The sequence below is a fragment of the Levilactobacillus angrenensis genome (assembly GCF_003946085.1).
Taxonomy (GTDB): domain Bacteria; phylum Bacillota; class Bacilli; order Lactobacillales; family Lactobacillaceae; genus Levilactobacillus; species Levilactobacillus angrenensis.
Window position 1 is genome coordinate 115,343 of record NZ_RHOB01000004.1, and the last position, 56,753, is coordinate 172,095.

At 50.9% G+C, this 56,753-nt stretch carries 55 protein-coding genes, 18 tRNA genes and 2 rRNA genes (1 of these 75 cut by a window edge); 12 read left to right on the forward strand and 63 right to left on the reverse strand.

Annotated elements, in window-relative coordinates:
* Window positions 1–325: the 5' portion of a response regulator transcription factor gene (locus EKM83_RS03330; protein ID WP_020090053.1), read on the reverse strand. The gene continues 362 nt to the left of window position 1, outside the view; only the first 325 of its 687 coding nucleotides appear in the window; its start codon is at window positions 323–325; the stop codon falls past the left edge of the window.
* 414 nt (window positions 326–739) lie between these two features.
* On the opposite strand from EKM83_RS03330, the gene adhP reads away from it, so the two are divergent.
* On the forward strand, window positions 740–1,756 hold the full coding sequence (adhP, locus tag EKM83_RS03335; RefSeq protein WP_125575228.1) for an alcohol dehydrogenase AdhP: 1,017 nt from the start codon (window positions 740–742) through the stop codon (window positions 1,754–1,756).
* 810 nt (window positions 1,757–2,566) lie between these two features.
* Here adhP and EKM83_RS03340 read toward each other — a convergent pair.
* The 30 genes from EKM83_RS03340 to EKM83_RS03480 form a co-directional block, all read right to left on the reverse strand.
* Window positions 2,567–3,199, reverse strand: coding sequence for a matrixin family metalloprotease (locus tag EKM83_RS03340; RefSeq protein WP_164505574.1), 633 nt, complete (start codon window positions 3,197–3,199; stop codon window positions 2,567–2,569).
* A 128-nt stretch (window positions 3,200–3,327) separates the two neighbouring features.
* Entirely contained in the window at window positions 3,328–3,984 is a 657-nt protein-coding gene (locus EKM83_RS03345) for a matrixin family metalloprotease (protein ID WP_125575230.1), read from the reverse strand.
* Between the two features lie 297 nt (window positions 3,985–4,281).
* Window positions 4,282–4,440, reverse strand: coding sequence for a hypothetical protein (locus tag EKM83_RS13255; protein WP_164505575.1), 159 nt, complete (start codon window positions 4,438–4,440; stop codon window positions 4,282–4,284).
* An 83-nt stretch (window positions 4,441–4,523) separates the two neighbouring features.
* Complete coding sequence (locus EKM83_RS03350) at window positions 4,524–5,336, reverse strand: HAD-IIB family hydrolase (protein ID WP_125575231.1); 813 nt, start codon at window positions 5,334–5,336, stop codon at window positions 4,524–4,526.
* A gap of 114 nt (window positions 5,337–5,450) precedes the next feature.
* Window positions 5,451–5,639 (reverse strand): 50S ribosomal protein L32, encoded by a 189-nt coding sequence (rpmF, locus tag EKM83_RS03355; protein ID WP_125575232.1) that lies wholly within the window; start codon window positions 5,637–5,639, stop codon window positions 5,451–5,453.
* A gap of 66 nt (window positions 5,640–5,705) precedes the next feature.
* On the reverse strand, window positions 5,706–6,257 hold the full coding sequence (locus EKM83_RS03360) for a DUF177 domain-containing protein (RefSeq protein ID WP_125575233.1): 552 nt from the start codon (window positions 6,255–6,257) through the stop codon (window positions 5,706–5,708).
* A 73-nt stretch (window positions 6,258–6,330) separates the two neighbouring features.
* The gene (locus EKM83_RS03365; protein ID WP_125575234.1) at window positions 6,331–7,479 is read right to left on the reverse strand and encodes a nucleotidyltransferase; all 1,149 of its coding nucleotides are present in this window, start codon (window positions 7,477–7,479) and stop codon (window positions 6,331–6,333) included.
* Between the two features lie 2 nt (window positions 7,480–7,481).
* Window positions 7,482–8,225: a class I SAM-dependent DNA methyltransferase gene (locus EKM83_RS03370; RefSeq protein ID WP_125575235.1), complete on the reverse strand. Its 744-nt coding sequence runs from the start codon at window positions 8,223–8,225 to the stop codon at window positions 7,482–7,484.
* Window positions 8,222–8,578, reverse strand: coding sequence for a ribosome silencing factor (rsfS, locus tag EKM83_RS03375; protein WP_125575236.1), 357 nt, complete (start codon window positions 8,576–8,578; stop codon window positions 8,222–8,224). Before rsfS ends, EKM83_RS03370 begins: the two co-directional genes overlap by 4 nt.
* A gap of 11 nt (window positions 8,579–8,589) precedes the next feature.
* Window positions 8,590–9,198 (reverse strand): bis(5'-nucleosyl)-tetraphosphatase (symmetrical) YqeK, encoded by a 609-nt coding sequence (gene yqeK, locus EKM83_RS03380; RefSeq protein WP_164505582.1) that lies wholly within the window; start codon window positions 9,196–9,198, stop codon window positions 8,590–8,592.
* Complete coding sequence (locus EKM83_RS03385; protein WP_125575238.1) at window positions 9,188–9,820, reverse strand: nicotinate-nucleotide adenylyltransferase; 633 nt, start codon at window positions 9,818–9,820, stop codon at window positions 9,188–9,190. The genes yqeK and EKM83_RS03385 overlap by 11 nt, the downstream gene beginning before the upstream one ends.
* 15 nt (window positions 9,821–9,835) lie before the next feature.
* Window positions 9,836–10,144, reverse strand: a complete 309-nt coding sequence (locus tag EKM83_RS03390) for a YhbY family RNA-binding protein (protein WP_125575239.1) — start codon at window positions 10,142–10,144, stop codon at window positions 9,836–9,838.
* An 18-nt stretch (window positions 10,145–10,162) separates the two neighbouring features.
* Window positions 10,163–11,305, reverse strand: coding sequence for a ribosome biogenesis GTPase YqeH (yqeH, locus tag EKM83_RS03395; protein WP_125575240.1), 1,143 nt, complete (start codon window positions 11,303–11,305; stop codon window positions 10,163–10,165).
* Entirely contained in the window at window positions 11,286–11,828 is a 543-nt protein-coding gene (locus EKM83_RS03400) for a YqeG family HAD IIIA-type phosphatase (protein WP_125575241.1), read from the reverse strand. Before EKM83_RS03400 ends, yqeH begins: the two co-directional genes overlap by 20 nt.
* A gap of 225 nt (window positions 11,829–12,053) precedes the next feature.
* Complete coding sequence (gene rplT, locus EKM83_RS03405; RefSeq protein ID WP_125575242.1) at window positions 12,054–12,413, reverse strand: 50S ribosomal protein L20; 360 nt, start codon at window positions 12,411–12,413, stop codon at window positions 12,054–12,056.
* A 70-nt stretch (window positions 12,414–12,483) separates the two neighbouring features.
* Window positions 12,484–12,678, reverse strand: coding sequence for a 50S ribosomal protein L35 (rpmI, locus tag EKM83_RS03410; protein ID WP_045806761.1), 195 nt, complete (start codon window positions 12,676–12,678; stop codon window positions 12,484–12,486).
* 50 nt (window positions 12,679–12,728) lie between these two features.
* On the reverse strand, window positions 12,729–13,253 hold the full coding sequence (infC, locus tag EKM83_RS03415) for a translation initiation factor IF-3 (RefSeq protein ID WP_125575282.1): 525 nt from the start codon (window positions 13,251–13,253) through the stop codon (window positions 12,729–12,731).
* A gap of 748 nt (window positions 13,254–14,001) precedes the next feature.
* Window positions 14,002–15,942 carry a threonine--tRNA ligase gene (gene thrS, locus EKM83_RS03420; RefSeq protein WP_125575243.1) on the reverse strand — a complete coding sequence of 647 codons (1,941 nt, stop codon included), beginning with the start codon at window positions 15,940–15,942 and terminating at the stop codon, window positions 14,002–14,004.
* 355 nt (window positions 15,943–16,297) lie between these two features.
* A complete protein-coding gene (dnaI, locus tag EKM83_RS03425; RefSeq protein WP_125575244.1) occupies window positions 16,298–17,224 on the reverse strand; it encodes a primosomal protein DnaI in 927 nt (308 codons plus the stop codon).
* A 3-nt stretch (window positions 17,225–17,227) separates the two neighbouring features.
* On the reverse strand, window positions 17,228–18,592 hold the full coding sequence (locus EKM83_RS03430; protein ID WP_125575245.1) for a replication initiation and membrane attachment family protein: 1,365 nt from the start codon (window positions 18,590–18,592) through the stop codon (window positions 17,228–17,230).
* A 3-nt stretch (window positions 18,593–18,595) separates the two neighbouring features.
* Window positions 18,596–19,102, reverse strand: coding sequence for a transcriptional regulator NrdR (gene nrdR, locus EKM83_RS03435; RefSeq protein ID WP_125575246.1), 507 nt, complete (start codon window positions 19,100–19,102; stop codon window positions 18,596–18,598).
* Complete coding sequence (gene coaE / locus EKM83_RS03440) at window positions 19,102–19,731, reverse strand: dephospho-CoA kinase (protein WP_125575247.1); 630 nt, start codon at window positions 19,729–19,731, stop codon at window positions 19,102–19,104. The genes nrdR and coaE overlap by 1 nt, the downstream gene beginning before the upstream one ends.
* Window positions 19,724–20,584 (reverse strand): bifunctional DNA-formamidopyrimidine glycosylase/DNA-(apurinic or apyrimidinic site) lyase, encoded by an 861-nt coding sequence (mutM, locus tag EKM83_RS03445; protein WP_125575248.1) that lies wholly within the window; start codon window positions 20,582–20,584, stop codon window positions 19,724–19,726. The genes coaE and mutM overlap by 8 nt, the downstream gene beginning before the upstream one ends.
* 21 nt (window positions 20,585–20,605) lie before the next feature.
* Complete coding sequence (gene polA, locus EKM83_RS03450; RefSeq protein WP_125575249.1) at window positions 20,606–23,266, reverse strand: DNA polymerase I; 2,661 nt, start codon at window positions 23,264–23,266, stop codon at window positions 20,606–20,608.
* Window positions 23,267–23,932: 666 nt separating this feature from the next.
* On the reverse strand, window positions 23,933–24,637 hold the full coding sequence (locus tag EKM83_RS03455; protein ID WP_125575250.1) for a Bax inhibitor-1/YccA family protein: 705 nt from the start codon (window positions 24,635–24,637) through the stop codon (window positions 23,933–23,935).
* Window positions 24,638–24,778: 141 nt separating this feature from the next.
* A complete protein-coding gene (pnuC, locus tag EKM83_RS03460) occupies window positions 24,779–25,516 on the reverse strand; it encodes a nicotinamide riboside transporter PnuC (protein WP_125575251.1) in 738 nt (245 codons plus the stop codon).
* Window positions 25,517–25,763: 247 nt separating this feature from the next.
* Entirely contained in the window at window positions 25,764–27,095 is a 1,332-nt protein-coding gene (gene murC, locus EKM83_RS03465; RefSeq protein WP_125575252.1) for a UDP-N-acetylmuramate--L-alanine ligase, read from the reverse strand.
* Window positions 27,096–27,232: 137 nt separating this feature from the next.
* Window positions 27,233–30,202 carry a DNA translocase FtsK gene (locus EKM83_RS03470; RefSeq protein WP_125575253.1) on the reverse strand — a complete coding sequence of 990 codons (2,970 nt, stop codon included), beginning with the start codon at window positions 30,200–30,202 and terminating at the stop codon, window positions 27,233–27,235.
* A 251-nt stretch (window positions 30,203–30,453) separates the two neighbouring features.
* Complete coding sequence (ytpR, locus tag EKM83_RS03475; protein ID WP_125575254.1) at window positions 30,454–31,092, reverse strand: YtpR family tRNA-binding protein; 639 nt, start codon at window positions 31,090–31,092, stop codon at window positions 30,454–30,456.
* A gap of 22 nt (window positions 31,093–31,114) precedes the next feature.
* On the reverse strand, window positions 31,115–31,447 hold the full coding sequence (locus tag EKM83_RS03480; protein WP_125575255.1) for a thioredoxin family protein: 333 nt from the start codon (window positions 31,445–31,447) through the stop codon (window positions 31,115–31,117).
* Between the two features lie 264 nt (window positions 31,448–31,711).
* On the opposite strand from EKM83_RS03480, the gene EKM83_RS03485 reads away from it, so the two are divergent.
* Together EKM83_RS03485 and EKM83_RS03490 are read left to right on the forward strand one after the other, a co-directional pair.
* Window positions 31,712–32,035, forward strand: coding sequence for a PepSY domain-containing protein (locus EKM83_RS03485; RefSeq protein WP_125575256.1), 324 nt, complete (start codon window positions 31,712–31,714; stop codon window positions 32,033–32,035).
* 201 nt (window positions 32,036–32,236) lie between these two features.
* Window positions 32,237–33,178, forward strand: a complete 942-nt coding sequence (locus tag EKM83_RS03490; RefSeq protein WP_125575257.1) for a nucleoside hydrolase — start codon at window positions 32,237–32,239, stop codon at window positions 33,176–33,178.
* Window positions 33,179–33,560: 382 nt separating this feature from the next.
* Here EKM83_RS03490 and EKM83_RS03495 read toward each other — a convergent pair whose 3' ends face one another.
* Window positions 33,561–34,064: a universal stress protein gene (locus tag EKM83_RS03495; RefSeq protein WP_125575258.1), complete on the reverse strand. Its 504-nt coding sequence runs from the start codon at window positions 34,062–34,064 to the stop codon at window positions 33,561–33,563.
* A 25-nt stretch (window positions 34,065–34,089) separates the two neighbouring features.
* Window positions 34,090–35,490: a dipeptidase PepV gene (pepV, locus tag EKM83_RS03500; RefSeq protein WP_125575259.1), complete on the reverse strand. Its 1,401-nt coding sequence runs from the start codon at window positions 35,488–35,490 to the stop codon at window positions 34,090–34,092.
* Between the two features lie 233 nt (window positions 35,491–35,723).
* Between pepV and EKM83_RS03505 the strand changes: the two genes are divergently transcribed.
* Window positions 35,724–36,557, forward strand: a complete 834-nt coding sequence (locus EKM83_RS03505; RefSeq protein WP_125575260.1) for an NAD(P)H-hydrate dehydratase — start codon at window positions 35,724–35,726, stop codon at window positions 36,555–36,557.
* A gap of 66 nt (window positions 36,558–36,623) precedes the next feature.
* On the opposite strand, the gene EKM83_RS03510 is transcribed toward EKM83_RS03505, so the two are convergent.
* Both EKM83_RS03510 and EKM83_RS03515 read right to left on the reverse strand, forming a co-directional pair.
* Window positions 36,624–37,307, reverse strand: a complete 684-nt coding sequence (locus tag EKM83_RS03510) for a pseudouridine synthase domain-containing protein (protein ID WP_125575261.1) — start codon at window positions 37,305–37,307, stop codon at window positions 36,624–36,626.
* Between the two features lie 12 nt (window positions 37,308–37,319).
* Window positions 37,320–38,960 carry a putative polysaccharide biosynthesis protein gene (locus tag EKM83_RS03515; RefSeq protein ID WP_125575262.1) on the reverse strand — a complete coding sequence of 547 codons (1,641 nt, stop codon included), beginning with the start codon at window positions 38,958–38,960 and terminating at the stop codon, window positions 37,320–37,322.
* 219 nt (window positions 38,961–39,179) lie between these two features.
* On the opposite strand from EKM83_RS03515, the gene EKM83_RS03520 reads away from it, so the two are divergent.
* Together EKM83_RS03520 and EKM83_RS03525 are read left to right on the forward strand one after the other, a co-directional pair.
* A complete protein-coding gene (locus tag EKM83_RS03520; protein WP_125575263.1) occupies window positions 39,180–39,500 on the forward strand; it encodes a hypothetical protein in 321 nt (106 codons plus the stop codon).
* Between the two features lie 291 nt (window positions 39,501–39,791).
* The gene (locus tag EKM83_RS03525; protein ID WP_125575264.1) at window positions 39,792–40,559 is read left to right on the forward strand and encodes a flavodoxin family protein; all 768 of its coding nucleotides are present in this window, start codon (window positions 39,792–39,794) and stop codon (window positions 40,557–40,559) included.
* 216 nt (window positions 40,560–40,775) lie between these two features.
* On the opposite strand, the gene leuS is transcribed toward EKM83_RS03525, so the two are convergent.
* Window positions 40,776–43,205 (reverse strand): leucine--tRNA ligase, encoded by a 2,430-nt coding sequence (leuS, locus tag EKM83_RS03530; protein WP_125575283.1) that lies wholly within the window; start codon window positions 43,203–43,205, stop codon window positions 40,776–40,778.
* Window positions 43,206–43,853: 648 nt separating this feature from the next.
* On the opposite strand from leuS, the gene EKM83_RS03535 reads away from it, so the two are divergent.
* Both EKM83_RS03535 and EKM83_RS03540 read left to right on the forward strand, forming a co-directional pair.
* Entirely contained in the window at window positions 43,854–44,489 is a 636-nt protein-coding gene (locus EKM83_RS03535) for a phosphatase PAP2 family protein (protein ID WP_225418611.1), read from the forward strand.
* On the forward strand, window positions 44,490–45,056 hold the full coding sequence (locus tag EKM83_RS03540; RefSeq protein ID WP_125575266.1) for a class I SAM-dependent methyltransferase: 567 nt from the start codon (window positions 44,490–44,492) through the stop codon (window positions 45,054–45,056).
* Window positions 45,057–45,640: 584 nt separating this feature from the next.
* On the opposite strand, the gene EKM83_RS03545 is transcribed toward EKM83_RS03540, so the two are convergent.
* From EKM83_RS03545 to EKM83_RS03555, 3 genes are read right to left on the reverse strand one after another with little or no spacing between them, the layout of a single operon-like run.
* On the reverse strand, window positions 45,641–46,966 hold the full coding sequence (locus EKM83_RS03545) for a glycosyltransferase family 2 protein (RefSeq protein WP_125575267.1): 1,326 nt from the start codon (window positions 46,964–46,966) through the stop codon (window positions 45,641–45,643).
* A 9-nt stretch (window positions 46,967–46,975) separates the two neighbouring features.
* Window positions 46,976–47,485 (reverse strand): hypothetical protein, encoded by a 510-nt coding sequence (locus tag EKM83_RS03550; protein WP_125575268.1) that lies wholly within the window; start codon window positions 47,483–47,485, stop codon window positions 46,976–46,978.
* The gene (locus tag EKM83_RS03555; RefSeq protein WP_125575269.1) at window positions 47,485–48,288 is read right to left on the reverse strand and encodes an EAL domain-containing protein; all 804 of its coding nucleotides are present in this window, start codon (window positions 48,286–48,288) and stop codon (window positions 47,485–47,487) included. Before EKM83_RS03555 ends, EKM83_RS03550 begins: the two co-directional genes overlap by 1 nt.
* Window positions 48,289–48,662: 374 nt before the next feature.
* On the opposite strand from EKM83_RS03555, the gene EKM83_RS03560 reads away from it, so the two are divergent.
* Both EKM83_RS03560 and EKM83_RS03565 read left to right on the forward strand, forming a co-directional pair.
* On the forward strand, window positions 48,663–48,950 hold the full coding sequence (locus tag EKM83_RS03560) for a hypothetical protein (protein WP_125575270.1): 288 nt from the start codon (window positions 48,663–48,665) through the stop codon (window positions 48,948–48,950).
* Between the two features lie 148 nt (window positions 48,951–49,098).
* Entirely contained in the window at window positions 49,099–49,527 is a 429-nt protein-coding gene (locus tag EKM83_RS03565; RefSeq protein ID WP_125575271.1) for a hypothetical protein, read from the forward strand.
* 169 nt (window positions 49,528–49,696) lie between these two features.
* On the opposite strand, the gene EKM83_RS03570 is transcribed toward EKM83_RS03565, so the two are convergent.
* The 4 genes from EKM83_RS03570 to EKM83_RS03585 all read right to left on the reverse strand — a co-directional run bounded on the left by EKM83_RS03570 (window position 49,697) and on the right by EKM83_RS03585 (window position 52,581).
* Window positions 49,697–49,930, reverse strand: coding sequence for a hypothetical protein (locus EKM83_RS03570; protein WP_125575272.1), 234 nt, complete (start codon window positions 49,928–49,930; stop codon window positions 49,697–49,699).
* Window positions 49,931–50,354: 424 nt separating this feature from the next.
* Window positions 50,355–51,083, reverse strand: coding sequence for an adaptor protein MecA (locus EKM83_RS03575; protein ID WP_125575273.1), 729 nt, complete (start codon window positions 51,081–51,083; stop codon window positions 50,355–50,357).
* A 146-nt stretch (window positions 51,084–51,229) separates the two neighbouring features.
* Complete coding sequence (gene spxA, locus EKM83_RS03580; RefSeq protein ID WP_125575274.1) at window positions 51,230–51,637, reverse strand: transcriptional regulator SpxA; 408 nt, start codon at window positions 51,635–51,637, stop codon at window positions 51,230–51,232.
* 203 nt (window positions 51,638–51,840) lie between these two features.
* The gene (locus tag EKM83_RS03585; protein ID WP_125575275.1) at window positions 51,841–52,581 is read right to left on the reverse strand and encodes an MBL fold metallo-hydrolase; all 741 of its coding nucleotides are present in this window, start codon (window positions 52,579–52,581) and stop codon (window positions 51,841–51,843) included.
* 124 nt (window positions 52,582–52,705) lie between these two features.
* Between EKM83_RS03585 and EKM83_RS03590 the strand changes: the two genes are divergently transcribed.
* Window positions 52,706–53,203, forward strand: coding sequence for an antibiotic biosynthesis monooxygenase (locus tag EKM83_RS03590; RefSeq protein ID WP_125575276.1), 498 nt, complete (start codon window positions 52,706–52,708; stop codon window positions 53,201–53,203).
* A gap of 114 nt (window positions 53,204–53,317) precedes the next feature.
* On the forward strand, window positions 53,318–54,532 hold the full coding sequence (locus EKM83_RS03595) for a DUF2075 domain-containing protein (protein ID WP_125575277.1): 1,215 nt from the start codon (window positions 53,318–53,320) through the stop codon (window positions 54,530–54,532).
* A 241-nt stretch (window positions 54,533–54,773) separates the two neighbouring features.
* On the opposite strand, the gene EKM83_RS03600 is transcribed toward EKM83_RS03595, so the two are convergent.
* The 20 genes from EKM83_RS03600 to EKM83_RS03695 form a co-directional block, all read right to left on the reverse strand.
* A tRNA-Asp gene (locus tag EKM83_RS03600) sits at window positions 54,774–54,848 on the reverse strand.
* Between the two features lie 5 nt (window positions 54,849–54,853).
* A tRNA-Met gene (locus EKM83_RS03605) sits at window positions 54,854–54,927 on the reverse strand.
* 22 nt (window positions 54,928–54,949) lie between these two features.
* A tRNA-Glu gene (locus tag EKM83_RS03610) sits at window positions 54,950–55,022 on the reverse strand.
* Window positions 55,023–55,031: 9 nt separating this feature from the next.
* Window positions 55,032–55,119, reverse strand: a tRNA-Ser gene (locus EKM83_RS03615).
* A gap of 4 nt (window positions 55,120–55,123) precedes the next feature.
* Window positions 55,124–55,198: transfer RNA gene (locus EKM83_RS03620), tRNA-Ile, on the reverse strand.
* Between the two features lie 6 nt (window positions 55,199–55,204).
* Window positions 55,205–55,275: transfer RNA gene (locus EKM83_RS03625), tRNA-Gly, on the reverse strand.
* A gap of 21 nt (window positions 55,276–55,296) precedes the next feature.
* Window positions 55,297–55,369 (reverse strand) — tRNA-Phe (locus tag EKM83_RS03630).
* Window positions 55,370–55,422: 53 nt separating this feature from the next.
* Window positions 55,423–55,497, reverse strand: a tRNA-Asp gene (locus EKM83_RS03635).
* A gap of 3 nt (window positions 55,498–55,500) precedes the next feature.
* Window positions 55,501–55,574 (reverse strand) — tRNA-Met (locus EKM83_RS03640).
* A gap of 10 nt (window positions 55,575–55,584) precedes the next feature.
* Window positions 55,585–55,674: transfer RNA gene (locus EKM83_RS03645), tRNA-Ser, on the reverse strand.
* 31 nt (window positions 55,675–55,705) lie between these two features.
* A tRNA-Ile gene (locus EKM83_RS03650) sits at window positions 55,706–55,779 on the reverse strand.
* 14 nt (window positions 55,780–55,793) lie between these two features.
* Window positions 55,794–55,867: transfer RNA gene (locus tag EKM83_RS03655), tRNA-Met, on the reverse strand.
* A 28-nt stretch (window positions 55,868–55,895) separates the two neighbouring features.
* Window positions 55,896–55,969: transfer RNA gene (locus tag EKM83_RS03660), tRNA-Pro, on the reverse strand.
* A 6-nt stretch (window positions 55,970–55,975) separates the two neighbouring features.
* A tRNA-Arg gene (locus EKM83_RS03665) sits at window positions 55,976–56,049 on the reverse strand.
* A 36-nt stretch (window positions 56,050–56,085) separates the two neighbouring features.
* A tRNA-Gly gene (locus tag EKM83_RS03670) sits at window positions 56,086–56,157 on the reverse strand.
* Window positions 56,158–56,161: 4 nt separating this feature from the next.
* A tRNA-Thr gene (locus EKM83_RS03675) sits at window positions 56,162–56,234 on the reverse strand.
* Between the two features lie 48 nt (window positions 56,235–56,282).
* Window positions 56,283–56,355 (reverse strand) — tRNA-Lys (locus tag EKM83_RS03680).
* A gap of 3 nt (window positions 56,356–56,358) precedes the next feature.
* Window positions 56,359–56,431 (reverse strand) — tRNA-Val (locus EKM83_RS03685).
* A gap of 6 nt (window positions 56,432–56,437) precedes the next feature.
* Window positions 56,438–56,554, reverse strand: a 5S ribosomal RNA gene (rrf, locus tag EKM83_RS03690).
* A 70-nt stretch (window positions 56,555–56,624) separates the two neighbouring features.
* Window positions 56,625–56,753 (reverse strand): 23S ribosomal RNA (locus EKM83_RS03695); the annotation flags it as partial.

Consider the following 56,753-nt stretch of genomic DNA (forward strand, 5'->3'; position numbering starts at 1 on the left):
ACAATTCTTCGATGGCAAATGGCTTGACGATGTAGTCATCGGCCCCGTGGTCTAACCCGGAGACGCGGTCGATGACGGAATCACGCGCCGTCATCATGATAATAGGCGTGCTCTTGACTTCGCGAACCCGTCGTGCCACTTCGATACCATTTAATTCTGGTAACATCAAGTCAAGCAAAATCACATCAAAATCTTGCGACAAAGCTGCTTCTAGCCCGGTCCGCCCATTAAATTGGACGTTGGTCTCATAGCCCTCATGCTTCAGTTCTAGTTCCACGAAGCGGGCAAGATTTTTTTCATCTTCAATAATTAAAATTCGACTCATTACACTTTAACTCCTCTGGCTAATTCACGGCAGCCCCTCAAGTTAAATCCATACCAGGAGTGGCCGTCCGATATTCATTTCAACATTTAATTTTATCATATTTCCTCATAATTGTATGCAAAACGACGTGGCTTCTCACATTTAGTTTTATCTTAACCTTCTAAACCGGGAAAAAATCCTTCACTTGTAAAGGTCAACCGGTTGCATTCGATAGTTAATTTTGCTTATGAAAGCGGTTATGTCGTTTGCTTCACATTATTAAACGGCTTACACTAATAGCAGATAGGCGCCGTATTGCTATTAGTTGTGTGCCTTGATTAAATCTTAAGAATTTTTGTGCAAACTTTCACTTGAAACTGACAACTTTTGCAGTATACTGGGTCTTGTAGATAAAAAGAAAGAGGGATTGTTTTCATGAAAGCAGCAGTTATTCGCGATTCAGTTGATGGTTACGTAGATATCAAGGATGTCACCCTTCGTCCAATTACACACGGTGAAGCCTTAGTTAAAATGGAATATTGTGGTCTGTGCCACACCGATTTGCACGTGGCTGCCGGTGACTTCGGTAAGCAACCAGGCCGGATCATTGGTCATGAAGGTGTCGGTAAGGTTATCCAAGTTGCTGACGACGTTAAAAACTTAAAGATTGGCGATCGCGTTTCTATCGCTTGGTTCTTCAAGGGCTGTGGCCACTGTGAATACTGCTTGACTGGACGCGAAACTCTTTGCCGTAACGTCAAGAACTCCGGGTTCACGGTTGATGGCGCGATGGCTGAAGAATGCATCGTGGACGCCAACTACGCCGTTAAAGTGCCCGATGGTTTGGATCCTGTAGAAGCAACCTCTTTGACTTGTGCCGGTGTTACCATGTACAAGGCACTGAAGGTCGGCGAAACGAAGCCTGGCCAATGGGTCGAAGTTGTTGGTGCCGGTGGTTTAGGTAACTTAGCCATTCAATACGCCCACAACGTCTTCGGTGCCCACGTCGTTGCCGTTGATGGTAACCCTGACAAGTTAGCTGCTGCTAAGGCTAACGGTGCTGAAGTGCTGATCAACCGGCATGACGGCGACGTCGCTGAACAAATCCAAGAAAAAGTCGGCGGCGTGGACAATGCCCAAGTCACTGCCGTTAACAAGGATGCCTTCACCCAATCCGTTAACGCCTTGAAGCCAGATGGCAAGTTGGTTGCTGTTGCCTTACCACAAGGTGACATGGAATTGAACATTGCCAAGACTGTCTTGGATGGTATCTCTGTCCGTGGTTCCTTAGTTGGAACGCGGCAAGACTTAGCCGAAACCTTCCAATTCGGTGCTGAAGGTAAGGTTCACCCAATCGTTCAAACCCGTCGTCTGGACGAAGTTAACGATATTATCGATGAAATGAAGAACAACCAAATCGTCGGCCGGATGGTCGTTGATTTCACGAAATAAGCCAAGCTTAGCTTAATGTTTGGTCAAAAGAGGTTCCTGGTTCGCCATTGTGCGGCCGGGAGCCTCTTTTTTCTTGTCGCCATAGTAGACGAAACCCTCTGGTCGACACTGGTTGCTGATTTTGCTAATTTCAATGGATAAAACATTGTCATACCAACTGAAGGTTGAAAGATAAAAATCAGCTAGAAACATTATCACCACGCGACTCGTGATGTAAAAATTAGTCGTTTACAACAACCCTAGTGAGAACTGGCCGCCTACCGTCCGCCAACTATGGGTTGGAACGCGGTGGACGGACCGGACCGAGCCTGAGAAGCGGTCTCGGCCTCGCTTTGAGCCGAATAACACGTCTCAAAGACGCCAGTTGTCTAAGCGGCATGAACCCGCGCCGCTAAGACAACTCCCACGGCTGAACCCATATTTGGCGGACTCTCGGCTACAAGTGTGCTTACCAGTAAAAGTCGGCCTAACCCCAGGCAGCAGCTGATTTAGCAACCAGTCTTTGACTAACACAATGGTGTTAATAATCGCTAACCCGCTGGAGGCAGCCAGAGATGGAGCCAGCTGTGTCGACGGTGTTGGCTGAGGTTCTTTCTCAGCCTACAGCGTGGGACGACTTGGAAGACTGGCGGGTTGTGCCAGGCTTCAAAGCGAACCGGAAGACCGCTCCTCAGGCTGGAGGTGTTCCCCATAGCAGGCGGAATCTCTGGCTGACGTAGGCTCCTGTTTTCGCTAACTTTAGTGGACAGAACACAATATTGTTCCGAGAATTGCCACGTTAGCACTACTTTCAACCTTTAGATACCGAGACTAAACGTGACCAGGTCCATACAACAGGCGTAACGCCGCCAAATCAGCCGACGATAGCCACTCTTGTTCGTGATCACGAGCGGTCATCACCGACGTCTTGGCGGTACTGTGGGCCAACCCCACCGCGTGACCAATTTCATGGATGGCTACCGACAGTCGTGGCCGCAACTCTGGATGCGCTAAGTTCACGCCCGCCCGTGCCTGATTAACTGTTCCTTGCCTCGTCTGGATGACGTGTGGCCCCCCCTTCCCTAGCTCAGTGAAATCAGACCGCTGCGTACCAGCATCACGGTAGGTAAAAAAGGTGAGACTATTTTGTCCAGCTCGCGCCATCCCCGGCTGCAGCTGGACGATTCCCGTTCGATTAAACACCGTCACGGCTTCCTCAAATAATGCGCGAAACTCGGTGGCCTCCGCATTAGCGAAATGATAATAGTAAACAGGCTGTAACGGGTGCGCCAACGCGATTGGTTCCAGCGGTGTTTGCCCGTGGGGGCTGGCAACTCGGGTAGCCAACTGATTGACCAGCCCGTCCTGCCGTAAAGTCGTCGCAATCAGAGTTCCCCCGCCTAACCACAAACCGGTGAGCAAAACCACCAAGCCGCTTAACCACCACCAATGTGTTCTTTTCAACGCCACCATTCCTCCTTAATCTTCTGAAGAACAGTGTAACGGATTTGAATTGCGTTGACGACTAATCTGCAAAAGATTGGTCACATTTCACCGGATTTTCGACGAAATGTGCGTTAGCCGGTGAAGCTTCAATCGTAAAGTGTATGGAGAGCCTTGAGATCACCATGGGATAGCGTTGTCTTGCCCTGATCGATAGGATACATCACGGAACGGTGACTCGAACTGTGGTCTAACCCCAAGGCGTGCCCAACTTCGTGAATAGCCACCGATAATTTTACACCTTGCGGATACTGGAGATTGACCCCCGCACGGGCATGATTGGCCGTGTAGCCTTGAAACCCACTGACTTCTTCAATCTCTGGGCCACCTTTCCCCAGTTCCAGGTATTCGGACTTATCTGCGGGCATCACCTTGTGATAACCGAAAATCGCAATGGCGTTTTGCCGTTCGGTAGCATCACCAGCCACCAGATTGACGATTCCCGTATCATTGTAAACGGCGATAGCGGCTTCAAAAGTCTGCACCACCTTATCCGGCAAATTACCAGAGAAGCGATAATAGTATGTTTTCTTGAGCGTTTGCGGTTTGACGATGGATTCAACTGGGGTCGTAACGGATTTTTCCTGACGCCCCACCAATGGCAATTGGACCGTTAGCTGGTTCGTGGCTTGAACGGCCATTGTCTGTGACATTGCAACTATTTTGGGCAGGGTCCCTTGGAGGCTCGGTAGTAAGAACCAGCCGCCGATGATGACTACCAGCAAGAGGCCCAATCGTTTGCGCATGCTCTCGGCTCCTATTCAAAATGATTACTGCTAGTCTACCGGTTATTCACAAACTATGCCACAAAATCCGGTAATTTTGGGATAATCCCAAAGCTTTCTTAAACTATCGGTGTAGATTAACTAATTATTTAATCAATCTTTCATCTTAAAACCCTGTTATAAGAGAATTTATATTTGAATCGGTGGATTTTCTCTCATAATTTCATCAATTGTTAGTCAACATCATTTGCTTGTGCATTTTCGTAAAGAAACCCAGCAAAAAAGCCCATGACGATTGCCACAGGCCGTGTTTACTATTCATCTAAACCCATTTTGCTCAACCACCAGTGCTGGCACCCGGGTATCCAAACTCGAACGCGTGGCCCGTGCCGTCGCCGTGTCGTACAGCGCTACGCCATCGACCAACAGTGCCAGGCAAACGATGACCAGCAAAAAATCTCGACTTAACTGTTTCATGATCATCCCTTCGATCACCACGCAGTATACCGCAGTCACGCGGGCAGTGCGGTGCCAACCATCAGGTAGGTTAAGTCAGCGAATCACGCCAAAACTTGCTCAGTGATGGTCCGCAAGACCCCATCTGCTTGGTTATCGTAGGCGGTGACTCCCGCCGCAACGGCTTGGATGGCCGGCGCCGCATTGCGCATGGCCCAGCCCTGTCCCGCGTATTTTAACAGTGCCGCATCATTGTCGCCATCGCCAAAGGCCATGATTTCGGCCGCAGACAGCGAGAAGCGTTGCGCCAACCATTTGACCGCGGGCAGCTTACCCACGCTCGCAGCGACCACGTCAATGACGCCATAGCCACTGTCATGGGCGTGCAACCGGCCACCGAAATACGTATTCAACTGAGCCGTCAATTCGGCTGCCTGGTCTGGCAGCGTGGAAATGCTGATCTTTTTGATTTTATCCGTTACCGTTCGTAAATCGGCGACCTGCTGGAGATTGTCATAGTAAGCGCTAGCCGCATCCAGCAATGGCTGTGGGGCACCCAGTTCCGTGTACGACCCTGTCGCCCCGGTCATGATAATGTAGGCCTGACGCAAGAAGGCCTGCTGGCGGTCAACCGTGACGAACTGCGTCACGTCGGCTGCACTCAGACTGCCGTCAAAGATCAACTGGTCTTGCTGGTAAATGGATGCACCATTTTCTGCCACCAAGATAAGATTATCGGTCAGGTCCGCAGCAAATAGATCACGCAAATGGCCGTATTCATTGCCAGAGGCCAGTACCAACGTGATCTGACGTGCTTGCAGGTCGCGTAACACCTGCCGAAAGAGCGGCCGGTTATAGCTTTGGTCATCATGGAGCAACGTCCCATTTAGATCCGTCGCAATTAATTTAATCGTCACAATGTCACCCCTTAAATTGTGTGTGCGTTCATTATACGTGAAAAGTCGCGTTAATCGTCAAAAAAACTCCCAGAAGCCGCGGACTTCATGGGAGTTTCATTTGACTAATTAAAATTAGTTGTTTGCGTTCTTAACCGCAACGACCTGACGGCCATCGTAGAAACCACAACTTGGGCAAACCATGTGGGCCTTACGCAACTCGCCACAGTTAGGGCAAGGAGTTAAGTTCAGGGAAGCCAACTTGATGTGACCCCGACGCATACGCTTTTTCGTCTTAGACGTTTTCCGTGCTGGTACAGCCAAAGAAAACACCTCCTTTAAATAAATTATATCCACTAGTGAAAAAATTTTTAAGGCTTACAAAGGCGATTATTGATCATCCTGATCAGGGAAGAAATCTTTTAACTTTGCAAGACGTGGATCAACTGATTGATTTTCCTTCTCCACCTTTTCCAGGTCAGCCTCGGCAACGACTTCCCAGTCATCACCAGTCGGCATCTTTTCGCCCTGTTCTTCGGCTTGCGAAAGAATGTGCATCGGAATTTGTAAAATAATGTTATCGCCAACGGCCTTATCGAAATCGATTTGGTCATCTTTGACTACCATCACAACGTCGGTCTTCTCAAACCGTTGTGTTGCGGCGGCGTCAGCAACATAAAATTCCGTCATTTTGAAATCTACGGGTAAGTCTACCGGCGCTAATGACCGACTAGACGGGACCGTTAAGTCCGCGGTTACCTGTGCATCAACGACAACGTCACCGTCCACCACGGAAACCATTCCCTGGGCATGAACGGGGCTTAAATCCAAGACGTCATCGCCATAGCGTTCCATCAAGTCCGCCTTCAAATCCAACGTTTCGTCAAACGAAAGCGGCTCATTCCGGTAATTCTTGCGGAGCTCGGTCAACGACCATTTCATCGCAATCCCTCCAATGCAACGTGATAAATTATACCTGTCAAAAAATGTGATGTCAAGGTAATTTCCTTGATAGTCATTCAGAATCGTCTTTTTTTACTGGAATTCGGCCATAATCCTGGTCGATTCCGGTCAAAAGTGTGCGTAACGCGCCGGCTCGGTCGTCCAATTCGCCGGGACCTTTTTGCCAATCCCGGTCAGCACGGCTGACTAACGGCAACGTCACTTGCTTTTTGATTTGGTGCAAATAGGCCTGACCGGCAGCCGAGTACCCCAACACGCGCAAATATTGCGGTGCCACCAGCATTTCAGCTGGCTTCGCCTGAAGCAAGATATCCGCGGCCTGCCGTTGTAATCGGGTGTAGGTGTAACGCTTGGTCTTAACGTCGTGCATGAACCCAGCAAAGGTCGTGTTGGCCAATGCCGCCCGCTTCAACCGATACTCGACGCCTTCCGTGATCTGGTACAGCTGGCGCAAGTCGGCAACATCGCTGCTGACCAACTGATAGCGCAGCCAGGGCCAAAAATCCGGCCAGCTCGTTAATTGTGCTTGCTGTAATCGGCGTAAGGTGCTCGCAGGCACCACCGTCGCCACGGCGGCCCAGTCACCAGCTAAGGCGGCTGAACGAATCGCCGTGGCACTAGCAAAGGCCGTTTGCGTGGCTATCGTGGGATCATTGTGCTGACTCCCCCGTCGTGCCAAGGGCAACAACGTCAACGGATTACCCGCGCGCTGATTAGCGAGGGCGTAGAAGAAACCCAAGATATCATTGGCCGCATTTAGCGTAATACCCGTTTGCTCCCGGAGATACCCCTGAAAGAGCGACGCGTATGTCTGGTCAAACCGTTTGAAGGTCGCCGGATCCGTGGGTAAATGCGCCATTAAGCGCTGGTAGTCCATGTCTGGGTGTTCGGTCCCGAACGCCAGCCAACGGCACTGTAAGGCCGCTAAGAGCCCCACACCACCGGCTGCAAACAAATGCGCTGGCTGCAAGGCACTGGCCGTCGATAATTCCACGACCAGATCAACGCCGCCGGCCAAAGCGGCTGCCGTACGTTGCCATTTGTCCATCAAAGCCGGTTCACCGCGTTGGACCCAGTTGCCGCTCATAGCAGCCACGACCACATCGGCCCCCGTTTGCTGGCGCGCTTGGTCGACCTGATAGGCGTGGCCATTATGAAATGGGTTATATTCCGCAATAATCCCGACTGCCTGTAATGCCATGTCTACGCCTCCCGTGTCACCTCAAAGAACCACCGGGTCGTATCCGGTGCCACTTCTTGTTCACCGAAATCCGCGCTGACCCGTTGGACCGTCAGACCAGCCGCTGCTAACGCCCGTTGGTAATCAGCCAGCGGGTACGTCCGCTCATGGTGCAGCTCGGTCACCTTGCGATACTCACCGGTCTCCGCGTTTTCCGTGAAGAAGGTCAAGTCGTGTTCGGCTGCGTGTTCTTCGTCTTCGATGCCATAGCTGGTCCACACGAACGCTCGGGTCTCGTCAACGTAATTGTACATGTACCCGGGGTAAACGTCATCCGTTTGGTGCGGCGTAATCACGTCGAAGAGAAATTTTCCGCCGACAGCCAAGTGGTCATGCACTTGGGTAAAGGCTTGTGTCACCGCATCTAGGTCCGTCAGATAGCAAAATGAGTCGGCAAAACACGTCACCGTTTGGTATTCGCCAATCGCGCTGAGGTCCAACATGTTGCCCGCCATCAACGGCATCGTCACATCGGCTTCTTCCGCGTGTTTGGCAGCTAACGCCAACATCTCTTCACTCAGGTCCAAGCCACTGACCTGATAGCCGTGTTGGGCCAACAAGACGCCTAAGCGGCCACTACCACAAGCGAGATCGAGTAATTCGCCGCTGGTTGGCGCCACACGTTTAGCGACAAAATCCAGCCACTGGTCGTACATGGCTGGATCAAAAAGTTCGTCGTAAAGCTCTGCAAAGGATTGATAGATCATGCTTCAACCCATTGGCCCAGATCAACTTCTGGGGCGTCTGACCAGAGCTTTTCTAAGTTGTAATGGCTGCGTTGGTCCTTTTGGAAGACGTGGACGACCACGTCACCCAAGTCGATCAAGATCCATTCAGCGCTGTTCTTACCTTCAACGTCGCGAATCGCCACGTCATGAACGTTCATTTGGTCAACAATTTCGTCGGCGATAGCTTGCACTTGACGGTTAGAGTTGGCTTCCATAATCAAGAAGTAGTCGGCCATTAAGCTGACCTTGGTCATATCTAAGGCGACCATACCTTCTGCACGCTTGTTTTCCGCAGCCTTAACTGCGACTTCTAAAATTGCTTTGCTTTCCATAGTTTCTCCTCTCAAACGTTTGGATATTGTGGCACCCAGGCATTGTAGGTGTCAATGGACTTGGGGTAGACCGGCTTGCCGTTTTCTACCAAATACTGCAGCGTATGCTTGGCTTGAAACGCCACGCTTTTGGCCAAGTCCGTTTTCGCCAATTGCCGGGCTTCATCGACGCCGGGAAAGTCCCGTTGCGGTTCGATATAGTCGGCCATGTAGACGATTTGTTCCAGGGGTGACATGTAAATAGCCCCCGTGGTGTGGTGCCGCACCGCATTCAAAATATCTTCATCGTAAATGCCTAGCTCATGCTTGATCAGCTCGGCACCCACGACCCCATGCCAAATGGCATTGCCGTAATCCAGCAAAATCGGGTCTAAGTGATACTGCTTAATTGCCGCGATGAAGTCCGCGTCCGGGCGTTGCTTGGCGTAGTCATGAACTAGACCGGCAATGCTGGCCTTTTCCAAGTCCACATCATTGCGCTTCGCGAGATCAATCGCCGTTTGTTCCACCCGTTGGACGTGTTTAAACCGTTTGGGCTTCAACTGCTGGCTGATTCGGGCTAACAAATCGGCCCGCGTCCCAGCAAAAATATTTTCAGTATAGGTTAGCTCAGTCACGATATAATAGATGCTCCTTAATATAAAGATCGACCATGGTCGGCACCAAATAGCGCACGGACTGGCCGCGACGCACTTGGTCCCTGATCATCGTGGAACTAATACCAATCTGCGGCACGTCGACCCACAAAACGGGGTACGGCGATTCGCGATTAAATCCTTGACGACAGACACCCACGAACTGAACCAATTTGACCAGCTCGTCGATGCGGTACCATTTCGGTAAATAAGCGACCATGTCGCCACCGATAATGAAGTAGTACTGATTCTCCGGGTGCGCTTGGGTCAGCTGCAACATGGTGTCGTAGCTGTAACTCCGACCCCCACGGTTGACTTCCGTTAATTCCAAGTCAAACCGCGGATTGTCCTTGATGGCCGCTTTGACCATCGCCACGCGGTCCTTGGCAGGAATCGTCAACTTCCGGTCCACATGTGGCGGCTCAGCATCAGGCATGAACAAGACCTTGTCCAGACCCAATTGTGTCGCCACCTGATCAGCGATGACCAAATGTCCCAAATGAGGCGGATTGAACGTCCCACCTAAAATACCGATACGCCGTTTCTTAGCGGTCGCCGCTAATTGGGTCGCCACCTGTGTACTCGTTCGCTCTAGGATCTTCACCACGACTGCCAGACCTCCCTACATGTTTTCCACGATTGGTGAAATCTTTTGGTTTTCTGCTTCAGTTGCCACCCGGTATAAGACCAACACGCGGCCAATGGTTTGCACTACTTGAATGTCCGTATGGTCTTCAATGAAGGCTTTGGTCTCATCAACGGAAACGTCGGCACTCTGTTGCAGATTGATTTTGATTAATTCTCGATACTCCAAGGCACCGGTCAGTTGCTCTAACCAGGCCTGGGTCAACCCATTTTTACCCACGGAAAAGAGTGGGCGCATGGCATGGGCGTGGGCCCGTAAATAACGTTTTTGTTTTCCTCGTAGCAAGTTGTTGTCCTCCAGTTTTTAAATCATTGCACGGCGAATCAAGACGCCGACACCCGCGGGTGCCCAGCCAGTCACGTTGACGCCAGCCGGAACGGTAATCCAGCCTAAGCCTTCAAAGACCAGGTCGCTCTTGACCGTGGTCTTGAATTCATGCGCCACCAGTGGTGGGAAGTCATCCTTCGTGTCTGCGTGCGGCGGGGTCAACAGTTGGCCCAATTGCCGCGCGTAAAAGTCATCGGCATTCTCCAGCTTGGTGCGGTGAATGTATAAGTTGTTTTCAAAATAAGCCGTGAACCCATTCTTCGGGCCCTTGGTGTAGTCAAACCGGGCAATTCCGCCCAAGAACAACGTCTGTTGATCATTGAGTTGGTAGTTCTTCGGTTTGATTGGCTTTTGCGGCGTCACAATCTTCAGGTCTTTGCCATCCAAGTAGTGCGCCATCTGTTGGTTTTGAATAATCCCAGGAGTGTCGACCAATACGTGGTCATCATCCAACGGTAATTCAATCTTATCCAACGTGGTCCCGGGGAACCGGGATGTGGTGATCAGGTCTTGGACTCCGGTATTTTGGCGGATCACTTGGTTGATCAACGTGGACTTGCCGACGTTCGTCACCCCGACCACGTACACGTCGCGGTCGCCACGGTACTTGTCGATCAATTGCAACAGACCATCCACGGACTGGTTGGTCTTGGCACTCAGCAACGTCACGTCGATTGGCCGCAGCCCCTCTTCGTTGGCACGTTGCCGCAACCAATCCCGTAATTTACTCCGCTTCAGCGAACGTGGCAACAGGTCTTCCTTGTTGCCGACCAGCAAGACAGGGTTCTCACCGACAAAGCGGTGCAGCCCTGGAATCACACTCCCGTTAAAGTCAAAGATGTCCACAACGTAGACGATCAAGGCGTTGGCGTCTTGGATCTGCGTCAACAGTTGTAAGAAGTCATCATCGGTCAAGCCGACTGGCACGATTTCATTGTAGTGCCGTAGCCGGAAACACCGTTGGCAATAGACTTCTTCTTTTTCAATGCCCTTGTCGAGCGCTGATTGGGGCGTGTACCCCGGCGCCGTCTTATCCGTTGTTTGAACCACCGCACCACAGCCAATGCAGTGAAGTGGTTCACCATCGATTACTACCGGTTCAATGTGTTTTTCGTTCATTAAGATCCTCCTGCCAAGTTAATTCGGGATAGTTGTGCCGCAAGCGCCACATGACTACCTTTTCCAATAACCGATTGCCCTTCGTGATCCAGGCATCTGAGCTTAAAATGGGTTTGACTAAGACGCTGCGAACACCGCTATGATGCGCGGCCCAAACGTCCGTTAACAGTTGATCACCCACCATGACGACCTCGTCGCGGCGTAAATGCCAGCGACGCAAGGCCCGATTCAATCCCCAAGCGAGTGGCTTGAGTGCCCGGTGAATGTAGGGAAGGTTAAATGGTGCCACCGCACGGTCAACTCGAGCGCGGCTATTGTTGGACACCACAATGACCTGAATCCCGGCCAGCTCCAACAAATTGAGCCAATGGTGCAGTTCCGGTGTCCCATCCGGATTATTCCACGCAATGAGCGTGTTATCCAGATCGGTCATGACCGCCTTGATCCCGTTAGCCCGCAAATCTGTTGGCGTCAAATCGTATATGTTCGTAACCATCCACGTGGGTTTGAATCCAGAAACCATGCGGGTGACTGCCCCCCTTCGTTCGTTTGCCAGTATTGGCATGTCTAGCTTTTTATTATACGCAATTTTTGCGGATTTTACCACCATCAGCCGTCGAGAATCCCCAACTGTTTTCTGGTGGCGTTACCATAGCGGATACTGTCCGCCTTACCGTTCGCCAACTATGCGGCTACGGTCGTAATAAAAAAGACCCCGCCGCAGCGAAGTCTTTTCGAATTGACTGAATTAAGCAGCCAAAGCTTCCTTAGCTTGGTCAGCTAAGGCCTTGAATGCAGCAGCGTCGTTCACTGCTAAATCAGCTAACATCTTCCGGTTAACGTCGATGTTGGCTAACTTCAAACCGTGCATCAACTTGCTGTAGCTCAGACCGTTCATCCGGGCTGCGGCGTTGATCCGGGCAATCCAAAGCTTCCGGAAGTTACGCTTAGTGGCTTTCCGGTCACGGAAGGCGTATTGACGGCCCTTCATGACTTGGTCCTTGGCAACCTTAAATAAACGGTGCTTTGAACCACGGTAACCCTTAGCTAACTTTAAAACCTTCTTGCGACGTGCGCGTGTAACAGTACCGCCTTTAACTCGTGGCATAATCTTTTCCTCCTAAATCAATTCAAACATTATGTCGACATTTCGTCGACCCGAAAAATTTCCGACTAGCTTACTTTTGTAATAAAGAACGGTAAGTCTTAATAGTCGTTTCGTTCATCATCCGGGTACCACGAAGGTTCCGGCGTTGCTTCTTGGTCTTACCGTGGAAACGGTGAGACGTGTATGCGTTGGCACTCTTGATACCGCCCTTGGCAGTTACTTTGAAACGCTTAGCTGCGGCGCGGTTAGTCTTCATCTTTGGCATAATACGAAATTTCCTCCTTAAATCGGCAGCTAAAGCTACCCAATCAATTCTTACTTAGTCTCAGCGATAGGCGCCAGCATTAAGAACATGCTCCGTCCATCCATCTTAGGCCGTTGTTCAACCGTGGCAACCTCAGAAGTTTCCTGAGCCATCCGGTTGAGCACCTCGCGACCAATGTCTTTATGCGTAATTGCCCGACCCTTAAACCGGATTGAGACCCGAACTTTTTCACCCTTGGCCAAGAACTTCTTAGCGTTCTTCAGCTTGGTGTTAAAGTCGTTGGTATCAATGGTAGGACTGAGCCGTACTTCTTTGACACTGACCACTTTTTGCTTCTTCCGTGCTTCACGTTGCTTCTTTTGCAACTCAAAACGGTATTTCCCGTAGTCCATGATGCGGGCTACTGGTGGTTTAGCTTTCGGTGCAACCAGAACTAAATCGAGGTTTGCGTCTTCAGCGATCTGTAAAGCTTCGCGTTTGGACTTAATACCCAATTGTTCACCGTCGCCGGCAATCAATCGAACTTCGCGTGCGCGAATCCCCTCGTTGACAATCGTGTCGTTTGCTATGGTAATCCACCTCCAAAATAATCTCGAGAACTGCAGAAATCTCACTCACAAAAAAATGCGGGAACCTTTGATCAAAAATCAAACAGCTCCCGCATGAAATCCAATCCAAAGATCGAACTAACGTGCCTATCTAGCCCGGCAGCGTAAGCCACGGGGCGAGAAGCGGAAGCCTCTGCTTAATTTCTCAACTTAACCATCATACCAGCTAGTCCAGAACATGTCAACAGTGTTTCGTGACTAAAGTGTTTTTGGCCGCAAAATGCGTTGGGCAGGCCGCCTACCGTTCGCTAGATATGAGGTTGGAACGCGGTGGGCGCCGGTCCAAGCCAAAGAGCGGTCTTGGACCTCAACTTGAAGCCGCCAACCCACGTCTTTAAGTTGTCCGTTTTCTAAGCGGTAAGAAACGTACCGATAAGTAAACTCCCACGGCTGAACTCATATTTGGCGAACTATCGGCTACGGTCACACGTGTCAGTAACGTTTGATACGCTCATTGACGCAATCACACTGGTGAAGACCCGCTTTGTACCAGTCTCCAACTGCCCAGTACCAACCAGCGCATGCTACTAAATCACGCTAGCCGGCTGGCCTTAGTGCCCACGAGTCACGGAAGCAAGTCTGAAGACCATTTTCAGGCCATCACTCTAATGTAGATACCCCTCGCCGAGACAACAAAAGGGCCGAGGCATGACCCCGACCACCTTTGCATCAACTCTCTTCTATTCTCTGGTTACTCACCAGAATCACATCAAGCTTAGTCTTCGCGACTGTATGAAGCGATATCAGCTAAGATTTCCTTAACGAAGGCGTCACTGCTCATGGATTGGCTATCGTCTTCTCCGTACTTCCGGACAGAGACAGTCCCATTAGCCATTTCGTCTTCACCCACGACCAACGTGTATGGAATCTTGTGGGTTTGGGCATCCCGAATCAGGTAACCCATCTTTTCGCCCCGCTTGTCCACGTTGACCCGAACATCAGCGGCCTTTAATTCAGCGGCTAACTTGTCAGCGTAAGCACCGTGCTTTTCTTCGGAAACAGGAATGATCGTCACTTGCTTAGGTGCCAACCAAGTTGGGAAAGCACCTTTGTAGATTTCAGTCAGGTAAGCGGTGAAGCGTTCCATCGTTGAAACCAAGCCACGGTGAATCATCACTGGACGGTGTTCTTCACCATCGGCACCGATGTAGTGCAGGTCGAAACGTTCTGGCAACATGAAGTCCAATTGGATAGTAGATAACGTTTCTTCGTTCCCTAAGGCCGTCTTGGTTTGGACGTCCAACTTAGGACCGTAGAAAGCAGCTTCCCCTTCAGCTTCAACGTAAGGTAAGCCCAGGTCGTCCATGGCACCCTTCAACATCGTTTGAGCGTTGTTCCACATTTCATCATCGTCAAAGTACTTTTCCGTGTTCTTAGGATCACGGTAGCTCAGACGGAAAGTGTAGTCCTTGATATCAAAGTCACGGTACACCTTGACCATCAAGTCCAAAATGCTCTTGAATTCATCTTGAATTTGTTCTGGGGCGACGAAGGTGTGACCATCGTTCAAGGTCATTTCCCGAACCCGTTGCAAACCACTCAAGGCACCAGACTTTTCGTAACGGTGCATCATCCCCAGTTCAGCGATCCGTAATGGTAATTCACGGTAAGAGCGGATGTGGTGGTTGTAAATTTGGATGTGGCTTGGGCAGTTCATTGGCCGCAATTCAAGTTGTTCGCCATCACCCATGTCCATTGGTGGGAACATGTCTTCACGGTAGTGGGCCCAGTGACCGGATTGCTTGTACAAATCCAGGTTAGCCAGGACTGGCGTGTAAACGTGTTGGTAACCGTTGGCCACTTCCTTGTCGATGATGTAACGTTCGATGGTCCGACGAATCGTGGCCCCGTTTGGCATCCAGTAAGGCAGGCCAGCGCCGACCTTAGGATCAACGAAGAACAGGTCTAATTGGTTCCCGATAACCCGGTGGTCACGTTCACGCGCTTCTTGGCGCTTAGCTAAGTCAGCGTCCAAGTCAGCTTGCTTGTAGAAGGCCGTCCCGTAAATCCGTTGGAGCATTGGGTTAGAGGACTTGCCTTGCCAGTAAGCACCGGCAACGGACAACAGCTTGAACTTCTTCACGTCACCTGTGTTAGCCAATTGGGCACCGTCACTGAGTACTTGGTAATCCCCAATCTTCAGGAAGGAAACAGCATCCCCGTCAACCGCGTTGATCAGGTCGGTACTGTAAGGATCATCCTTGACCAAGGCCAAAGCATCAGCCTTTGGTAAGCTGGTCCGTTCGATTGCTAATTTATCGCTCACTAATTTTTCAACAATCACGCTCAGGGCGTCCAGTTCGTCAACACTGACTTGTTGGTCGTCCTTGTCGGTGTCCACGAAGAACCCGTCTTCATCGGCACTAACTTCACCCAAACGGATAGCTGGGAATTGCTTCTTCAAGGCGATCCGCAGTAAAGCAGCGGTCGTGTTCCGCAGAACGCTTAAGCCTTCAGCGCTATCCTTGGTAACGATTTCGATGGCCCCGTCGCCAGCTAATGGGGTTAAGTAGTCGACCAATTTGCCGTCTAACTTAGCAGCCACAGCCTTCTTGGCCAAACTGATTGAAATCGATTTGGCAACGTCAGCGGGCGTCGTACCTGCTGGGAAGTCCTTAGACTTGCCATCAGGGAATTGAATTGAAATATCTGCCATAATGATGATCTCCCTTATTGAAATTTGGGCCAACTACGCAAAAAGTCCCCAGCACCTAATAAGGCACTGGGGACGTCAATAACGTGGTTCCACCCGATATTTTTCACGAGACTGGTCCCGTGAACTCTAGTCGTTGATAACGGGACGGACCGGCCGAAAATTTCCTCTCGACAGCTGATAGAAAGTGGTAATGTTTGCGGTCGCTAAGTCGGCTTCCAAGCTAGGCCAACTCTTCCTGTGAACGATTCCGTAAACACCATGTCTTTCGTCATAGCTCTTTTGGTTTCACAGACTATTAAACACTCACAGCAACCAGATGTCAAGGCATGAGCAAATTTTTCTGGTCATCTCCAGGTTATTGTGGTCGCCGGTTCACCCCCACCATCGTAATCTCCCGGGCCAAGAAGCGAATACGTTGCATCAGCCGCTGGGCCTTCAACGGTTCGTCATCCCCCCGCGTGGAGATTCGCAGGTGTTCCTTTTCTAACTGTTCCATGGAGAAATTGGAGCTAAAGAACGTCGGTAGCTCTTCTTGCATCCGGTATTCCAGAATTACGCCCAACACGTCGTCACGCACCCACGCGGACATGGCATCGGCTCCGATATCATCGATCATGAGGACCGGTGCTTTCTTCAAGGCGTCGAGTTTTTCCGCCACCCCATTTTGGGCAATCGCGTTTTTCATTTCCACGGCAAAGCTGGGAAAGTGAACTAACGTGGTGGAGAACCCGTCAGCGGCGAGTTGGTTGGCAACGGCGGCCAGCAAGTAGGTCTTGCCGACACCGAAACTACCTGCCAAATACAGCGCTTGGTGACGCCGCTTGGGACTGGCTTCATAGGCGTCGACAAAGTCCAGGGCAGCCATCAGGGCCTCGGCACGGTCTGGGTCCTGGTCAAAATTCTTCAAGTTGGCTTCGCGAATGCTCTTAGGCATGGCGATAGACTTCACCCGTTGCCGTAACTGTTGTTGGGCCTGCTTCTCTTGGGTTTCCTTGGTCGGTACGTAGGCCACGTCGATCAAATGATTGGAGACGATCAATTGCGGTTCATAGCCCGTCGCAAAGGACGTGCCCCCATTGGCCAATTTTTCCCGTTCACTAACGAACTCGTACAGTTTAGCGGCTGAGCGCGTCAACACGTCTTCGGCCAAATCAGCCCGATGCTCCTGATAAAAGGCCGTTACGGTCGGGTCATCATAAACTTTGGCCATCAACTGCCGGTAATTGTCATTCAAATGCCGTTGACTCATCAGTTGCTGCATGGTTTTACTTAAATCTTCCATCGGCTAATCCTCCTTTCCCTCGTTGCTGTGTGCTTGTAATTTGGCAATCCGCGCCTGTAACTGTTGTTGTTGTTTTTCAGACAATTTAGCTTGCGTTGCGGCGGGCTTGGCAGTCGGCTTCTTCGCCCAATCCGGTAAGGTCTCCTTGACGGTCGTTTGCCGGCGACGTGATTGGCGCGGCTGCTGAGCCGTTTGTTGCCGTTCCCGAATCTTTTGAATGGCTTGCTGAGGGGTGGCCACCTTGCTCTTGCTCCAGTCATTGGCAATCGTATCCATCAGATTTTTATTTAACGTCGGCCGTTCCTCATCAACTAGCAGATGGTAGATCATCAGATTCAAGACTGAATCCGGAAACAGCTGCCGGCTGACCAGGTCGCGCACGATGCGTTGCTCGCCGTCCGTGACGAAGCCACCACTTTTTTGCTTGATACCTTGCAAGAAGAGCGCCGGCACCGTCTTGCTGGCAACGGCAATCAAAGCTTGTTCGGCTGAGTTCAAGCCATCAGCCTTCGTGTTCGCCGTCGTAGTTGGCGTCGGCGTTGTGGGCTGACCGCGATGCTGTTGCGAAAATTGCTGAGCAATCACCCGTTTGAACTGTTCGGGGTCGAATTGATTGGTTGCTAAATCCGTGGCATCCCCCACGTACCGGGCCATGGTCACCTCGTCAATGTCATAGGTCGCGTGCTCCGTCAGCAGCAACTGCCGGTAGCCCCGCAGTGCTTTGGTATCGATAAAGGAATGCTCCAAAATTTCGCCGAGCAGTTTGAAATCAAAATCTTCATGACCCGTGGGCGTTAACGCTGGCGCTGTCTCGTCACTGGGGAGGTCCTCCCGAGTTGCCGTGATGGCAGCCGGTAAGTGGCTCAACTCCTGTCCGTCCACGTGAAAAACGTCCAGAAAGTTTTTCGTGATATCTTGTTCTCCCGGCGTTTCATGCGGTGTCACGGTATTGACGGCCACTAAGGTGCGGTAAGCCGCCTCGCCGACCACGCCCAGTAATTGCACGCTGAGCAAATCGTCGCGGAAAAAGGCCGCTGGTGCCAATGGGGCCTGCAGCTCGTAAATAAAGCTGGTCAGCTCCGACTCCGTTTTGACCTTGGTCGTCAATAGACCCGCGGCTTCCAACCGCAAGCGGGCCTCGTAAAAATGGGCCAAGTCCATCCCCAACAGTCCCAGCAAGGTGGCGTGCCGCTGGTATTCGCCGCGATTGGGGAGCCAAAAAAGGGCCGAGTATAGCCCCGCGGCACTCGGTCCCACAATCGGCTGGTAAAGCTGCGTCAACGTCTGCCAACTCTGATCGGTCAAGCGGTCCGCCAACCGCACCAAAAAGCCCGTTCGCGGTTTTAATTGGTGCCAGGAATTCTCCATGCTTTACTTCGCCTCGCTTTGTCCCTGATCTGGTGAATCCTTTTTAGCCTTTTGTTTATCTTTGGCCATCATGTCCTTCAGTTCATTAAAGAAGACGCCGGTATCCTTGAATTGCCGGTAAACACTGGCAAAACGAATGTAGGCGATCTCATCGACGTCAACCAGGCGGTTCATCACGTATTCCCCAATCAATTGACTGGAGATTTCGTTGACGCCCAGCGCGCGAATCTTATTTTCAACCTCATCAACGATATTGGTCATGACATCCATGCCCACTGGGCGCTTTTCAGCAGAACGAATGATGCCGCGCAGAATCTTCTCGCGGTTGAACTCTTCTCTCGTCCCATTTTTCTTAATAACTAGCAGCGGCGTAACTTCAACCCGCTCAAACGTCGTGAACCGAAAACCACAGTTCTCGCACTCACGACGGCGGCGAATCACGCGCCCGTCGGCAGTGGGTCGACTATCAACGACCCGCGACCCATTATGATGACAGTGTGGACACTGCATTATTGTTCACCTCGTTTTAAATGGTTACTGTTGCCAAAGTTATTGGCGTCAAGCCATTTTACCACTTGTTGGCGCGTTTGGGCAATCGTTCCCCCGTTATCAATCACTACCGTCGCTTGAGCGAGCTTCTTCGCTAGCGGCCATTGCCGATCCATTCTGGCCTGGGCATCTGCTGCGGAAAGCCCGTCGCGCGCCATTAAGCGCTGCTTTTGCGTTGCCACATCGGTTGCCACGACCATGACGTGATCGACCAAATGAATCAAGTAGCCCACTTCAAAAAAAGTTGGCGCGTCGATCATGACGACTGGTACCTGTTGGGCTTTAGCCGCCGCTAGTTCTCGGCGAATCTCGGCTTGAATCAGCGGTGTCGTGATAGCTTCTAACTTTTTTAACTCGGCCGGCTGGGTGAAGACCCACTGGCCCAATTTTTTCCGGTCCAATCCTTTGGCCGTCACAAAATCTGGCCCAAATGTTTGGCGAATCTGCTGTAGCCCCGGTGTGCCCACGGCGACTACCTTGCGGGCAATCACGTCGGCGTCGATCACGGGAATATCCGCCGCGCGTAACCAGGCGCTCACGGTTGATTTTCCCGTCGCAATGCCGCCAGTCAATCCCCAAATCTCAGTCATCAGTCAAGGCCTCCAATGCTTCTAACGGTACCGGTTGGCAGTGCGGGCAATAGTGCGTGCCCCGTTGCGCGACCTTGATTTTGACAATCTCCGTGCCGCAACGTTCACAGGGTTCTCCCTCACGCCCGTAAACGTGCAGGTGATTTTGGAACTGTCCCGCTTCACCAAAGGCCGTTGAAAAGGAATGCACGGTGGTCCCGTGACCCTTGATGGCCAGACCGATTTCTGTGATGATACTTTGCCGCAACGTTTTTAATTGGGCGTCAGACAGCTCATCGGCCGGCGTTAACGGATTGATTTTGGACAGCCACAGGACCTCATCGGCATAAATATTGCCCAGCCCGGCAATTTTCGATTGGTCCAACAAGAAGGGCTTGACCACCTTATGGGACTTGTGAAAAATCTGTTGCATGTAGGCTAGCGTCAGGGTATCTGCGGTGGGTTCCGGCCCTAGTTTGCCTAATGATGGCAAAGCCGTCCCTTCCGTCCCAGTCGGCACCAGGCGCATGCGCCCAAACTTTCGGGTGTCCGTGTAGCGCAAGTCGCGCCCGTCCGTCAGGTGAAAGACCACGTGGGTGTGCTTGGTAATGGGACTGCCGGTCGGTTGAACGTCGTATTTGCCTTCCATTCGCAAATGCGAGACCATCGTCAGCTCGCCACTGAACCGAAACAACAGGTACTTGCCACGCCGGTCGATCCGGTCGATCTGCCGCCCAATCAAGTCCGCCGTAAAGACTTCGGCCTCCGGAGTGACCATTTTACGGTAATAGACGTCGACATGGTCAATCGTGGCGCCCTGTACCAAACGGGTCAAGCCCCGGCGAACCGTTTCAACTTCAGGTAATTCTGGCATCGCTTATCGTCTCCCTTACCGCTATTTCGCGTCGTACCAGGTTGGGCCGTAATGGCTTTCCACCTTCAACGGAATCTCCAGCTTGACGGCTGAATCCATCACGCTTGGCACCAATTTGGCCAACGTTTCGATCTCTTCGGCTGGCGCCTCAAAGATCAATTCATCATGGACCTGGAGTAGCATGGTGGCCTGCAAGTCCTTGATAGCATCTTCCATCTGAATCATAGCAATCTTAATTATGTCTGCGGCACTCCCTTGAATCGGCGTGTTCATGGCCGTGCGTTCGGCAAATGACCGCTGATTGAAATTACGCGAGTTGATGTCCGGTAAATACCGCCGCCGGTGCGCAATCGTCTCCACAAAGCCTTGTTCCTTGGCCTGTTGGACCATCCGATCCATGTAGGCCTTAACTCCGGGATATTCTTCAAAGTAAGTGTCGATGAAAGCCTTGGCTTGCTTACGGGTGATCCCGATGTTTTGTGACAAGCCAAAGTCACTGATACCGTAAACGATACCGAAGTTGACCGCCTTGGCCTGGCGCCGAATGTTTGGCGTGACCTCTTCATCTGGCCCCATCTTGAAGATTCGCCGGGCCGTGGCCGCGTGGATATCTTCGCCCTCGCGGAAGGCCGCTTGCATGTTGGCGTCGTGACTCATGTGGGCCAACACCCGCAGTTCAATTTGTGAGTAGTCAGACGAGAAGATCTGCCACCCCGGATGCCGGGGTACAAAGGCCTTACGAATGGCCCGGCCTTCTTCGTTACGCACTGGGATGTTTTGCAAGTTCGGGTCGACCGATGACAGCCGCCCCGTCTGCGTTAACGTCTGTAGGTAGCGGGTGTGTACCTTGTGGTCGTCGGGATGGATGACCTTCAATAACCCTTCGACATAGGTCGACTGAATCTTAGCAATCTTGCGGTATTTCAAAATATTTTCGGCAATCGGGGCTTCTGCCGCTAACTTTTCGAGGACCCCGACAGCCGTGGAGTAACCGGTCTTGGTCTTCTTGATGACTGGCAAGCCCATCTTTTCAAACAAAATGTGCCCCAACTGCTTCGGCGAGCCGATGTTAAATTCCTCGCCCGCTTCGTTGTAGATGGTCTGTTCAATTTCCGCCAGTTGTTCGGTAAATTTACTCCCCATGGCTTCGAGTTCGCTGGCTTCCACGGTGATTCCCGCGATTTCCATCCGTGCCAGCACGAAGGCCATTGGCAGTTCAATCTCGCGGTAGAGTTGTGTCTGTTCGTTGTCGGCCAGTTCTTTGAACAACTGTGACCGTAATTGTTCGATAGCCCGTGCTTTACGCGCCAAATGTGAGAAGAAGTCTACGTCGTCAGCCGGAATGGCTTCCTTGGCGCCCTTGCCATAAACATCTTCGTCGGTAGCCACTTGATGATAGCCGTGTTCCATGGCGACCCGTCCCAAGTCATTGCTATTGTCATAGGTGTTCAACAGATATGAGACGATCAACAGGTCACAGTCTACCCCCGCTAGCGTGATGCCTAAGCGATTCAAAGCCACATAGGTCCGTTTAGCGTCAAAGACCTGTTTGGCCACGTCAGCGGACTCTAGCAGCCCTTTTAAAGGTGCCTGTTGTAAGAGGCTAGCATCGCGGCTGACCCACCAGTGATCCTCGTGACCAATCACAAAGCCGTCAAAGTCGGCCAGATGATAGTTGTCTCCCAACATTTCCAGGTAAAATTCACAGCCATCGGTGAAGGTTGGCAATGTTTTGAGGTTGTCGGCCTTCAGAACTGTAAAGTCGATATCCTTTAAGCCAGGCGTAGCCGTTGGTGCTTCACCGTCAATACTCATTTTGCTCAGAAATTGGTTAAAGTTCATCCGTTGGTAGAATTCCACCAATTTTTCTGGGTCATCGCCTTGATACGTCAGGTCATTGACCTGCTTAGTCACCGGCGCGTCCCGCAAAATCGTGGCCAATTTCTTCGACAATAAGGCCTCGTCATGGTCGGCCACCAAGTGTTCCTTGAGCTTCTTAGCGGTAATCTCATCAATATGATCATAGAGATTTTCAATACTGCCGTACTTGCCGATCAGGTCGACGGCCCGCTTAGGCCCCACCCCGGTGACACCCGGATAGTTATCCGAGTTATCGCCTTGGAGGCCCTTGATATCAATGATCTGGTTCGGAGTAACACCCATCTTCTCTTTCACGTAGGCCGGCGTATAGTGCTCAATGTCCGTGACCCCGCGCTTGGAAATGGAAACTGTAGTGTGGTCGTCGGCCAGCTGCGTCAGATCCCGGTCCCCCGTAACGATAGTCGTCGTAAAGCCGTTTTCCTCGGCCTGCTTCGCCAAGGTCCCGATAATGTCATCGGCCTCATAGTTGGGAAGTTCATAGGTCTGAATGCCGCGAGCCGCTAAGAGTTCCTTCACATAGGGAAATTGTTCCGACAATTCTGGCGCCGTCTTGGCCCGGCCGCCCTTGTAATCGTCATACATTTTCGTCCGAAACGTGGTTTTACCCGCATCAAAGGCCACCAAGGCATGCGTTGGCTTTACCTTGTCCAACATGATTTCTAGCATCGTGTTGAAGCCGTAAATGGCGTTCGTATGCAGCCCTTCGCTGTTGGTAAACTTACCCAACGCCGTGTACAGTGCGAAGAAGGCCTTAAACGTGACACTGTTTCCGTCAATCAATAATAATCGTTTTTCCGCCATGTTACGCTCCTTTCGAGCCACGGTCTGCCGCGCTCGAGTATTCTAAGTCTATTTTACCAAAAAACCAGGTAAACCCGAAAAGAAATCTCTGAAAACCACTAGACAGTCTATGCCAACGCCGCATTTGGCAAAAAATAGTCAACAACTGAAGGTTGAAAGATGAAAATCAGCTAGAACCATTGTCACCACGCGACTCATGGCGTAAGAATTAGTCGTTTACAGCTTCGTAGTTTGAGCTGGCCGCCTACCGTCCGCCAACTATGGGTTGGAACGCGGTGGGCGGACCGGTCGAGCCAAAGAGCGGTCGCGGTTAATTTAGCAACTAGTCTTTGACTAACACAGTGTCGTTGGTAAGCACCAACCCGCCGGAGGCAGCCAGAGATGTAGCCAGCTGTGTCGACGGTGTTGGCTGAGGTTTTTTCTCAGCCTACACCGTGGGGCGACTTTGGAGACTCGCGGACTTTGCGAGGCTTCAAAGCGAACTGGAAACCTGCTCTTTGGCTGGAAGTGTCCCCCATAGCAGGCGGGATCTCTGGCTGACGCAGGCTCCGGGTTTCACTAAGTTTAGTGGACAGAACACTGTCGTTCTGACTAACTGTTTTACTCCTGCTTTCGTTGACACAAAAAGCCCGGGCACGTTCGTCCCAGGCTTTCCTTGGAGAATCATTAGTCGTTGTTGCTACCAAAGATTCCGAAAATTTGTAAGAGTTGTAAGAATAAGTTGACGAAGTCCAGGTACAGTTGCAATGCCCCGTTAACGGCTAACCCAGTCGTGGAGACCTGATCCCCGTATTGCAGGTACATCTTCTGCATCCGTTGCGTATCCCAAGCTGTCAAGGCCGAGAAGATAATCACGGCGGCAAAGGATAAGACCAACGAAGCCAGTGGCATCCGTAAGAACATGTTAACGACCATGGCGACTAATAACCCAATCAAGGCCCCAGTCGCTTGAGTCCCCAGCTTGGTCAAGTCCTTCTTGGTGAAGGCCCCGATACCAGCCATCGTTACGAAGACCGCCGCACTAGAAACAAAGGCTGCCGCCATCGTATTGAGCGAGAAGACCATCGCATAAGTCGACACGACTCCCCCGGTGATCACCGCGTAAACAAACAACCCGACTAACGCGACGGCTGGTCGTTTCATCGATTGTCCACTAATGACGAACGGTAAAATAAACCAGACGATAAGTGGCACCCAAAGACCGGCACCGTGCAGGCCCTGTGCTTGACTCGCCATTGGAATCATCAAGTACGCCGTCACTGCAGAGACCAACACGGCCGCAGCCATCCAGCCAAACATTTTAGTCATGAAGCTGTTGAGGCCGACCTCAGTGTTTACTGTCGTCCGGGGTTGCTGATCATAGTTGTTCATTGAAACGCTCCTTCTTTTTCAAATCATTTCCTGCCTTAGCCACCACACTTGATAAGCCAGCCACAGGGTTATTAGAGTATATTTTACCAAATCTAATAGTAAACACAAGTATTGTGTTCAGAAATGAAAAGAAAACGCCCCTTACTTAGTCGCTGACTGACCGGCACCACCCTCGTTATCGGCCTCGCCACTGGCCCAAACTTTATTGGCATAAACCGCATTAAACAACAGGGCAATCTGCAAGGCCACTTGCGATAGGTTGGCTCCTAGCGTCCCGACATTCGTGGCGCCAGTGAGAATCTGGAAGGTCAAAATACTCCAGTACAACACATTGACCACGTTGACCACGATCCACAGCGACCAATTTTCCTTGAACTTCAAGATGTAGAGCAGTTGTGCAATCAAACTCACCACGAAATTGACGGAATCAAAATAAGGCAGTTGTCCGTGCAACAGTGACAGGACTAACCAGCCAGCCGCCCAAGCGATAAAGGCCGCCGCGAAAATCCAATTACGTGTGGTCTTCTTAAAGGACCGAGTCGCCTCGTCATGGCCCCACATGTACCAGCCGATGGGTTGTGAAATAACATAAATAATATCCATTGCAAAAGACCCATAAGCGTGGCTGATCCAAGCGACGTAGGTCATGGCGACACATTGAATGAACCCAAAAATAAAGGAAATCTTCCGCCCCTTCATCCCATAGACCAGACATAAGACACCGCCAACCCCTGAAACCATCCCGATGACACTGTCAGGCACAATCACGTAGACCACGACCTGCAGCAAAATTAAAATCGAAACGTAAATCACTTCAAACTTCTTCCAATTGGTAAACAACTGGTTGTACCACCAATTGTGTTGTGTTCCAACTTCCACTAGCACTCGCTCCCCTGAAAAAATTAAAGGACCAGTCGCGTCCTTAATTTACTAGAATACAGGTTCTCAATAAAAGTGCAACTCATTTCTAACGAATGCATTAAGCAGGTTAAAAGCCTATTGTAACAGTGATTCTAGCAGGTATCATTTTTAACAAATAGCCGTTTACCCTATCAGAGGTACGGACCAATTTTGACGACAAAAAAGACGCTGATCAGCGCAATTTCACCAACCAGCGTCCATAAATTTAGTTATTTTTCAGTGATAAATGACTTAATAATTCTTCGTAAGACCGTTCGTACTTTTGCACGTCACCGGCACCCATGAAGACGACAACCGCGTCATGAAAATCTAATAATGGGGACATGTTGTCAACAGTCAAAATGTCGCCACCCTTAGCAATTTTAGCTGCTAAGTCCTTACTGGAGACCGCACCGGCAGTTTCCCGCGCAGAGCTGAAGATGTTGGTCAAGAAGACTTGATCAGCCAGGTTCAAGCTCTTGGCGAAGTCGTCCATCAGCGCAATCGTCCGGCTAAAGGTATGGGGCTGGAAGACCGCAATGATCTCTTTGTCCGGGTACTTTTGCCGAGCAGCATCCAACGTTGCTTTGATTTCAGATGGATGGTGTGCGTAGTCGTCAATGATAGTCATGTCAGCGACTTTACGTTCCGTGAACCGCCGCTTGACCCCTTTGAAGTCCGCCAATTCACGCTTGATTTCATCCATGTTGACCTTTTCAAAGTAAGAAACAGCAATGACTGCCAGGCTGTTCAAGACGTTGTGTTCACCGTACAGGTGGATTTCAAAATTGCCTAAGAATTCGTCGCCATGGTAGACGTCAAAGTTAGAGCCCGTCGTTGAGCGCTTGATGTTCTTCGCCTGGAAGTCGTCGCGGTCCTTGGTACCGTAGTAGTAGACTGGCACGTCCGTCTTGAGCTTCCGCAGCTCAGGGTCATCCCCCCAAGCAAAGATACCCTTCTTGACCTGGTTAGCCCACGTTTCAAAGGCGCTGTAAACGTCATCGATGCCCGTGTAATAGTCCGGGTGGTCAAAGTCGATGTTGGTCATGATGGCATAGTCCGGTTTAGTGGCCAGGAAGTGACGGCGGTATTCGTCGGCTTCGTAGACGAAGAAGCGCGCGTTAGGCGTACCTTTCCCAGTCCCATCACCAATCAAGTAAGACGTTGGCGCTACCCCACTTAACACGTGAGACAACAATCCGGTCGTACTGGTCTTACCGTGAGCACCAGCCACCCCAATACTCGTGTACCCTTCGATCAGGTGACCTAAGAATTCATGGTAACGGTAAACGGGCAGACCCATTTCCCGGGCCTTCTTGATTTCTGGATGATCATCCGTAAAGGAGTTCCCCGCGATGACCGTCAAGCCTTCGTGAATGTTTGCTTCATCAAAGGCCATGACGTCGATTCCGGCTTTTTCCAGTCCCCGTTGTGTGAACGTGTACTGGGTGATATCTGAACCTTGAACCTTAAAACCCTTATCGTGCAAAATCAGGGCCAGGGCACTCATCCCTGATCCTTTAATTCCAACAAAGTGGTAAACCGTTGCGTTATCCATTAAATGATCCTCTTTTCTACTCTTTCGGTCAGGCCACTACTCCCCCAAACCGTCTGAGTGACTCTTTCCTTATTCTAGCATATCCCCCACCCGCTTAAAAGAAATCACGGGGAGAAAGGCAGTGAGGCCTCCTCAACCTAAGATGAAAATGGTGCACCCTGATCGTGAGGCTCTGGTAAGTCTTTGCCTAGGTCATCGGGCGTTAAGTAAACCTCCCGTGGCTTAGAACCGTGTTGTGGTGAGACATAGTGGTGCTGTTCCAGGTCGTCGATCAGATTAGCGGCTCGGTTGTAGCCAATGGAGAAGACCCGTTGTAGCTTAGACGTTGACACCGTTTTTTCTTGCGCAATATATTCAAGCACTTTCGGTAACAGCTCATCTTGGTTCTCCTCGGCTGTCTCTCGCTGCAAAAGGCCCTTAGGTGAGAAGGCGTATTGCGGCTTGCCCTGGGTCCGCACAAAGTCCGTGACACCGTCGACTTCGGACTCAACAAAGGCCCCCTGCAGCCGCATTGGCTGACTGGCACCGTTGCCCAGGTACAGCATGTCCCCGCGGCCTAACAGGTTTTCGGCCCCGGCCGTGTCCAAAATGGTCCGTGAATCGATCTGACTGGAGACCATGAAGGCAATTCGCGTCGGGATGTTGTTCTTGATGGTCCCGGTCACGATGTCCACACTTGGCCGTTGGGTAGCGACTAGCAAATGAATCCCGGCGGCCCGGGCCTTTTGCGTGATGCGGACGATGTAGTCTTGCACTTCACTAGCGGCCATCATCATCAAGTCAGCTAACTCATCAATGATGATCACGATGTATGGCATCTTGAGCCCTGGCTCGTCATTGGCGTCGGCCCGGTCGTTAAATTGTTCAATGTTGCGGACCCCCGCAGCGGCGAGCTTTTCGTAACGTTCGTCCATTTCCGTGACCACCCACTTGAGGGCAGCAGCGGCAGCTTTAGGATCAGAGATCACGGGTGACAGCAGGTGTGGCAATCCGTCGTATGGCGCCATTTCCACGGCCTTCGGGTCAATCAGCAAGAGCTTGACCTGTTGCGGCGTGGCCTTGTACAAAATCGACAGTAACAGTGAATTAATGAACACACTCTTCCCGGAGCCCGTTGCCCCGGCAATCAAGCCGTGAGGCATCTTCCGCAGGTCCGTGACTTGCGGTTGCCCAAAGAGATCGACCCCTAAAGCCACCGTCAACGGTGATTCACTCTTTTTGAAGGCCGCTGAATTCAAAATTTCTGACAACATGACTGGCCGCGACTTCAGGTTAGGAATTTCAATGCCGACCGTCGTCTTGCCAGGAATTGGTGCTTCGATTCGAATATCCTTAGCGGCCAAAGCCAATTTCAAATCGTCATTCAGGTTCGTGATCTTATTCACCTTGACCCCCAAGGCTAAACTGATCTGGAACTGAGTGACGGTAGGCCCGACCGTCCAGTCCGTCACGTGGGCATCCACGTGGAAGGCACTCAGCGTGGCATCGAGGACTTCTGCCTGGTGTTCGATCCATTCGTCTAGGGCCTCTTCATCCGGCACGACCGGCTTAGGTAACAACGAAAGATCTGGGAAATGGTACCCGCGCGCCGGCGTCGTTTCGGCCGGTTCTGCAGGCGCAGTTGGTCGGTCAAATAACGCTAGGTTGCGTTGGTCATTTCCCTCTTCTTGCATGATGTCACCGAGTGAATGGCCCAGGCCCCGACTCGGCTTAGCTTTGGGCTTCGGGGTTGGCTTAGCAGCCGCCGATTGTGGTGTTGCCGCGGCCGAAGACGCGACTGGTGCCGCGCTATCCGGTGCATCTGTCGTTGCCCGGTCGAGCAATTGATTGACCTCTGCTGGGCGTTGACTGGCCTCGGCTGCAGACGATGTCACTACTGAATTGGCAACGCTGTTCGTTGGTTCAGTTGGTTCAGCCGTTTCAGCAGATTTGGATGCGTCAGATTGCGCAATTGATGCCGTCGATTCGCTGGATTCTGTTGACTGAACTGCCCCATCTTTTTCGGCAGGTTCAGTCGATTCGGCTGACCCCTCAACTGTCGGTTCACTCGCTACAGGTTGCGTCGGTTGAATGACGACCGTTTCAGCTGGTTGCGCTGACTTGATTGCTGGTTTATCAGCGGCCTCACTCGCCTGTGAACGAACCGGCACTTGATTATCGACCGGCAAATAGGCGCCACTAGCCGTCGCCGATACGGGGGCTGGCGTTGTTGCTTGGGACTGGGATTCCGCTGGATAAAAGACTTCCGTTGGGGCCACAACCGCTTGGCTAACTGGCGTCGCGGTCGCGGTTTCATCCCCAGTGACCGCTGACGTTGCTACAGCTGCTGAGTCGGCAGGGGTTGGTTCGTTAGCCGTCGCTGCTGATGACGCGGTTGATTCTGCAGCGTCAGCGGTGGTGTCCGCAACAGCTGCAGAAGCCGGTTGTTCAAGGGTTGGTTCTGCTTCTTGCGGTTCTGCTTCTTGCGGTTCTGCTTCTTGCGGTTCTGCTTCTTGCGGTTCTGCTTCTTGCGGTTCTGCTTCTTGGGCTACCGAATCTGCCGCCGAAGCGTCTGTTTGCACTGCCGTGTCAGCCGCAGCAACTGGTGCAGCTGCAGACTGGTCCGGTAAGAAGACCTCCGTGGGGGCCGTCTGTGGCTGGGCCGCCAATGATTCTTCAGCAGCTAAAGCGGCTTCATCCGCCGCCGTTCCGAGCAGCAAGAAGCTGTCATCTGATTTATGTAAACTGGCAACCAGACGTTGATACCGATGCCGAATCACTGAGGGTTGCCAGACCCGTTGGCGTTGCTTGGGCACAGGGGTCACCGCAAATGGCCGATAATTGGCACTGGCCTCGGCCGCCGCCTGTTCGGGCGTCTTCGCTGCTGCAGCGGGCGCTGACGCCTGAGACTGCCGCCGTTGCGTGTGGTGCAAGACCTCTTGAGCCGCACTCTGAGCCGCTGATTCGCGTTTTTCTTCACGCTGTTGTCGTAAGCGTAACCGATCGTTGCGTTCTTTACGGAGCTTAACCTGTCGTTGTGACCGGTCATCCGTGGTATCTTCCATTTGATCAGGGGTCGGTTTTACCGGAAATTTGCGATAAAATGCCGGTCCATCATAGTGCTCCATGTGTTTCTTCCTCCTTGACGAGCGGACTCGTCGAATTTCACGACTCTTGGGAGGAGATGCCGCCTGCTTGACGGCCACTTCACTCATTCCCTGAATCTCTCTTTAATTAATTTGTTGATTAATTTAAAATTTGCCGGACCTACATGAACAGTCCGGTCCAATGACAATCAACTGTGAAATTGTCAGTCTCCCCTATTGTACACAAAAAAGCAGGCAACCGACAAGGGTTCACCTGCTTTGTAATAATCTTCTTAAGATTTAAAAATACTTTGACCGCGTTCGAAGTCAAACGGTTCACCGACCGTATAATCGTCCGGCAAAATCAATGCCCCTGGTTTCTGGGGAGCATTGGCGAGTTTGAGTTCACGACCAGAACAAATCATCCCGTTGCTGGCAACACCACGGAGCTCACCAGGCCAGATGATCAAACCATTGGGCATCATCGCGCCCACCTTGGCAACAACGACCTTAATGTCCGCTTGCATGTTAGGCGAGCCACTGACGATTTGCAGTGATTCGTCATTGTCCACGACCGTCTCGGTCACTAACAAGTGGTCAGAGTCGGGATGTGGCGTCGCGGATTTCACGTAGCCCACCACGAAACGAGAACTGGTTTCGGCCACTAATTCACCGGCGAACCCGGCATCCTCTAAGGCACTATTCAGTGCGGCCACGTCTTCAGTCGACAAATCGACTTGGCCGTTGCCACTGATTTCGGGTAAAATGCTGGAGATCTTGAGGAAGTTGTAGCCTAAGGTCTTTTCGGTTGCTGCATCATAGATCCGTGCGATATTGTCGCGCACCGTGTGGGCTTGCGTCGCTGAATCCTGAGCAACAACAACAATCAAAGTATCCCCTAATTCTTTAGGGTTGTAACTAGCAATTAACATGTCTGAATCCTTTCCAACGGGTTTAGTTGGCGTTGGTCGTCAAAGAATTGATGAATTCTTCTACCTCTGCTTTAGTCTTACGATCTTTGTTTACTAACCGACCAATTTCTTGACCATCGGCATATGCAATGAAACTAGGAATGCCGAAAACGTTCAGTTCAGCCGCTAAATCGATATTTTCATCCCGGTCAACAGCGATGAACTTGTAGTCAGAATATTCTGCTTCGATTTCTGGCATTGCTGGCTTGATGAAGGCGCAGTCTGGGCACCAAGTCGCTGAGAAGAACAGCATGGTCTTGCCTTCTTTGACAACGTCCTTTAAGTCAGCAGCAGACATCTTGGGTAATTGTTCCATGAATGAGCACTCCTTTTTCAGTTAGTTTTAAAAGTTAACATCAACCATTATAGCATGACTGGCTAAATATACACGGTTTTTGTTTGAGAAGCGTCCGAGTAGCGTTCGGCAAGCCTTTAACGGGCGGCCAATCGGCCAATCTACACGGCTCACCAGAAATTTTTGGCAAAATCTGCCTTTTTACGGGAACTTCCGCGCAATCATTGCTATACTAGGGGCAAGAAGTGATGGGAAGTATGCCCACAGAAATTAGGAGGCGGTAGCATGGCTGCTAAAAACGGACAATTGTATCAACTCAGTCTCACCGGGGTACTCGGTGGGTTAATGGGCGTTTTCATCACGCGCTTTTTCGGCGCTAACCGGCTCAACCCAGACGATATTTTGGAACAGGTCAAGCGCCAATTCCGGCAAGAATCCCCGATTGAAGGGGCCTGGATTGAAAAGCACGCGGTCCCGTTTCAGAAGTTCGCGGTCAAATCCCGGGTCTACTACGGTGGCATCACCCGTTATGAAGACGACCAGCTGGTACAATATCAGTTCGTGGCCGATGCTGAGACCGGTAGTGTTCTTGATATTCAACGGCTTTAACTCTAATACCATGAAACAGTCGCGTTGGCCAAATTAGGTCAGCGCTTTTTTGATGCTCTCAATAAAAAGTAAACCGGTTTATCGTTCGTGTTTATCGGTTTACTAAGAGATAAAATTATAAATATCACGACGTTCGCTACCAAATCATTAACATTCATGCTATACTCTTAGAAATTTGACAATTATTAAGGGGTGCTCGTCTTGCAAAATGTTTACTTCAACCACGATGGCAACGTCGACGACTTAGTTTCACTGTTGTTACTGCTCCAAATGCCCGATATCCACCTTACAGGTGTCGGCGTCGTTGGTGCCGATTCTTACGTGGAACCGGCAACGTCAGCTTCACGAAAAATCATCGATCTGTTCGGTGATCCGCAGCAATCACTCAGCGTCGCTATGTCCAATTCCCGGCCCGTCCACCAATTTCCCCAAAACTGGCGACTGTCAGCGTACTCATTTGACAACTTTCCGGTCCTCAACGAACGCGGCCACGTGACCACACCCCAAGCAGATGCGCCGGCTCATCTCGATATGATTGAGAAGCTGCAAAACACGCCGGGTAAAACAACTCTGGTCATGACCGGCCCGTTAACGGACCTCGCCCGAGCACTGGCTATTGATCCCACCATGACCGAAAAAATCGACAAGCTCTACTGGATGGGCGGGACCATGAACAATCAAGGAAATGTGAGTGAACCCGACCAAGACGGGACCATGGAATGGAATGCCTTTTGGGACCCCGAAGCCGTCAAGACCGTCTGGGACAGCGATTTAGACATCGTTATGGTGGGGCTGGAAAGTACCGATCAGATTCCCCTGACAGCCGAACAACGACAACATTGGGCCAGTCTGCGGCAGTTTCCAGCCATGGAACTGATTGGCTACGGCTATTCCCTGGTCATGGCGTTTGAAGCCGACTCCACCTACTATCTCTGGGACGTCTTGACCACCCTGACCAGTCGCTATCCCGAAATCGTGACCAGCAAGGTCGTTCACAGTGACGTCCTGACGACCGGGCACGGTGCCGGCCGCACATTTATCACGCCCACGGGTCGCCCCGTGACCCTGGTGACTCAGGTCGACAAGGACCAATTTTACGCGCACTTTGACGCGTTAGCTAAGTCAGCGACCCGCAATTTTTAAAAGAGAGAGTGGAAAGGCGGTTAGCTGGTGAGCATTAACGGCGCTAGGCGGATAATCCTGATTCTGGATTATTTGCCTAGTGATGTTAAGCGGAACCAGTTGCCTGTTGGCACACGTTTCGGCTATGAGGCCAGAGACGTGGTCCATCGGCTCAAAGCGAGGCCGAGACCGCTTTTCAGGCTCGGTTCGGTTCGCCCACCGCGTTCCACCCCATAGTTGGTGGACGGTAGGCGACCAGCTCAAACTCCGAAGCTGCAAACGACTATTTTTTACGCCATGAGTCGCACGACAACGATGTTTCTGACTGATTTTTATCTTTCAACGCTCAGTACAGTAAAAGGGACTATGACTTTTCGCCACAGTCCCTTTCGTTTCCACTAATTTAATCGATTAATTTTTTCAAACTCTGCGCCTGGTTGTGAATATCCGTCCGCACGATCAAGACGTCACAAATGGCGTTGGCAACGACGTAACTGGCCGTGGATCCCATCAGCATGCGTTCCACCACGTTGACCCCGGTGGCGCCTAACATGATGAGGTCGGCCTGATACTCTTTAGGTAACGTCCGGGCCAGGTCGACCTTGGCGTGGCCGTAGAAGACAGCGGTAACCACTTGTTCAACGCCCGCTTCTTGGGCCCGACGCCGGTATTTGTCGACCGTCGCTTCTAATTCTTGCCGCGACTCGTCCATGACCCGCTGGTCCACGTAGCCGAACCCGACCTGGGTATCACTCCCCAGACCAACGTAATCCCCGCCACTCATGACGGTGACGATGATCAGCTCGGCTTGGTTCCGGACGGCTACCGCAATGGCTTTATCCAAAGCGCGGCGGGCTTGCCGCGACCCATCGACGCCGACTAAAATGTGCTTATATTCTGCGGCCATCATTCTCACTCCTTCGCCGATCAGCCTACTTGGTTAATTCATAGATGGCTTGACCGTAAATGGCCATGGCCTTTAACAAGTCAGCTGCCGGTTGAAATTCATCGGCCTGGTGCATGGTGTCGGCCGTACCGGGGAACAATGCCCCAAAGGCGACCCCGCGCTTCATCAACCGACCGTAAGTCCCGCCACCCACAACTTCTGGTTGAGCAGTCGTGTCGCCGGTCTGTTGCCGGTAAACGTCCATCAACGTCGCCACGATTGGATCACTTGGGTCAACGTAATGGGGAACCATTTCCCGACCTTGCTTGATAGTTGCGGCCATGTTAGCCGTGGCCTTGGTCAAGCCGGCTTGGATGTCAGCAGCGCCCGTCCCGGTTGGGTAACGGAAGTTCGTGTTGATCAAGGCGCCATTATCGGCCTTGAACGTTTGGATTCCCACGTTCATGGTCAAGTCACCCATCACTTTATCCGTGAAGGCAATGCCTAACTTATGAGCCCGAGAATCGTCATGCAGTTCATTGGCCAACAGGCTCAAGAAGTCGGCGGCATCCCCACCAAAGTGGTAACCGTTCAAGAAACTAGCCAGGTAAGTCCCAGCGTTGATGCCGTTCTTAGGTTCCATCCCGTGAGCCGCTTTACCAATGACTTCAAAATGAATGCCGTTGGCGTCAACCGTGGTTTCGCCCGTGACCGGTACTTGGTCCAAGAATTGCTTGAAGTCAGCTACCAATTGGTCATTATCGCCGCCGGTAACCGTGGCTTCAGCGTCACGTGGCACCATGTTTTCCCGGAGCCCGGATTCGAAGTCAACCAAGGTCAGCGCGCCACTATTGGTTCCAGCAAAGGTCGTCGTGAAGGTCACGTTCCCCTTTTCACCGTTGATCAGTGGGAATTCAGCATCTGGTGAGAAGCCTAACGTTGGTGCTGGCTCCAAGTCAAGGTAATGGTTCATCCCCGTCCAGTCACTTTCTTCGTCGGTCCCAATGATGAACCGAATCTTGATCTTCGGTTCGATGCCTTGGTCCTTTAACATCTTTAACCCATAGTAAGCGGCTAAGGCTGGTCCTTTGTCATCGGAAGTGCCCCGACCATACAGGTTGCCATCTTTTTCCGTCAACGTAAAGGGATCCGTGTGCCACCCCTTACCTGCTGGCATCACGTCGGCGTGCCCCAGGATAGCCAAGGTGTCTTCACCCTCGCCGTATTCCACGTAACCGGCTAAATTGTCTAAATTTTTTGTTTTAAAACCGTCGCGTTCCGCTAAGCCTAAAAATGCGATCAAAGCCTTAGCTGGACCTGGTCCCAACGGATACTCATCAGTGGCCTGTGAATCATCACGAGAACTGTCGATACCGACTAAAGTCGTTAAGTCAGCGATGTAGTCCTCCCGGTAGTGTTCAGATAGCTTTTGCCAATCAATTGCCATGATTGGACCTCCTTCATTTTATTCGGACCTCACGTCCGGTTTATGGTGATACGTTTGAAAGCGCCCAGGTATTTTTTCAAATCAAAAGCGTTTTCAAACTAACCCTAGCATAATTCTAGCATACCGCCCGCCAAATGTAAGCCGATTTCATCGCCAAAAATCACAATTCACCCTAAGTCTCGCCTGGACGGGTAGCGTGCTATACTAAAAGAGAAAATGAGGAGGCTTTTTTCATGGAAACCTTAACGGATAAAATTCTCACGAGCACGATTCGGCAGCGACCGGCTGATAGTTATAAGGGCACCTATGGGCGGGTCACACTGATTGGTGGCAACCGCAACTTTGGCGGTGCCATTTTGATGGCCAGTGCCGCCGCCGTGTATGCGGGCGCGGGGTTGGTCACCACCATCACCGACGCCAGCAACCAAGGCAGCCTGCACGCGCGGCTACCCGAAGCCATGTTTGCCGATATCGCCGACGTGCCCCAAACTCACGCGTTGGTACAAGGCACCGATGTCGTGGTCATTGGCCCCGGATTGGGGACGGATGAGGCCGCCTTACAGGTCCTGACCGACGTCTTACGGACGGTAACGCCCCAGCAAACGTTGGTGATTGACGGCTCCGCTATCACGCTGGTCGCCCAACATCAACTGGCTTTGCCCCAAGCCCACCTGATTTTTACACCACATCAGATGGAATGGCAGCGACTCAGCGGCATTGCCATCGCACAACAAACGCCAGCGGCCAATCGTCAAGCCGTTGACCGGCTACACGCCACAGTCGTGGTCAAGTCCCACCGCACCGAGATCTACACGGCTACGCAGACCTACGTCAATCCGTTAGGCACGCCCGCGCAAGCTACCGGCGGCATGGGGGACACGTTAGCCGGGATGATTGGCGGGTTCACCGCGCAATTCACCCCCTTGGATCAAGCCGTATGTGCCGCCGTTTACACCCACAGCGCCATTGCTGAGGAACTCGCCAAGACCCAATACGTGGTCTTACCCAGTCAAATCGCCGCTGACCTGCCACGGTTCATGAAGGCCCACGAAGGCGCGCAATCTTAAATACTGACCAATTAAAAATCCCCTGATGGTGACCACAACTTTCTGGTCATCAGCAAGGGATTTGTCTTATTCAGTTTTCGGGTCCAACGGCCCATTTAAAGCGTCAATTTCACTAGCGAACAATCCGCGGTAAGTCCCCACAGCCAAATCGACTGGTAAGACGAACGGTCCCAACTGCGTGCGCACCACCGGCTCATTGGCGTTGGCTAAGTCGTTTAGCGTCCTGACGCCGGCCAACACATCAGTGGTCGTTATGGACACCGTTGTGGTTTGGCGGACTTTATCCGTTTGGCTAGTCACGGCTTGAAACGCGCTATTCGTGGGTAACTTGGGCGCCGTCAGTCCGGCCAACACGATTTGAAGCGTGCTGCGCCAATTCTGTTGGGCAACGTCCGTCAAGAAATGTTCATCATCACTGGCCAAGACTAGTCCGACTGCCGCTTGGGGCAAATCAGCCAAGGCCTTTAGCGACCGTGGCTGGTCCAGCGGATTCAACAGGCTTCCCAGGCTGCGCTGACCCGTTGGCTCCAAATTCAAGGCAAAGCCAACTGGTTTATTGAAGACTAAGTACTGGGGTTGGCGCCCCGTTACGGCGACCCCGTCCACTCGGACTTGTTGGTCACCGGTGACGTCGGTCCGCGGCGAATCAACGACCAGGTCGTCAACCGTGACTCGGCCTTGGCGCAGTAACCGAAAGATTTGGCCGGGCGTCCCCTGGCGATGGGCGATTAAATAGCGTTCAATGTTCATTTCCAATGCCCCCTAACGAATGTGCAACCGGCGTCGAATGCCAGCGACCCGTGGTCCTAAGATAGCATCGGCCAACCGCGTCCGTAACACGACATAGACGTAGAAGTACCCGGCCACGATGACCGACACCATCACGATTAAGAAATTGATCGTCCGTCCCTGGCTGCCACTGAAGGCCCCCAACCACGCCACCAACCGCGCTAACGCGTAGGTCCCCAACGATACCAGCAAGATACCATTGGTCTTTTTCGCAATGTGCGCAAAGTTAATGCCAAATTGTTGGTCCAGTGAATGAATAATGAGATAACAGGTCACGGTAAAGCCGATACCCGTCGCAATCAGTGGGCCAAAGGCGCCCATAAAGTAGACCAGTGGCCATTGCACGACAAATTTCACGGCAGTCCCCACTAAGAAGTAGCGCACCGCCCGCTTATTTTGCGAGATACCTTGCATTAGGGCCGACACGACCGTGTACAGGCCCAGCAGGATCGACAGATAAGACGAAAATGCCAGAATTGAGGCCGCCAAAGCCGCGTGTGATCGGCCGTAAAAGACCAGGTTCAGTGGACTGGCGATGGCTGCCATCCCCAACGCACTGGGAATCATGACGAACTCAAACATCAAAAAGGCGTTGGATAGCTGTGCAGAAATTTCTTTTTTATTGCCCCGCGTGTAAGATTCTGATAGCAACGGGACCACCGTGACTGCCAGTGCCGACGACAGGGAAATCGTAATCATAATTAATTTGTTGGCATTGACCCCAAATAACGCGAACAAGTCGTTCAAGTGCGCGTCGGTGTAGGTCCCAGCCAGGTGCATGATGGGTGCAAAGGTGTACTGGTCGATCAGCTGGAAAATCGTGATGCCGGCCCCCAAGACGATGAATGGGACAGCCTGCGCAATGATTTCCTTATACAACTGATTGGCTGGCACGACCAGTTCGTTGTTACTATTGGCAACTAAGCCGCGGAAATACTGCCGCCGGCGCCAGTAGTAAACGCCTAAGATCAGCAATCCGGCCAAGGCCCCAATGGCTGCGGCAAACGTCGATTGTGACACTGCGGTGACCCAGTTGCCCTTTAAGACCCGCATGATCACGAAGGCTGTCAGCAGCATGTAGATGACCCGGACCAATTGTTCCACAAACTGTGAAATCGCGGACGGTGCCATTTGCTGGAAGCCTTGGAAATACCCCCGCGTCAGACTCATCGTGGGAATGATCAGGATAGCCCACGCCAACGAGTGCAGCACCGGAATCAGGTGTTGGTCCCCGCCGGTAAAGAGCGGTGCACCAAAGAACATCAGTAGCGCAATCGAGACTCCCGTAACCAGGGCAATTTCCAAACCCCGTTTGTACAGCCGCACACTAATGCCGTATTCATTTAAGGCATTGTAATGGGCCACTTGCTTGGCAATCGCGGAAGGCACTCCCGCAATCGCCGCAATCAGGAAGAAACTGTAGATGTTATAGCCCTTACCATACAGCGCGTTACCTTGCAGATAGAAGGCCCCGAACCAAATATTCCAGGGGATAATATAAACCGCACCGAGAATCCGGGAAAAAATACTTCCCGCTGTCATCCACGCTGATCCGGCAACCATTTGGTCTTGCGCGCTACCTTGATTACCCGTTTGATCTGACCTTGCCGCCATTTGACACCCTACTTTCACTTTCTAAATTCAGCCGTACATGTTCATTACAAGCTAATCAAACAAACATTATAACATAGGATTTCCGTTCTATTTCTCAGGTTTCGGTAAAGATTTGCCCTTTTCCCAAAAAATCTCAGCGTCCAGCTTAACGGAACTTGTGAAACAGTGGTATGCTGGAAGTAGTCGAGAAGCAACAATTATTCAAGGAGGAATGCCAATATGACGCAAGCAACAGCTGGTTCCACCACAGCACCAAAGATGCAGATGTCACCAGAACGGGCAAAACAAGTCGTGACCATGACCAAGAGTATTCGAGCGCACTTTCCAGAGTTAGCCGAGATTCCTAACGCCCAACTCATCTACTCAACGTGGCGGAGTTTCAAGCGAATCGATCAAACCAATGATAGTGATTATCAAACGATGGCTGGCGTCTTCTTCCACGAATTCGACCGTCATCTGTTGAACTACCAACTCTCGAAATCAGGGCAAGAAGACACTTTCCGTCAGCGCTTCTTTGCCATTTTAACCGAAATTCTGTAAGATTTATTTGCTGATACTTGAGAAGTCAGTGGCCGTGTTCAGCGGTTGCTGGCTTTTTTGCTCTCACTCGGCTCTAAGTGTGGCGTTACTGGTCGACCTGCTAGCTTCAAGGTCACCCCAGTTGCTACCGGACATTTGGGTTATCACCCGCTAAGTTCACGGTTGAGCCGTTTTTCGGGAAATGAATGCGTTATACTTGAGGTATCAACCAGTTTGGGTGATGGGCGGTTTACAGCTTGGGAGATTTTCCCGGTTGCCGTCCAAAAATCTTAAATAAGTGAGGCGATTCGTTTGCGTTATTTGGCATTGTTAGGCAGCCACGAGCGGCATGGTATCACGGCCGGCTACCTGCAGGCGGTGATCGCGGCTCTTCCAGATTCTGCCGAGGTCGAGACTGTTTTTCTGCGCGACTATGACATTTACCCGGACACCAAAGAACAGCCCTGCCCGGCGCTAGATGAGATTGAAGCCAAAATGGCCGCCAGTGATTTTTGGATTATCTGTGTGCCCACCTATTGGGGTGGCATGGCCGGCGTCATGAAGCAATTCTTCGACTGCATGCGTTTCCGACTAGTTCGAATGAATTCGGTGGCGGATACGTTGCCCGGTAAATACAAGGATAAGCACTATCTGAGCATGACGACTTGTTTTATTAGTTCGACCGAGAACTTCTTCACCGGCATCACCGACCAGACCTTCGTCACAATCGACCGCATCTTGACGGGCGCCGGTCTAATCAAAGTCGGCGAATTTGTCGGGACCGGCACCTGGGGCGGCGACCACGCTCCGCGGCCAGAAAAGCTCGCCGAATGTCAGCGTTGGGGACACAAGATTGCTGACCGGCCACGAAAGGATGATAACACCTTGAAACGTTACATATTGCTCTTCTTCATGATTGCGGTCATGGCCCTAATTACCATGGGCTTGCAGGCCTGGTGGTTCGGCGTCTTTGCGGCCGGTAAGTTCTGGCTGACCTACGCCACGTTTGTCGTGATTTTCTACGTCTTGCTGGCCAGCATCCTGCACTTCTTCACGTTTGTCCGGCACCGGCGCCGGTAATCACCGCGTCAATGCTACTTTCAACCGATTTAATCAACTCATCACAAAATAAGTCGTGCCGACTACCCTTGCGTAGCCAGCACGATTTTTCTAAATTGAAAGCCGACATCCCCGCCCAAGTATCCCCATTATGCCGCACCCCATCCGCATGCCCAATCAAAAAGTGCCAGCCACCATCCGTTCGGAAAGTGACTGACACTTTTAAATTACTGTGATTTAGTTCGCAACAATGTTGACCAGCTTGCCGGGAACCACGATCACCTTACGAATCGTCTTGCCATCCGTATGGGTCTTGACCGTGTCGTCCGCCAATGCTTGTGCCTCAATGTCATCCTTGGCAGCGTCCTTGGCGACCTTTAAGTGCGCCCGAACCTTACCGTTGACCTGAACGACCATTTCGACCACGTCTTCGACCAATTGCTTGGCGTCGTAGGTTGGCCACTTGGCGTAGGCAATCGTGTCATCGTGACCCATCAAGGACCAGAGTTCTTCGGCGATGTGCGGCACGATTGGTGAAATCAGCTTAACGAAGCCTTCCATGTAAATCAATGGGAGACTGTCGACCTTGTAAGCCTCGTTGACGAAGACCATCAGTTGTGAAATGGCCACATTGAACCGCATGGCTTCTAAGTCCTCACTGACCGTCTTGACCGTTTGGTTGTAGATCTTATCCAACTGACCATCGTTGATCATCGTGACCCGGTCACGCAGGTGGTTATTGTCATCGATCATCAAGCGCCAAACGCGGTCGAGCCAACGTTTGGACCCATTGATACCTTCCGTGCTCCACGGCTTGGAAGCTTCCAGTGGCCCCATGAACATTTCGTACAGGCGCAGGGTATCGGCCCCGAACTTCTCGACGATTTCATCAGGATTGATGACGTTGCCCTTGGACTTCGACATCTTTTCGTGGTTGGTCCCCAAGATCATGCCTTGGTTGACCAGCTTCTGGAATGGTTCCTTGGTTGGCACGACACCCAGGTCGTACAGGAACTTGTGCCAGAACCGGGCGTACAGCAAATGCAAGACGGCGTGTTCCGCCCCACCGATGTACAAGTCGACTGGCATCCAGTATTTCAGCTTGTCAGGATCGGCAATAGCTTGGTCGTTGTGTGGATCAACGTAACGCAAGAAGTACCAAGAACTCCCAGCCCATTGCGGCATGGTGTTGGTTTCGCGCTTCCCTTTACGACCGTTTTCATCCACGACGTTGACCCAATCATCCAGGTTGGCCAGTGGACTTTCACCAGTCCCAGATGGTTCGAGTTGCTTAGCTGCTGGCAACTTCAACGGCAATTCGTCTTCAGGAACCAGTGTCGTTTCGCCATCTTCCCAGTGAATGACCGGAATTGGTTCACCCCAGTAACGTTGCCGAGAGAAGATCCAGTCCCGCAAGCGGAAGTTGACCTTCTTGTGGCCAGCGTTGTGGGCTTCCAGCCAGTCAATGGCTGCCGCAATCGCGTCTTTTTTGTTCATGCCATCCAGGAAGTCGGAATTGATGTGCTTGCCGTCGCCGGTGTAAGCTGCCTTTTGCACATCCGTGTCGTCATCGCCCGCAATGACTTGGACGATTGGCAGGTTAAATTTCTGAGCAAATTCATTGTCCCGATCGTCGTGGGCAGGAACGGCCATGATGGCCCCCGTCCCGTAAGATGACAGTACGTAGTCACCAATCCAGATAGGCAGCTTCTTGCCACTCAATGGGTTGATGCCGTATGCCCCGGTGAAGACCCCGGTCTTGTCCTTGTTCAAATCGGTCCGTTCCAAATCAGACTTGCTGTCGATGGCCTTTTGGTAAGCCTTGACCTCGTCAGCGTGTTCTGGTGTGGTGATTTGATCGACCAATGCATGTTCTGGGGCTAAGACCATGTAGGTTGCCCCAAACAACGTGTCTGGCCGCGTCGTGTAGACTTCGACCTTAGTGTCTACTTGCCCGTCAACTGGGAAGAAAACACTGGCCCCTTCAGAACGGCCGATCCAGTTGCGTTGCATTTCCTTGATACTGTCTGGCCAGTCCAAATCATCCAGGTCATCCAACAAGCGGTCAGCGTACGCCGTGATCTTCAAGACCCATTGGCGCATTGGCACGCGGTAAACCGGGTAGCCGCCCCGTTCCGTCTTACCATCAACGACTTCTTCATTGGCCACAACGGTCCCGCCCATAAAGTCGGGTGCCCAGTTGACCATGATTTTGTCTTCGTAAGCGAGACCCTTCTTGTACATTTGTTCAAAGATCCATTGGGTCCACTTGTAGAAGGATTCGTCGGTCGTGTTGACCTCGCGACTCCAGTCATACGAAAAGCCCAGTGACCGGATCTGCCGCTTGAAGTTCTTGATGTTGTGTGCGGTGAAGTCCTTAGGGTTGTGCCCCGTCTTCAAGGCGTATTGTTCAGCGGGCAGACCAAAGGCATCCCAGCCCATTGGGTGTAAGACGTTAAAGCCTTGCATCCGCTTCAAGCGGGCCATGATATCCGTCGCGGTGTAACCTTCTGGATGTCCCACGTGCAGTCCTTGACCGGATGGGTATGGGAACATATCCATCACGTAATACTTCGGTTTTGTCTGGTTGTCAGCGGTCTTAAACGTTTCGTTGACCCGCCAGTAGTGTTGCCACTTGCGTTCAATAATTTGGTGTTCGTATGCCAAATTCTTCGCTCCCTTTCTCATTGTGTCCACAAAAAAAGCCCCCAGAAGCCCAAAAACAGCTTCTGTAGGGCGTGTTAGCGCGGTACCACCTACATTTCCCCGGTCTTGTACCGAGGCTCATTCCGGCTGATAACGTCGCCAAACGCCCACTTTGCAGCGGAGAAGACTCAGAGACAAGTTCGTTTCACTGGGCAACGGATTCACAGCGACCATCCGCTTGCTGAATACCCCGTCAAACTACTACTTCTCGTCAACGTCTTAGTTTAATCAGATTGTTTTCATCTTAGCAAACCCCCTAGGGAAAAGCAAGGGGCCGGCCCCGGTTTTTGGGAAAAACCAAGGGTTTAGTTTAGCGGCCTGAAGGTTGAAAGACAACTATCAGCTAGAAAGATTGTCACCACGCGACTCATAACGTAAAAATTTGTCGTTTACAGCTTCGTGGTTCGGACTGGCTGCCTACCGTCCGCCAACTATAGGTTGGAACGCGGTGAGCGACTTTGAAGACTGGTGGTTTTGCCAGACTTCAAAGTAAACCGGCCGCCGCCCATTTCCTAAGTAAGCCTAACATTCGCGCCCATTCACGATTACTGTCTGAACCCTGTGCTATACTGAAATTATTAAAATCATGATATAGGAGGTCACCATTTGATGACCATTTCACAGACCCGTTGGCGCTTCACCTGGGCGGCGGGGATTTTCTTTTTGATCGACTTATTCGGCGTTGCCACGCAGCAAGCTTGGATTCACGCCTTAGACCAGCTCATCATTGGTTGGGTCCGACATCCCCTGCCAAACGGCTTGACCCAGATCATCATTGGCGTCACGCATTCGGGCGACCCTAAGCCCGTGACCTGGATAACGCTACTCTTAGTGGCGGCGCTGGTCATTGCGCGGCGTTACCGAGGCGGCTTATTCTTAGCCTTCAACGTACTGGTCTGGGCCGGTATCGGCAATAGCTTGATCAAACACCTAGTTCAACGGCCGCGCCCCACGGTTGACCGGTTAGTCGCAGCCAGCTCTTACAGTTTTCCCAGTGGCCATTCCATCACGGCCATGTTATTGTGGGGATCGCTCATCATTTTGCTGGGCTGGTCCTTGCGACAACGACCGTGGCGTCGGCGACTCGTCGTCCTCGTCTTAAGCTTATGGATCGTTTGCATCGGCCTATCGCGCATTTACGTCGGCGTGCACTACCCCACCGACGTGTTGGGTGGCTGGTCATTAGGTTTTTGTTTGTTAACCTTGAGTCAATGGTTTTTAACTCGTTATGGAGATGTTTTATAAATGAATTTACCCAACGCCTTAACTTATAGCCATACGCTGCTGTCTGAAGTCGTCGGGCCTGGCGCCACCGTGGTCGACGCAACGGTCGGTCAGGGCCACGACACGATTTTTCTCGCTAACTTAGTCGGCAAGACCGGCCGGGTCATCGGCTTTGATATCCAGCAAGCCGCGCTAGACGAGACCCAACAGCAATTACAGTTGACGGGTCTCGGTCAGCCAGTCGAGCTACACGCCACCGGCCATGAACACGTGGCCGAGTACCTGACGGCTGACGAACCGGTGACCGCGGCCATCTTTAACCTTGGTTACCTACCCGGTGGTGACAAATCCGTCATCACCCGTCCAGAAACGACCTTGGCCGCCGTAAAGGCCCTGTTGCCGCACTTACCCCGCGGCGGGCGCATCATCTTGGTCGTGTACGCCGGTCATCCCGGCGGCGCTACTGAACGCAATGCCGTGGTCGACTTCTGCCAAGCATTACCGCAAAAGACCTACCAAGTCCTGCGTTACGGCTTTATCAACCAGGTTCACACGCCACCATTTCTGCTGGCAATTGAGCGGCGGTGACAAGAGTGGCCTGTCTGGGCACGTTTCACCACCGTAACTGACCTAACCACCAAGACAAATCGGCACCAAGCAAACCGGGACCATCCCCAGCAAGCTTGATGCCGATTTTTTATTTTTAAAAAATTCTAAAGAACCGCTCCCACCCGGTTACAAATTCCCGCGTCAATTCGTTAGTAAAAAGAGATTGAAAGTAGCATTGACGCGGTAATTCCCGGAATGTCAGTGTTCTGTCCACTAAAATTGGCTACTACATGGGGCTAAGCCAATTTCTACTGGCAAGCATTCCTGTAGCCGAGAGTCCGCCAAATATGGGTTCAGCCGTGGGAGTTGTCTTAGCGGCGCGGTTCATGCCGCTTAGACAACTGGCGTCTTTGAGACGTGATTTCTGGCTCAAAGCGAGGCCGAGACCGCTTCTTAGGCTCGGTCCGGTCCGCCCACCGCGTTCCAAACCATAGTTGGCGGACGGTAGGCGGCCAGTACACGCTACGAGGCTGTAAACGACTAATTTTTACACCATAAGTCGTGCGGTGACAATGTTTCTAGCCGATTTTCATCTTTCAACTTTCAGTTAGTAACTATAGCAGCTACTTTTTCTGTAGCGACTTGCGTTTAGGACTGACCCAGGTACCGGAGCCAAAGCCCAAAATCGTCTTCAGTGCCGGAATGAAGGTCATCACCACCGTTAGCGGATTGACCATCCAGTAAAACAGCATGTATAGCGGCGCAAACAGCATGTATTTCAATTTGATGCCGTGATGGTCCAACAACAGTGCCGCCAGTAGTTGCATGAAGCCGGCGAATAGTTCAAAGGTCACAAAAATAAAGGAAATCACGATACCGTGAATGACGCGTTCAAAATCGCCGGTCACCAAAAAGTAGCCCATCGTCGCCAGAAAGGCAATCGAGGTGAGTGTGAAGAAAAAAGACCAGATAATCGACAAGGTGGAATCCACAAACATGGAAATCTGATAGCGATGTTCGATGGGATGCAGTAAAAACTTCTTAATATTGGTCAGCCAAACCTCGGTGCCCCCCTGCGCCCAACGTTTCCGCTGCTTGTAGAGGTCGCGCAACGTTTCTGGGACGTTCATGTGAAAGATGACGTTGGGCGCAAACCGCGGCACGGCACCAATCATCTGGTGATCCCAGGCAATGCTGATGTCTTCAGTAGCGCGATTTTGCCGAAAACCACCGACGTCGATCAAAAAATCCTTCTTGTAGAGCGTGTTGGCTCCGCTGTAAGCGTACATGGAGTCGTTGATGGCGGTCTGGCTACGTTTGATAACGCCGACAATGCTGGTGAATTCGACCGTCTGCGATTTGCCCAAGAGACTGGAGCGGTTCTGCACGTCCATATTGGCGGTCACCGCCGACGTGTTCATGTCACGGTCCCGCATGAAGAAATTCATATACTTCATCAAGGCGTCCGGCTCGGGAATCGTATCGGCATCGTTACTGAGGATATACTCGCCCTTGGCAAAGTACATGCCGATATTGAATGCGTGGGCCTTGCCCTTATTTTTCAGGATTTCTACCGTCCGCAGCCGCGGATATTTCTGCTGTAAGCGCGTGATGATGGCGCCGGTATCGTCGGTCGACCCATCGTTCATGACCAATATCTCAAAATTGCTGTAGTTCAGTTGCTCAAACAAGTAGGTGATGGTTTCTTCAATCATGACTTCTTCGTTATGAGCCGGAATCATAATGGTAATCATCGGCTGCTGGTCGGCCGGAATCTCGTGCCAATCGGTGTCACGCTTGTTGGTCTTCAAAAAGCGGTACGACAGCGCCCCCGCAAACCAAAAAAACGAACCAATGACCGGATACAAACACAGAATCAGCAGGAAAATATTTCCCACCGTCTGGCCCCAGGTGGCTTTTAAAATACTATCAATAAAAACGTTGAACATGTTAGCCCCCTATTTGTCATCCAAGTCATTCAAATCATGTTTCCGGTATAAATTCTGAATCTGATCCGTATCGAGATTTTGTTCCGGCTTGACCTGATACGTCCGAACATTGTGCCGAAAGTCTTCATCACCGAAGCGGTCGTCCATGAACTTTTCGAGTTCAGTCTCCCGTTTCTTTTGGTTGATGGGATTAAACGTCGGCCACTGCTCCACGACGCGGTCACGCTTGCGGTTTTGAATGATGGTCATCCCCACCGCAAACAGTGAGACCATGACAAACGCAAACAGCAGTAAGATGCCAATGAATTTGATCTCAAAAATACCCTCTTGATACGACCACAGATGGGGCACACGCGGATCATAGACGGCCCAAAATGCTGTGACCGTGATCACGACTGGAATCACCACACAGATCCAACCGAAGATGGCGACCAGCGTTTGCCAAATTTTTTTGCCCCAGTGGCCTTTTTCAAAGTATTCATCGGTATACAATTGCTGTTTCGTGTTCTTTTTGGCCATTAATGCCGTGCCTCCTGTGGGTTCATGGGCCGGCCAAAGCGATACCCTTGCCGCACCCGAATCTTTAACTGTTCTGCTAATTGCTCGTCGGCCTCATTTTCCACGCCCATGAGGATCAGTTGAATGTCGTTGTCTTGCGAGAGCTTGTTCCAAAATTGGAGGTTGAGGTCCAGCCACACCGATGGGTCCTCCTTGCGAAAGCTGCGCATGGAACATTTCAGCGAATCCACTTCCGGTAAGAGCCATTCCACGCTTTTTAAATTAGCCAGCGTTGACCCGACGTTGTCGACGTCAAACCGCATGCCGTACGACCGGGCCTCGCGAATGCGCCGACTCAGCAGGCGCTTGTTGATGTGGTCTTGATGATTGGCCGTGTACTCCACCGCCAACGACATCGGTGTGATTTTAGAGATTGCCCAGCGCACAAAGTAACGAAAGTCCGGGCTGACGATTTGGTCGTATTCCAGGTTGATGGACAACGTGATGGGTTCCGTGGGCAATGACTTGAACGTATCTTCCAGTAAAAAAATCACCCGTTGCAAGGGTAAGGAATCTAACTGTTGCGGTAGCGACCAAGAACCATCGGCGTTGTGCTGCCGGAGAAGACATTCGTACCCGGTGGTGTGGCCGCGAAAGTCGACTTGTTTTTGGATGAAGTAGCGTAATTCAATCTCATGGTTTTCCAGATAGTTGTTGGCACTTTTACGGGAATACCAAAAATAAATGGCAATGGTCGCAATCAAAACGACCACGGCCACGCCGGTAATTCCTAACAACACCGCTTCCAGTTGCGCTAACGACATTTTTCATTTCCACTCCATCCGTATACTTAACACCCCTAATTTTAATATTTGACGGGGGAATTTCAAGCGATTCACTTAGGGGGTGTCACAACTTGTAGAAATTGGGTGAGACATCCCGCCTAGCAATCAACCAAGGTTGGCGTCAAAATAACGACCGGCCAATGTTAGGAGCCAGTAACGGATTCGTTACCCTCGCGGCAAGCTAGGGTCCCACATAAATTGTCCACTAAGCAATTCATGGTTTAAAATATTATTCCATTTATTAAAATGTGAGGAGAATTTCGTTGACAGTTTGTGTGGTTTTCCAAATACACTAACATTACCCCTAAATTCCCCCTTTTCCGCAGTGCTATACTTTAAAAGGAGGTGAAATTATGAACCGATTTGTTACCGGAAGCATTGCGTTGACCAGCCTTTCTTTGGCACTACTTTGTACCCCCACTTCAGCTCAAGCATCATCCTGGCACACCTCGGCTATTCCAGCCAAGCTGCGGGGTCGTTGGTACGCTCGCAACAATCATAGCCAAGGCGTTCGTATTCACAAACACACAATCCGTTACAGTGGTGAAAAAAGCACGCGGGTAAAATGGCGCTACGTTGGCCACAAGTCCTATCGTTTCAAAAGTACCCATTCATCTGATCTTATTCATTTGAAGTATTAAAATCACCATAAGATCACTATGAACTCGTTCTGGCATAGTTACTATCGCTAGATTGTTTAGAAACGAACGATCATTTCAGATCCCAGAACAGGTAAGTTATTAAGATTACTATCATTATTTTTAACGAACATGAATTGGAGATAAGAACATGAAAAAGAACATCTTGATGATTGGTCTAGCAATGGTCTCGCTTGACTTAGGACTGTCTGCTGCCCCCACTACGGCTAATGCAAAAGTTTACTCAACCTTGCCCAAAGCCTTACGTGGAAACTGGAAAAAACATCTCAGTTGGGAACATATCAACGGGAAGACTTGGGAGCATGCCTATACTTACGTCGGTTATAAGTATAGCTTTTGGACGGGAATGACTCAATCTGATACATACCCGGAAACAGTTCGCTATGTTATAGGCAAAGGACATGGTGTTTATAAAGTCCATACAAAAACAACCATAGGTGGAACCCAATACCATGTCGATACGATGAAACGTACAAAGAAATCACTTCGACTCACCAGCTATTGGGGTGGGAAGAAATCATCAGCCCTTTATACTAGCCATCACAAAGCTATCGAATAGTTTCTCCAAGAGGATATCGCTTCCTCTTTTTTTATTTTCATGATTAAATTCCCATACCAAAAAGCCGATTATACAGCAAATAGCGAACGATTGACTTCTTAAATATATTCAATCAAATTCATGTATTGATGTAGCAGCAATCTATAGGCTCTATTTATGATAAATCCCCTTAAAAAAACGGTATAATTTTATATTCAGGGAAATCATCTTTCTTACTCATTTCATCAAGAACCATATTTATTCCTTCACGAAACGATTTTGGATAACCATCAATATAGTTATCCAAAAATTTTAACCCATGGTGTTTTCGACTCCATAATACATGTCCCTTCTTTCCCTCCTCTGCTTGATATAAATAATCAACAATATTGCCATCATCTGATTGAAGCCAAAGACTAATCATGAAGCCGTCCCTCCCTCTTTAATTTTTCAACGTATATACTTTATTTGTCTTTGCGAGAGCAATATTGTATGGCAAATTATCGCTTTTCATGATGATTGACTCAAATAACTCATGGCTAAGCATGACAATATCAGAACGATTAATCATTTTCTTGTTCTTACCAGAAAGATGTATCCAAGATTGTGCCATATTGTAATTTGGATAAAATTTTCTAGTCACTTTTTTGGGCTGTTTAGAAGTGAGGTCAAAAAAATCGCCGAACTCCTTGTGCAAGAAGGAGTTCGGCGTAAAAGAAACAATATTTAGATGAATAACGTAACTTTTTGATTGTCTGGTACTTTTTCCAGGAAAAATCAGAAATCATAGGAAACCATTAGCTCAAGAATGCTGATATACCGGCATTTTTATTTCCTATCAGTTCCGATTAATCACTCAAAAAGTGAAACCGCGTCAGCTCAAGTGCAGAGTGTTCCATAATCAACTGCCCATGTTCTGCCAACACGTCTGGTGCCACCTTGGTCCGTTCAGCGTATTCGTACGCCACGGCCAGTTCGTCCTTGATCGATTCAAAAGAAGACTCGTTGGTGAAGAAAATCAATTCCAGATAGTAATCATGATTGTAAAGATACAGGTTTGACGCTGCATTTTCTAAACGTAAAACGCGAGCAACACTGATCATGTCTTCAAATGAATGTAGCTTCACGACCCGCGTTGTCGTTGGCTGACCCTTGTCGTTCAAGTAATCTTCAATATCATTGGAATCGCTGGTTGTCGACGTCTGCAGGTGTTTCATATACTCCTGTGGGTCATCCGTTTCCATCAAGCGTTCCTTAATTTGATCCGACACTTGATCGGGGTGAGCACTATCGACACTAGCGTCGCCCTGGTTGTCGTCAGTCGAGGCATCATCCTCGTCTGTATTCTTACTGATAAACAACTCCAGACCGTTACGGTTCGGCAAAACTTGGAAGGTTACCGCGTCGTTGTCTTGGAATTGGTGATCAACGTCGACTTCCTCCAAAATGCTATAGAAGAAGCCTTCGATTTGTTTGTGGTTACCGAGCAGGTCTAAAACCGTAATGCCGCGTTCACTCAAGTCGTCATTACCAATAACCACCCGAATCGTGTTTTCATTGATTCGTTCCATTTCCATGAATAACACCCCTTTCTCGTGGGTTTTGGGTATTGTCCTTGATACTCATTTTAGTCTATTTTACCGGCTTGTAAAGTCATCATACCAAAAAACCGGACTGCAAGTAACATTTTCTCACAAATCCGGTCAGATGCAACTAATTAAGCTCAATTTGCGCCATTTACGAGTCGCTGGGCGCGTTGGAGTTCTAATGCGCGGACTTGCCGGGGCAAGAAACGCCGAATCTCTTCTTCGTTGAAACCCACTTGTAGGCGTTTGTCGTCGACCATGATAGGCCGCCGCAAGATGCCGGGGTGCGTTTGAATTAATTTGTATAAGTCACGGAGTGGTAAATCATCGAGGTCCACGGTCAATTCCTGGTAGACCCGGGAACGCGTCGACACGATTTCTTCCGTGCCATCTTCGGTCAAACGTAAAATGGATTTGATTTCGTCGATCGTCAAGGGTTCGGAGAAGATATTTTGTTCACGGTACGCAATACCATGTTCTTCGAACCACAGACGGGCTTTGCGACAAGAGGTACAACTTGGTGAGGTGTAAAGCGTAACAGTCATATTCTTTTCCTCCTTCACGGTCAATAGATTTGTTTGATTAGCTCTATTATACAGAATTTATGAGAAAAAGAAAGACTTTTCTTAAAAATATTTAATTCACAATTTTACCCCATTTGCCTATTATTGCATTAATTCATTGCCAATAAACACCATTTCGGTAATTAATCGGTTTTAAGCAATTAATATTTCTCGAATAAAAATCATTAGATATCATAAATAGTACCTGCTGAAACAACACTGACCTTAGTCGCACTGCCCGCAGCGACCTGGGCTTCACGTCCCAGCTGGGTCAAATCCCCCGTTTGTGGTAAATGCGTCAGCAATAAGCGTTTGACCCCGGCCTGCTTGGCTAATTGTCCCGCCTGCGTAGAGGTCAGATGCCAAGCCGGTCCTTGATGGTCAGCGTAGAAGTTGGTATCTGCCAACAAGACATCCACTCCCGTCGCCCATTCAGCCAGGCCGGCAAACGCGGCTGTATCAGCGGTAAAGGCCAACGTCGCCCCCGTGGCCGTCTCAGTAATACGCGGGGCATAGGCGGGCACGGGATGATGCGTTGGCAAAAAGTCAATGGTAAATGGTCCCAATTGCAGGGGCTTAGCCGGATCATAAGCCTGACCAACTGTGGCATTCGGCCAAGTCAAGGCCCCAAAATTCAACGGATCGGCGGTGTGCCCATAAATCGGCAAGACCGGTTCGGCCCGTTTCCCCGCCTTCAACTGCCACAAGTATTGCAAAACACCGACGTCAGCCGTGTGGTCGTGATGATAATGAGTCAGTAACACCGCATTCAATTGCAAGGGGTCTAAGACCTTCTCTAAGGCCAGCAGCGCCCCACTCCCACAATCGACCAGCAAATGGTAATCCCCGCTAGTCAGCAGGTAACTACTGGTCCCTACGCCATTGTGGGGATAACCCCCGTAACACCCCAACACAGTTAATTTCACAAGAATCATCCTTTCCTAAACGGTTTATCTTCAGTTTAGCGCGACCATTCAAAAGTGTAAACGTTTCGCTTTTTTTCAGAAGAACCTTATAATAAAGGTAACAAACTAGTCAGGAGGGATGAGCATGCTTCATGAATTAGCAACAACTTTTGGTAGTAAAGACCTGCTAGACCAGATCATCGCGGAGAATCCCGACCGGAAAATGATTCTCATGGCGGGGTCCGACGCCGATGAAGGCCTGCAGCTGGTCGATGTTTCGGGTCAACCGACCGTTTTCAATGGTGGCCTGACGTATCGCGTCCAACTCCACCAAGGGTCGACTGAGTGGCAAGGCTTCTTCAGCTTCAAATACTTCACGTTTGATCAAGACACGGCGAAGGTCTTTGATGCCAAGGCCAACCGCTTGGCTAGTAACGGTCTCCCGAGTGGTATGACCGCAATGTACGTGTTAACCAAGGCAAAGAACGCCAACGAGTACGTCCTGCTCACCATTTGGTCGGATAGTGATGCCTACGCACTGTGGCGGCACTCACCGGCATTCACGCCGTTCGATCCGTACGCCGTCAGCGCCAATCATTTCCACAGCGCGTCATATCACCAAGTGACGGCCGACGAAAAATAATTGTACCCGTAGCTGGAACGTTATTGTTCCGGCTTTTTTCTTGCCCACAACGGTTTCGTCAGGGCGACATTCGCGGTACAATGGGCGTATTCTGTTTAGAAAGGTCGTGGTGACTTGTTCACTGCTGATTCAAATGCGGCAACGGCTAAGCTCTCACCGTTACTGCCGTTAACTGCGGCCCAGACGCAATTAGTCGACCGAATTCTTAACTTTACAACAACGCACCTGAACCAACCCGGTCCAGCCATGTTTGCCGTCTATGGCGACGCGGGAACGGGGAAAAGTGTGGTCTTAGCCCACCTCTTCAATCGCATTCAAGAAGCCGCCAGAACACAATCGGCCAGTCCGTTGGCTGGAACGGAAAATTACTTCTTGGTCAACCACCCCGAGATTCTCAAGGTATACCGCGAAATTGCGGGTCAGCAACCCCATCTTTTCAAAAAAGACATTCAGCGCCCCACTTCGCTGATCAATCAAATCAGTCAGGGAAAGCGGCACGCCGACGTGTTGGTCATTGACGAGGCCCATTTGTTACTCTCACAACCGGATCATTACAATAATTTCTATGGTCAGAACCAGTTGACCGCCCTCATGGCCACGGCCAAAGTCATCATTGTGGTCTTTGACGAGACCCAGGTGCTGCGCCTCAAGAGCTACTGGACGGAACAGCGACTGGAAGCACTGATGGCACCAGTCCCCCACGAAACTTATCGCCTAACGCATCAATTTCGCATGCAGGCCAATGACGACCTGGTCAGCTGGATCAATGATTTCACTCACCAACGGCTGCGGCCCCTACCCCAATCCGGCGGACAAGACTATGATCTGCGGGTTTTTACGGATGCAGAAGCCATGCGCCAGGCCATTGTAGCTCGTAACCAGGAAGTCGGCCTATCGCGTATCGTCTCGACCTCTGGCTACCCTTCCACACTGGATGGCGGTAAGCACTACATTACGGAGGGGACTTTTCATCTTCCCTGGGACCAGTACAACTACACGGCCACGCCCTGGGCAGAGTTACCCCAAACCATTGATGAAGTCGGGTCCATTTACACCTGTCAGGGATTTGACCTCAACTACGTCGGTATCATCTTAGGCCCACCAGTTGGCTTAGATGACCAAGAACACCTGGTCATTCACCTCGACCGCTACACGGATGCTGAGGCATTCAAACGCCGTGATGACCTGACGGACCCGCAAGAGCTCACCGCCATTAAGCAACGTCTTATCTTGAATTCCATCAATGTTTTAATGAAACGTGGCGTTAAGGGTCTCTACATCTACGCACATGATCGTAAGCTCAGCCACTATCTGCAACAAACACAGTAAATTGTATGAATCACATCAGAGCCGTAAGTACCAAATAACTGACCGTATTGAATTAGATTAAAAAAGAAATGGCCCGTCCTCGATTTTGAGGACGGGTCATTTCTTCCACGCTCTAAGCGTAAGCACCAAATAACCGCATGTTACCAACCCACTATAGACTGATGGACGCGAATGATACTGAACGATTAGCATTTCTCATTAGACACCAAAAAAGCCTCCCCCACAGGAAGACTTTCATGGACGGTCCGTACGAGACTCGAACTCGTGATCTCCTGCGTGACAGGCAGGCGTCCTAAACCAACTAGACCAACGGACCAAATATTGCGGGAGTAGGGTTTGAACCTACGACCTTCGGGTTATGAGCCCGACGAGCTACCAGACTGCTCCATCCCGCGATAATATTAAATTGTGAAACAATGACCCGTACGGGATTCGAACCCATGTTACCGCCGTGAAAGGGCGGTGTCTTAAACCACTTGACCAACGGGTCATAACTAAACGGAGAAGGAGAGATTCGAACTCTCGCGCCGCTTCCGCGACCTATACCCTTAGCAGGGGCACCTCTTCAGCCACTTGAGTACTTCTCCATAATGGGCCTAAATGGACTCGAACCATCGACCTCACGCTTATCAGGCGTGCGCTCTAAACCAGCTGAGCTATAGGCCCATATAAAGCGGGTAACGAGAATCGAACTCGCGACAACAGCTTGGAAGGCTGTGGTTTTACCACTAAACTATACCCGCAATATAATGAGATATATTTAATGGCGCGGGACGGAATCGAACCGCCGACACATGGAGCTTCAATCCATTGCTCTACCGACTGAGCTACCGAGCCATTTAACCATTCAGAAGTTATGAATACCATACTCAGACAACCAAATATGGTAACGGTCCGTACGAGACTCGAACTCGTGATCTCCTGCGTGACAGGCAGGCGTCCTAAACCAACTAGACCAACGGACCAAATTGCGGGAGCAGGGTTTGAACCTGCGACCTTCGGGTTATGAGCCCGACGAGCTACCAGACTGCTCCATCCCGCGATAATATAAAAGGAGGATGAGAGATTCGAACTCTCGCGTGATTTTACTCACCTGACGGTTTTCAAGACCGTTCCCTTCAGCCAGACTTGGGTAATCCTCCATAAATAACACATACAAGTGCCCTCTGGTGATGGACCTTGTAGGACTCGAACCTACGACCGAACGGTTATGAGCCGTTTGCTCTAACCAACTGAGCTAAAGGTCCAGTTCAAGTCTAAATCGCGGCGGGGGGGATCGAACCCTCGACCTCTCGGGTATGAACCGAACGCTCTAGCCAGCTGAGCTACACCGCGAAGTGTTAAATAAAATTTATTTATTTAATCGGGAAGACAGGATTCGAACCTGCGACCCCCTGGTCCCAAACCAGGTGCTCTACCAAGCTGAGCTACTTCCCGTTAAAATGCACCCAGTAGGAGTCGAACCTACAACCTTCTGATTCGTAGTCAGACACTCTATCCAGTTGCGCTATGGGTGCAAAATGATGTTTAATGCTAAGTACCTTTCGGTACGAAGCGGAAGACGGGATTCGAACCCGCGACCCCCACCATGGCAAGGTGATGTTCTACCACTGAACTACTTCCGCAAAATGCCGACTAGAAGATTCGAACTTCCGACCCCCTGTTTACAAGACAGGTGCTCTACCAACTGAGCTAAGTCGGCATAGCCAGTATCCGTTCAATATCTAATTGCCAAACGCCCGAAGGCGAATGAGCCGTGACAGTCTCGAACTGTCGACCCTCTGATTAAAAGTCAGATGCTCTACCAACTGAGCTAACGGCTCAAATGGAGGATACAGGGCTCGAACCTGTGACCCTCTGCTTGTAAGGCAGACGCTCTCCCAACTGAGCTAATCCTCCAAAACCGCGTAGCGACGTCCTATCCTCGCAGGGGGCGATCCCCCAACTACTATCAGCGTGCTGAAGCTTAACTTCCGTGTTCGGCATGGGAACGGGTGTATCCTTCAGGCTATCGCCACTACACTTTGAAAGAACTTCTTCTTTCAAAACTAGATATTATCAATTCATTTTCTTTTGAGAACACCAACTCTACTTGGTTAAGTCCTCGACCGATTAGTACTGGTCCGCTTCACGTCTCACAACGCTGCCACTTCCAGCCTATCTACCTGATCATCTCTCAGGGGTCTTACTTCCATATAGGAATGGGAAATCTCATCTTGAG

Excerpts from the sequence above, each read along its gene's own strand:
- adhP (WP_125575228.1), top strand. The coding sequence starts at position 740 with ATGAAAGCAGCAGTTATTCGCGATTCAGTTGATGGTTACGTAGATATC.
- EKM83_RS03345 (WP_125575230.1), bottom strand. The coding sequence starts at position 3,984 with ATGCGCAAACGATTGGGCCTCTTGCTGGTAGTCATCATCGGCGGCTGG.
- EKM83_RS13255 (WP_164505575.1), bottom strand. The coding sequence starts at position 4,440 with ATGAAACAGTTAAGTCGAGATTTTTTGCTGGTCATCGTTTGCCTGGCA.
- EKM83_RS03360 (WP_125575233.1), bottom strand. The coding sequence starts at position 6,257 with ATGAAATGGTCGTTGACCGAGCTCCGCAAGAATTACCGGAATGAGCCG.
- EKM83_RS03365 (WP_125575234.1), bottom strand. The coding sequence starts at position 7,479 with ATGGCATTACAGGCAGTCGGGATTATTGCGGAATATAACCCATTTCAT.
- EKM83_RS03370 (WP_125575235.1), bottom strand. The coding sequence starts at position 8,225 with ATGATCTATCAATCCTTTGCAGAGCTTTACGACGAACTTTTTGATCCA.
- rsfS (WP_125575236.1), bottom strand. The coding sequence starts at position 8,578 with ATGGAAAGCAAAGCAATTTTAGAAGTCGCAGTTAAGGCTGCGGAAAAC.
- yqeH (WP_125575240.1), bottom strand. The coding sequence starts at position 11,305 with ATGAACGAAAAACACATTGAACCGGTAGTAATCGATGGTGAACCACTT.
- EKM83_RS03400 (WP_125575241.1), bottom strand. The coding sequence starts at position 11,828 with ATGGTTTCTGGATTCAAACCCACGTGGATGGTTACGAACATATACGAT.
- rplT (WP_125575242.1), bottom strand. The coding sequence starts at position 12,413 with ATGCCACGAGTTAAAGGCGGTACTGTTACACGCGCACGTCGCAAGAAG.
- rpmI (WP_045806761.1), bottom strand. The coding sequence starts at position 12,678 with ATGCCAAAGATGAAGACTAACCGCGCCGCAGCTAAGCGTTTCAAAGTA.
- thrS (WP_125575243.1), bottom strand. The coding sequence starts at position 15,942 with ATGGCAGATATTTCAATTCAATTCCCTGATGGCAAGTCTAAGGACTTC.
- dnaI (WP_125575244.1), bottom strand. The coding sequence starts at position 17,224 with ATGGAAGATTTAAGTAAAACCATGCAGCAACTGATGAGTCAACGGCAT.
- EKM83_RS03430 (WP_125575245.1), bottom strand. The coding sequence starts at position 18,592 with ATGGAGAATTCCTGGCACCAATTAAAACCGCGAACGGGCTTTTTGGTG.
- nrdR (WP_125575246.1), bottom strand. The coding sequence starts at position 19,102 with ATGCAGTGTCCACACTGTCATCATAATGGGTCGCGGGTCGTTGATAGT.
- coaE (WP_125575247.1), bottom strand. The coding sequence starts at position 19,731 with ATGACTGAGATTTGGGGATTGACTGGCGGCATTGCGACGGGAAAATCA.
- mutM (WP_125575248.1), bottom strand. The coding sequence starts at position 20,584 with ATGCCAGAATTACCTGAAGTTGAAACGGTTCGCCGGGGCTTGACCCGT.
- polA (WP_125575249.1), bottom strand. The coding sequence starts at position 23,266 with ATGGCGGAAAAACGATTATTATTGATTGACGGAAACAGTGTCACGTTT.
- EKM83_RS03455 (WP_125575250.1), bottom strand. The coding sequence starts at position 24,637 with ATGAACAACTATGATCAGCAACCCCGGACGACAGTAAACACTGAGGTC.
- murC (WP_125575252.1), bottom strand. The coding sequence starts at position 27,095 with ATGGATAACGCAACGGTTTACCACTTTGTTGGAATTAAAGGATCAGGG.
- EKM83_RS03470 (WP_125575253.1), bottom strand. The coding sequence starts at position 30,202 with ATGGAGCACTATGATGGACCGGCATTTTATCGCAAATTTCCGGTAAAA.
- ytpR (WP_125575254.1), bottom strand. The coding sequence starts at position 31,092 with ATGTTAATTGCTAGTTACAACCCTAAAGAATTAGGGGATACTTTGATT.
- EKM83_RS03480 (WP_125575255.1), bottom strand. The coding sequence starts at position 31,447 with ATGGAACAATTACCCAAGATGTCTGCTGCTGACTTAAAGGACGTTGTC.
- EKM83_RS03485 (WP_125575256.1), top strand. The coding sequence starts at position 31,712 with ATGGCTGCTAAAAACGGACAATTGTATCAACTCAGTCTCACCGGGGTA.
- EKM83_RS03495 (WP_125575258.1), bottom strand. The coding sequence starts at position 34,064 with ATGGCCGCAGAATATAAGCACATTTTAGTCGGCGTCGATGGGTCGCGG.
- pepV (WP_125575259.1), bottom strand. The coding sequence starts at position 35,490 with ATGGCAATTGATTGGCAAAAGCTATCTGAACACTACCGGGAGGACTAC.
- EKM83_RS03505 (WP_125575260.1), top strand. The coding sequence starts at position 35,724 with ATGGAAACCTTAACGGATAAAATTCTCACGAGCACGATTCGGCAGCGA.
- EKM83_RS03510 (WP_125575261.1), bottom strand. The coding sequence starts at position 37,307 with ATGAACATTGAACGCTATTTAATCGCCCATCGCCAGGGGACGCCCGGC.
- EKM83_RS03515 (WP_125575262.1), bottom strand. The coding sequence starts at position 38,960 with ATGGCGGCAAGGTCAGATCAAACGGGTAATCAAGGTAGCGCGCAAGAC.
- EKM83_RS03520 (WP_125575263.1), top strand. The coding sequence starts at position 39,180 with ATGACGCAAGCAACAGCTGGTTCCACCACAGCACCAAAGATGCAGATG.
- EKM83_RS03535 (WP_225418611.1), top strand. The coding sequence starts at position 43,854 with ATGACCATTTCACAGACCCGTTGGCGCTTCACCTGGGCGGCGGGGATT.
- EKM83_RS03540 (WP_125575266.1), top strand. The coding sequence starts at position 44,490 with ATGAATTTACCCAACGCCTTAACTTATAGCCATACGCTGCTGTCTGAA.
- EKM83_RS03545 (WP_125575267.1), bottom strand. The coding sequence starts at position 46,966 with ATGTTCAACGTTTTTATTGATAGTATTTTAAAAGCCACCTGGGGCCAG.
- EKM83_RS03550 (WP_125575268.1), bottom strand. The coding sequence starts at position 47,485 with ATGGCCAAAAAGAACACGAAACAGCAATTGTATACCGATGAATACTTT.
- EKM83_RS03555 (WP_125575269.1), bottom strand. The coding sequence starts at position 48,288 with ATGTCGTTAGCGCAACTGGAAGCGGTGTTGTTAGGAATTACCGGCGTG.
- EKM83_RS03560 (WP_125575270.1), top strand. The coding sequence starts at position 48,663 with ATGAACCGATTTGTTACCGGAAGCATTGCGTTGACCAGCCTTTCTTTG.
- EKM83_RS03565 (WP_125575271.1), top strand. The coding sequence starts at position 49,099 with ATGAAAAAGAACATCTTGATGATTGGTCTAGCAATGGTCTCGCTTGAC.
- EKM83_RS03570 (WP_125575272.1), bottom strand. The coding sequence starts at position 49,930 with ATGATTAGTCTTTGGCTTCAATCAGATGATGGCAATATTGTTGATTAT.
- EKM83_RS03575 (WP_125575273.1), bottom strand. The coding sequence starts at position 51,083 with ATGGAAATGGAACGAATCAATGAAAACACGATTCGGGTGGTTATTGGT.
- spxA (WP_125575274.1), bottom strand. The coding sequence starts at position 51,637 with ATGACTGTTACGCTTTACACCTCACCAAGTTGTACCTCTTGTCGCAAA.
- EKM83_RS03590 (WP_125575276.1), top strand. The coding sequence starts at position 52,706 with ATGCTTCATGAATTAGCAACAACTTTTGGTAGTAAAGACCTGCTAGAC.